Source organism: Nocardia sp. NPDC052001 (assembly GCF_040680615.1).
Classification (GTDB): domain Bacteria; phylum Actinomycetota; class Actinomycetes; order Mycobacteriales; family Mycobacteriaceae; genus Nocardia.
Genome location: NZ_JBFAXC010000011.1, coordinates 56595 through 114265, shown reverse-complemented (window position 1 = coordinate 114265; position 57671 = coordinate 56595). Strand labels below are relative to the sequence as shown.

Here is a 57671-nt window from a genome sequence, read left to right as displayed (position 1 = left end):
TCGGTACTCCACCTGACCGCCGGGCTCGACCCCCGGGTGATTGTCGAGATAGTGCTGCACATGCGCGGCCGTGGCCACCGACTCGGTCTCCCACGCCGTCTTGTGTCGGCATTCACCACAATGGATCCTGTAACGCCTGCTGGTCCTGAACATGTCTCGCTCCTTCCTGGAAATCCGATTTAGCTCAACGGATTTCGACTTGGCCACCCGGCGCGATGGTCGGATGCGCCGTCCGGTAATGCGCGGAGATCCGGTTCGCCGCACCGCTTTCTGTCAGCCACTCCGTTGCGAAACGGCATTCACCGCAGACGCTTCGATACTTCTTGTTGGACCGCTCGGACGCTCGGTAGACCAGATAGGCCACAAATCCGATGACCACGAGCAGGCAGAGAAATCCGCCGTCCATACCGCACCCTCGATTCAAGATCTCACCCAGGACGTCCTCCGGGGCCCAACACCGGCATTCGAGCGAAGCCGATAACTCGAACGGTAGGTACCCCGGCGGTTCGAGCCAGCCTGCATGTGACTGCGATCAACGTCGAAGTGCTGGTCAGCGCATTATGGAGAGAAGATGCAGAATTCCGGTCCGGAACTTGGGACCCGGCTTCAGCGGCGCTGGCGGGCGCCTCGGCAGATCTTGGTCTGGTCCAGAGCACAGCGGCTTGATCAGGCCCCAGCATTCGCGCCCACCGCCGACCCATGTCCAACCGATCGCCCAGTTGCGGCGACGTCAACCGGGCGCGAATACCCGCGGCCCACGCAATGCACACCCCTATCAGTCACGACCGATTCCGGCCCCATCAGGCACGACCGGTTCCGGAACGGAACACTGCCCAAACCGCCCTGAACAGGTGTTTCGTCGTTCGTCGAGTAGATTGGCCCGTCATCGGATCGCTCGTTTCCCCACTGTTGAGCCATGTTCTCCAAAACACTGGTGGGTCTCGACACGATGTTGTCGCCTGAACCGGCCCCTTCCGACATTCCGACACACTCACCGTCATCAGGCGGAAGATCACCTGGTCGGCGATCTGCTATTCGAGCGATCGCGGCCACGACAGTGGTCTGCATCGCTCTTCTGTTCGGAGCTGCTGCTGCGAGCAGCGAGGCGACAGCAGCGCCGACCAGCTGTTCCAATCTGGCCACACGAGTGGCAACCCACAACTCCAATGTCGCGAAATACGACTCCGAAGTAGCCGCTCTCAACAAAGCGGGTGGCGGCACTCCAGGGCAAGTCGCGTACTACAACGGGCAGAAGCTCTACCTGAACAATGAGAGCGCAACGCTAAATACCGAGCAGACGCAGTGCACCGCCAGTGTGTCCTGGACGACCATCAGCGGCATAATTCGCGAAGCAAGACAAGGTCGAGGAGATTTCGGAGTAGGAACCGGGACAGCGGCAGAGGCGGACGCGGCGGGGCGAGCCTGGGTCGGCGACGGTGCCAAGCTCTCGTCCGACGGCAAGGCGATTGTCAGCGCAGACCGGCTGAAGACCTACCGACCACCTACCTTCAAGAAGAACCTGGGAAAGACTCAGGCCAACTATCAGTGGCGTCTGACGCCCACTGGCGAGATGCTGGGCAACGGCCACCTCGATGTCATTGGAGGGTAGCGATGCGTGCTGAACTCAAGGGATTGCACAGTCCAGACCCGGAACCGACGGCAGCATCACCGCTTGAGCAGCGAGATACGCTGTTCGTTCAGCTTCTAATCGGTCCCGCAGGCGAACCCGGCGAGGAATCGTTCGGGATCATGGTGTGCACTCCGAAGGGCTTGCAACGGCTGGTGGACGAGCACGGGCCGATCTCCGGTCGACATTATCTGTTCGTCGAGAGCATCGACCTCGGGTTCATCCAGAAGCACGTCGAGAATTTCCTTGGTCGACTCGACGAGCCGTCGTGGCCGGAGCTAGCAGGGAAGGTTGCCCGTTTCGGCCATTGGGAATTCGAAGACTACAACGCGTAGATCGCGGCGGCCACGGTGGCGGTGCCGGCAGGGCGTACTCGCTGGCACCGAAGCCAGCTCGATGAACTGGGCGGCGTCAGTGCAGGCGATCGGACACCAACGCCTCAACGACCGGTTGCCGAACACCCGTCCCTGCGACCGCTGCGACTTCGCGCGCTCCTCGCCGGTGATCGGCAACCGGTCGTTTTCCGATCGGATCGGTTGCCGCGGGCTGGGTTTTTGGCTCGCTCGCAAAGGTGCGGTGTTCTCGCACTGGTGAGCGGATCTGATCCCGGTATTCGTCAAGGTCGCGAATCACCTGTACTTCGTGTCCGAAGTCGTCTCCACGCGTATCGATCCCGGTGCAGCAGCGCACGCGTACACAGTTTGTAGACCGCACTGGCGGGCTGATGTGCCTGATCGCCGAGCAGCGACGTGACAGCCGCTGGTAACTCGGTTGGCTCAGCCTCAAGGTGGTGAAGCAGCGGACATTCAGATCGCAGGGGCGTCGCCGTTGAAGTCCTGGTCGTCCAATCGAGCATGGACTTTGATGAAGACGAGCGCCAGGCCCTGATCGATGAGGGAGTTAATCCGGACGACCCGGAAGTTCAAGCAGCCCAGCAGCGGATGTCAGATTTGCTGCGCTGCCATGGGATTCAGCTTCTCAGTTGGGAGTGAGTCGCAAGGAGACACCGGTCCGGCCGTTGTTCATCTTGGCGAACAGTTCTCAGTTCGTAGCGGGTAACGCCGCCGGATAGGACACGATCGCACGGGTGGCCCATACCGAGGGCTTGACGACCTTCACCGTTTGCCCGGAGACATAACAGCCGGATCCGCAGCAGGTCAGCAGCTTTCGCTTATCGGCAGCTGCCGTCCGATGCGGATCCGGTGTTTCATCAGGAGATCCACCAGAGGAGGCTGGATTCGTGCTGTTTGATCGCGGTGTTGAGGTAGTTTGCGGATTCGATTTCCTCGGTCCCACCGAAGGTGCGGCCGAGGAGGATGCCCATGAACGCGGCCGAACCGTCGGCATTCTGGTGGTACACGACGCTGCCGGAGTCACCGTCGGCGGCTGTCAGGGTGGTCCAGAACACCTTGTCGCTCACGTCGGTGATCGTTCCGCATGTCCACCCGGTCGTTGACCCGATCTTGCAGAGCCCCTCGCCTTTGATCGGGTTGGTATCGATTGTCCGGATGCCGAACCGTCCGAGTGACGCCGAGACACCGACGTTGTCCCAGAGCCGGATCAGCGCATACCCGACCTGGCTTTGGGTGGAGTCGTTTCCCAATTGGTTGGAATACCAGCCGATCTCGTTGCCTGAGTGGTCGCGGACGCGCGCACCGGCTTCGAAGCAGTGCGCCGCCGTGATCGCGTAGTTGCCGTTGCCGATATGGGCGACCATGCCGACAGAGCATCGAAAGTGAGTGGTCTCGATGGCCATCCCCGGTGTAACGACGACGGCCGCTGTAGCTGCGGGAGCGGACAAACCACCCACCGCAGCCATGGACAGGGCGATGACGAGAAGAGCGGAGCGTAGACGCCTGATTTTCTGCATGCACGGAACTGTCGCGCCCAGCTGGGTGGTGAAGCGCACCTTGTTCGGTCAGCCGCGCGGTTCTACCTGCGACGACGCCGGTTCCGGACCGGAATTGGTGCCGGTGGCTCGGCCACTGTGTGCGCCCGGTTCGAGCTGTAGTTCCCTCTCAGGGCCGATGTGTGGTGTCGGCGTGCCGAAGAAAGTCCCCGATGTCGACCACTGGCACCGACCACTCCGAAATCCTGTCGCCATCGTCGTTGACGGTCGCGCGGGGCGGCACGGACTCCCAGGGCGCTGCGGGGTCGAAGCTGATGTCCGGTTGCCCGAGGAAGATCAGCTGGTGTTGAACGTGGACCACTGCTCCGTCGAGGTAGAGCGGCCATACTTGCACGATGGCCGCCGAGTCTGGGGCATGAATGGATGTGATCAGGCACGACACATGGTGACCGGTGACGATCCGGTGTAACGCTGTCGACCAGCTGGCACGGTAGTGCTCGAGATTCCAGTAATCCGTCGGTGCCTTGAAGTACTCCACTTCGTCACCGAGTGTGAGTGTCCCCCGCACATCGGCGGCCGGGGCGGGCAGTGAGGCGTCGGTGAATTCAATCGCGAAGGTTCCCATTACTTTCCTACCTTGGTGCTCAGATCCCAGGTGTAGGTTCCGATCCGGGAACCTTTACGGTCGAACATTTTCCAGCCGTCTGTCACCTTGTGGCCGGTGTTGTCCGGTGTGATGTATCGGGTGCCGTTCGAGTACACCGACTCACCGTGAGAATCGAACGGCGCCTTCTGCGGTGGAATCCTCTGGGTGTAGCCCAGACGGTACGCCTGGCTGGCGTATTCCTGGCTTGTCCTCGGCTTGCACTGTTCCTGCTCGGCGTCGAGTGCGGTCTTTTCTTGATTGAGGCGGGTTTTCCACGCGTCGTATCGTCGTATCTGCCAGTCGGGCGCATTGCCGGTCTTGTTGAGTGCCTTGATTTCGCGCTCGTAGTTACCGACCGCTGTGTTGTGGATGTCGATCCTGTGCTGAAGGCTGGAGCAGTCAGGTAGATTGGCTGTGGCTGTGCCGGCGGTCAGCACCGTGGCCGTGAGGGATATCCCGACGGCGAGTGTGGCGGAGATTCGTCGGAGCCGGGAGCGGAAAGGCGTGAGTTGCTGCATGGTCAGCACTCTCACCGGCCGCGGTTTGCCCGACTCTCGGTCATCTGCGGAAAGGCGATCTCTACCAGCGGCGATGTGGATTCCGTTCCGGAACTCAAGACCGGCGTACGAGAGGTTCGGGATACGGTGCTGGGACCGTTGGTGTGGTGTCGTGATTGGTCCGGGGGACAGTTCAGTGCGGGCATGTCGGGATGAAGGCGGTGCCGGGGGCGTAGGTGTTCCACAGGCTGGCCGTCATGGCACCGGTCGTGCTGCAGATGCGGTCTGCGGTGTGTCGTACATCCAGATCGAGTACCACCCAGAGCCCGTTGATGCCGGTCATGAGCAGATATCCGCTGCCGGGTAGGAAGTCGGAGTAGCCGGGGGTGTCGACCGCGCTGGATGCCACGATCGAGGGCGGGAGTTGCTGCGACCGGGTGGTTTTGGAAAGGTCGGCGATCTGGACTCCCACCCCGCGTGCGACGTTGGCAAGCCAGTGGTGGTCGGCGCTGAGGGCGGCGCTGTCGTAGTTGATTCCGGCGGCAGTGAACGGTCCGAGCGGTTCGGGGTGGTCGGGGTCGGTGAGCTTCCACAGGTGGACTTCGGTATTGGTGAAGACGATCAGCGCCGGGAATCGCTCTTGCACCGCGATCGGGCCGGAGTAGAGCGCGTCCGGGTCGGCGGGGATCCGGGCTCGAAGGACAGGCTGGAACGACTCCGAGAGCGACCAGATCTTGATCGATTGCTCGACTCCGCCGGAGGGCGTCTCGTCGATGCCGAGTGTGTACATGAGGTGATGGTCCTGCTGGTCGATTTCGGTGCCGAGCAGTCGCCTGTTCAGTGGGAGCCCGTTGTAGAGGGCCGAGGCGGGGATGGTGCCCACGTGCCCAGGACGAGCGGCGTTCGCGATGTCCCATAGTTGGTTCTCGCTGCCGTCGAAAGCCGAGACGACCAATACGTGGGTGTCATCGATGTAGCGCCCGATACTGGCGTCGGGGATGACGCCCACCTCGGCCGGGGCGGAGGGGCTGCTGAGGTCGAGGATCTCCAGGCGTGGGGGATTGTCGAGGGCGGCCACCATTTGTCTGCCATCGGATCTGAGCGCCGCCTGCTGGCCGGGTATGTCGGTGAGTTTGCGGGGCTTGAAAGGGTTGGACGCATCGAAGATCTGGAGATGTCCGTCGCCGAAGCCGCTGATCACGAGGTGGCCGTTGTGATCGACGGTGCGGGGAGCCAGATGCCCGGCGACGCCGCCGACGATCGCCGGTGCAGGCGACCACAGCCGCAGCGTCCCGTCGGCTTCTCCCGCGACGAGCCGATCGTCGGACGGTAGATAGGCCAGTGCGCTGGTGCCGGTATAGCAGGTCCCGGAGGGATTGGCGCAGCGCGGTGGGCCGCTGCGCAGTGGGGAGCCCAGTGGTGTCGGTGCCTGGGGGTCGGTGAGGTTCCACAATCGTGCCCCGTCGTCCACACCTGCTGCCAAAGTGGTGCCGTCGTGGTTGAACGCCAATGCCCACAACCCGCTGCGGGTGGCCACCCTCAGCGGACTGCCCAGCGGGCGGGGGTCGCTGTCGTCGGTGAGCGACCACAGTTGCACGCTGGCGTCGCCGAGCAGGTCCGGGCGGGTCTCGCTGCCACCGATGCCGACCGCGAGTGTTGAGGTGATCGGGTCGAATGCGACGGCGTCGATTCGGCTCGCCAACCCGGGCGCCGGGAGTTCGATCGGCGCGGATTGCGGCCGGTCCAGGGACCAGACCAGTACCTGCGGGGCCTGGGTGGTTCGTGATGTGCTGAACTCGCCGGACGGGGCATCCGCGGCGTTATGTGCGGTCACCAATTTGCGGCCGTCACGGTTGAAGATCAGGGACCGCACGGGCAGTGGCGCGTCGAGGATCTGCTGTGGTGTCGGGGATCTGGGGTCCGCGATCGACCACAGGGTGATCGACTTGTCCTCGTTGCCCGCGGCCAAGGTCCGTCCGTCGGGGCTGAATGCCAGATGCACTGCCTTTCGTCCGCTGGCAACAGCGGGACCGAATGGGCGAGGCGCTACGGGATCGGACAGATCCCACAGCCGCAGCGAGGCATCGGTCCCGATGGCCAGCAGCGGCGCGGCGGGGCTGAACACCACCGAAGAGACCGGGTCCGACCCGGTCTCGGGAAGTTGTAGCGCGTGGGTCGGCTCGGCGGTGCGCCGCACCAGCACGCGGTCGTCGCTGCTGGCCGAGGCCAGCAGCGCACCGTCTCTGGACACGCTCACCTGGGTGACGCGGTCGGTGTGTCCGCGCAGCGTGGTCGCCAGCGGCAACGTCTGATATCGCAGCAGCCGGGAGCGGAGTTCATCGTCGTCGGGCCGCATCTGGAACGCGGCCAGCATCAATTGCGCGGACAGTGAAGGATCGGTGGTCTCCATCGCCTCGGCTTGGGATGCCAGCCGCGCGATCAGTTTGTCCTTGTTGCTTTGTTCGGTGAGTTGTCTCTGGTGGTTTTCCTGATTGGCGATGCGGTAGGTCAGCAAGGCCAGCACCAGCACCACCACCGAGGCCAGCGCGGTGGCGAGTTTGAACACAGAACGGCGCCGGGCCTGGCGGCGGCACTCCAGTTCGGTGGCGGCGAGGAAGTCCGCGGCGACCATGCCGAGTCCGTCGCTGCCTGCGCGGCTGCGTGCTTCGGCCAGGCGGGCAGCGGAATACAGTCGGGACGCGGGTCGCCCGGCGTGTACCCATTCCCGCGCGTCGGCACTGACCCGCTGGCGTTCGAGCACTCCGACCCGGTCTTGTTCGAGCCAGTCACGTAGTCGCGCCCAGTTGTCGAGCACGATCTCGTGAGTGAGGTAGACGGTGTCGGTTTCCAGGGTGACCAGCCGACTCCGCGCCAGCACCTCCAGTACGGTCAGGGCTTCGGGATCCGCGGCGACGATGTCGTCGCGGGAGGCGATGCGGCGGGTGTCCTTGGTGTCGTGGCCTGCGGTGACCAGCGACAGCAATATGTTTCTGGCGACGGTGCGCTGTGGTCGGGTCAGTTCGTTCCATGCACGTTCGGCGGCCGCTGTGACCGATCCCTGCACGCCACCCGCGGCGCGGTAGCCGGTGATGGTGAGTTTGCGGCCTTTGCGCTGCTGCCAGGTAGCGGCCATGACATGCGACAACAGCGGCAGCAGGCTCGGGTCGTAGTTGGGTTGTGCCTGCGGGCCCGTTCCGGTGCCGAGGCCACACAACTCGTTGATCACCACGTCGCACAGTCCGCTGTCGAGCGTGCATCCAGCCAGCGTGGCCGGCCGCGTCACCGCGCGGGTGAGTTCGTCGTGGTTCATCGGCCCCAGCAGGTAGCTACGCTCGCCCAAGGCTTCCAGCAGGATCGGATACTCCATGCAGCGGGCGTAGAAGTCGGCGCGGATCGCGATGACAACCGTCGTGGATGAGCCTTTGAGAGCACGACACGATTCGAGGGCTTCCAGGAACTGTTTGTGCTGCTCAATCGATGCGGCGGTGGTGAACAGTTCCTCGAACTGATCGACTACCAGCAGCCGGTGTTCCGCGTCGTCCCAGCTGATTTCGCTGATCTCTGCCGCGGTGACGCGGCCGGGTGTGATGGTGTGAACAGCCCAGCCCTCGCTGTCGAGCGTGGCGGCCACACCCGCCGCCAGCAGCGATGACTTACCTGCACCGGAAGCACCGACCATCGCCACCATGCTGCCCTCGCGACTGCGGATCAGGGCCAGCAGATCGGTGGTGGCTTGTTCCCGGCCGGAGAACAACTCGTGATCTGCCTGCTGGTATTCGGTCAGCCCTGGATAGGGGCAGTGTCCGGCGGTAGCGAGCTCGCCACGAACCTGGGTCCTGCGCCAAAGACGTTCCCAATAGTGGTCACTGAACAGATGCGGCGGTGCCACCGGCTGGTCGGACTCGCGGGCCAGACGTCGCAGCACGCACAGGACCGGATCGAAGGCCTCCCACTTGGCGGGAACCGCACGCCCAGATCTCCAGTCGCTGATGCGCTGGACGGGTATCGGTTCTTCTCGCCCGGGTAGTGACGCCGTCGCCCGCGACACCACGTCGAGGGTGGGATTGCCCGCTGCGGCCCACAATTCGGTGAAGCGGTGCAGGAACACGGTTCTCGGTGAAAGGCGCGGTGTTGATCCCCCCGGTGCCGACACGCTGCCCCCTTATTCACCAGCAGCCTTCATCGTCTGCCTGGTGAACCGATCTCCGCAACCAGGTTCGCGACAGACCGACGATTCTCGGGGCCACCATATCGCAAGCAGGGCAACGCAGTTCGCCGGATTCGGAGGCAACCACAACCCGACAGTTTGGGCGGCTCGGCCGCGTTCTTACACGCGATCGCCGCACGAACTCCGCCCAATCACCCCGTTGTGAAGGGGCGGAGCATTCCGGGCGCTCCGATATGTGAGGTGGCTCAGGCGTGTTCGATCACGGGCAGGCAGTACCCGCCCGAGGTGACGTTGATGACCGCGTCTGTCGAGCAGCGCGCGAAGTAGCCGGCGAACTGTCCGTTGAACAGGAAGGTGTCCAGGCCCACGGCGAGGTCCGGGTGTCCTGGCACCGTCGGGAGCGGACAGTATTCCTGTGCCACATACCCGCCCACCTTCGCGGAGTTGAACAGCGCTGCGCGCCAGGCGGATCGAGCAGTGCGTGCACCGATGACGACGCCGTCACCGCCGAGGCGGTTGGCGGGTTTGAGCACGAACCGGCCCTGGTTGGCGTCGAGGTGATCGAGTAGTGCGGTGTCGTGGCGATCGAGTACGCGTGTCCACGGAATGTGCGCTTCGAGCAGTGCCCGTTCAGCGGGGTCGAAGTCGGTGGCGAAGGCCGGGGCCGACAGCACCGCCAGGCAGCGTTTGTCGCCGATGATGCACTGCGACAGCAGCGGATTGACGAAGCAGGCCTGTCCCGACACCGCGGCGTCGAGGTAGTGCTCGAGGTCCGGATCGGTGATCAGGTCGAGTTGGTCCAGATTCGAGTACACGAGGTCGGCGCGGCGGCCGCGGTCGTCGACCACCAGGCCTTCCCGTAGCCGGATTGCGCGCGCGTCCACTGTCGTGGTCTCCACACCCAATGCGGTGAGGTCTTCGATCATCTCGGCGACCTCGATATCGAACCGACCGCGCAGCGTGACGATGAACGCTGAGCGAGCATTGGTGCCGAACTGTTCACGATGGCAGGTCTGCAGTGCGCGCGCGAACAGCAAGCGGTCCTCGACCAGCCGCTGCCGGGCCGCCGACGAAACATCCGCGGTGTCGATCTGCGTGGACCAGTGCCGATGCATGCGAGGCACGAACGTCACTCCGCCAGGGCACACGGCGTTCATCTCGAGCACCCGATAACGTGCGGATTCACTGTTCGTGCCATCGATGCGGCAGATGCGATTGATCGGGTCGAGGTGAGGCGCGGCGCGTAGCCAGCCCAACAGCTTCTGGTACTCGGGGAAGAGATCCCGTACATCTGACCGCTGTAGATACAGCTGTGCGACGCGTTCGAACAGTGGGTGAAGCCGCTGCGCGGCGTCCCTGATCCCGGCGCCCTCGGTGGACTCGACGATCAGTGGTTGCGTCAAGTACGGGAAGGTATGTGTCCGCACCACATCGAGCTTGTCTCCATGGTGACCAGCCAGATCGTTTCTGCGCTTCGTGGTGTGGGCGTGGGGGATTCGTTGGGACAGGGCCGAGTTGTCGGGCATGGCATTCCTCTCGCCGGATACGGGGTCCGTCGATGGTCGACGACTTCCGTTCGGCACCCCCGGCCGCCCTTTCGGTGATTCGCCCGAAGACGCAGGTGGAAGGGTTGCGGACCAAATTCCGTTCCGGAGATCCCCGGTTGCATCGAGGAATCAGCGGCCTCCGCCGAGTTCCGATCCGGAACTCTCCGCAAGATGCCTCTTACCAGCGACTATGCCTGGTTAGTCCCAACAGACGCGGCCACGATGACGGGTCGAACGACCACGATTTCCTTTGCTGGCAACAGCATCGTCGCAACCCGAGGCCCTGCGCGGCTCACTGCAATCGGTGCCTCCGGGTCGGCGAGATCCGCCTCGTTTCACTCGGACTAGAAGGAATGATCATGCGCAACAATCTCGCTCGGCTTCTTTTCGTGATGGCCGCCTCGACTAGTTTCGCCATCCTCTCGGGACCCGGCGCGAACGCGTCGGTGACCTATGGCGCGATTTCGGTCAGCGACACCAGCGGCAGGGTCGCGACCGTGCCGTCGACCTATCCGACATGGCAAGACGCCGCGAACGCCGCGAATACTCGCTGCGGCTACTACGACTGCGGATACGTCACGGTCTGGCAAACCGGCCAGTGCGGGGCGGCCGCCCGTGCCAGCAACGGGCATTGGGGCGGCGCCGCCGCATCCACCTTGGCGAATGCTGAAACGACGGCGAAGTGGAATGCCGGGCAAGACGCGGTGGTGTACGCCCGCGGTTGCTGACGGGATCGGTGCTCGACCGACCATAACGTCACAGTGACGGAATGTGACTCTAGGGCCCAGCCTGATCCCGCGCCTATATCTGTTCCGGACCCTTACACCTTGCTCCACCAACCCCAGCTGAACCCGTTACCCGCTTGCTTGGGCGTGATCAAACAATGGGCCGAGAGACGGATTCGATTTGTGTTGTACAACAAGCCTTTGAGTCGATAATCAACGTTATGTCAATCTAGGTTGCCCCAAAGGCTGGGCCACACCCATCTGGACCAGGGTCAGGGTCCTGCACGGCATTAGGGCTCATCCCCGCGCGTGCGGGGAGCACCGCTGCTCCAGGGCGATCGACATGCGCCAGATGGGCTCATCCCCGCGCGTGCGGGGAGCACGACCACCGACCGGTGGCGAAGCAACTGGGCCTGGGCTCATCCCCCGCGCGTGCGGGGAGCACTTGAACTCTGCATCAAAGATGCTTTTCGAGTTGGGCTCATCCCCGCGCGTGCGGGGAGCACCTGAACAACAACACTTTTCAGGAGAACTCCATGGGCTCACCCCCGCGCGTGCGGGGAGCACAGTGGCCGTCATCGCTACCCGACCATCCGTTTGGGCTCATCCCCGCGCGTGCGGGGAGCACTGGTGCCCCCCTTGGGCATTCGATCAATCTCGGGGCTCATCCCCGCGCGTGCGGGGAGCACGCCGGATCATCGATTCGCCTGCTTCGCCAGCAGGGCTCATCCCCGCGCGTGCGGGGAGCACTCGCGGGGCGTGCCGGTCGCCTGCTCGCGATGGGGCTCATCCCCGCGCGTGCGGGGAGCACACTTGGGCTACTTCTCGGGTGTACAGCCAGCGGGGCTCATCCCCGCGCGTGCGGGGAGCACGAGCAGTCATCATCGCCGCCGTACGGGGAGCCGGGCTCATCCCCGCGCGTGCGGGGAGCACTCCATGCACGCGGGGGCGGCCTGCATGGAGCAGGGCTCATCCCCGCGCGTGCGGGGAGCACACTTCCTGACCAGTGCGTCTTTACACGCCGACAGTGTTTTTCATTCACTTTTCCTCGCTGCTGCGGCGTTTGGCGCTCTGTTGTGCTGCCTTGCGGTACCTGCTGGCTTTGCTCCATCCCGAGCGCGGTCGGCTCGCGGATGGATCTGTTGTGTGGGGTCGGAGCATCAGCCTGACTCCGTCGATGTCGATGGGTTGCCATTCGTGGCGGTGTACCTTGAACGCGAGGCGTTGTTCGGAGCGTGTGGAGTAGATCATGATGGCGCGCCCGTCTTTGGAGAGTTCGACGACTCGTTCCCAGGCCAGATCGCGTACTCGTTTGGTCAGCACACCCACGAATACGCCGGGACTGATTTCCAGGAGCCAGCGGGTGAGGTGACCCCGCAAACCTGCTGGGCAAGCACTCAGGACCAGCACTACCACGGCACTTCCTCATCGGCGTAGGACACACCGGAGTCGAGGTTGCCTTGTCGGTCCCACAGCTGCACGACATCTGTGTCCCAATCGTCGCCGGCGTCCGGCTCGTTGGGCAGCAGCAGTGCACGCAGGTCTTTGCAGCAGTGACCCAGGAGTCCTGCTGCGTGGATCGCGTCGCGGACCGCGCGGCGGGTGGATGCCCCAACGTCGTCAACGTTGGCGGCAGCGATGTCGAATGCGATGAGGATGGCGAATTCGGCTTTGTAGAGGTCGGCGATATCGAAGACGAATGATCGTTCGTGTCCGGTGTGCACGAACCCGAGCCCTGGTGCGGCGCCCAGGGCCACGATCACCGCATGCGCGATCCCGTACAGGCATGTCGTGGCGGCTGAGAGTGCCTGGTTGACCAGGTCACCGCTCGCGAAGTCGTTGGGGTCGAACTTTCTTCTCTTCCAATCGATCCCGGTTCGCTCGGCGTGTTCTCGGTACAGCGCCCGTACTCGCGCGCCTTCGCGGCCGCGGAGTTGCTGCATGGTGAGACTGTCGATCGTGTCACCGGGAAATCGCATCGCGTACATCGCGCGTGCTACCCGCAAGCGGCTGTTCTGGTTCGCGAACGCGATCGCTTGCGCTTCGAGCAGTCGTGAACTGCGGGCCAGCGAGCGCCCGTGCGCGTAGTAGCGTACGCCGTGCTCGCCGACCCATACTGCGGTGGAGCCGCTTTCGGCGAGCAGCATCATCGCTTGGTGGGTGATGCGGGTTCCTGGTCCGAGGATCAGTGCGCCCAGGGTCGCGGCCGGGATGTGGACGACTCCGCGTTCGTCGGTGGCGGTCAGTGCGTTGGCGTCGCGGTGTATCACCGCTCGTTCGAGGTAGATGAACGTCAGCCGGTCCTGCGCGCGGACCAGTTCCCCGATCCGGACCGGCCGCACGCCCGGGATGTCGGTCATTGTGGGGGTGCCAGGGTGAGCAGTCCGCATCCGTAGCCTTTGGCGCGCCCGATTCCGTGGGTCAGGGCGGTGGTGAGAAGTGCTGTGTCGGTGACGATCAGTGTTCCTTCGAATGTCGCGGTCGAGAGCGTGACGGTTGCGGCGCCGCGGCGGAAGGTCAGATTGTTGCGGTCCAGGATTCGTAGGTCGGGCTCGCGGGCGTCGATGGGTCCGCAGTCGGCGAGGGCGAATCCGGACAGGGCGGCTTTGCGGTGGAGCCAGTCGAGTTGTTCGGGGGCTTTGAGCGCGGTGACGCGGCCGCGGATCTTGTGCGCGGTCGGGTTCGGGCTGGTCTTGGTGTGGTGGACGGGGTTCGCGGTGAGTCGGAAGTGCCAGCGTTGGCCGACGGTCAAGGTATCGAGTAGTTGTGCGTATTTACGGGTGGCCCATGCTCCGGTGGTCGGCCACCCCGCTTGTTCGATGATGTGGGTGAAGTCGGATTCGATCGGACTCACCACGTAGAGGTGGATGTTCTTGTCGTGCTGATCGATTCGCCACAGCACCCGGCCCGTATCGGTGGCGTGTTCGAGTGTGCCGGGCGGGAAGGACGCCATCACCGCGGCGTGAACGACCTGGGGAGAGGACAGGAATCCTCGGGTGCCGCGGCGTGCGGGGTTGAGCGGGATGCGTGAGAGATACATCAGGAACCCCCGAAGGCGGACATTGGATCATGAGTGCGGTTATGCCCCTGTGGGTTTCGTACCGGGGCGTGTTCGGTGATGATGGTGCGCCACCCGTATTCGCGGCGTTCGGGGTCGAAACTGACCGGCAGATCACGCACGCGTTCGGTGAACGTGTTCGGGGTATCGGCGGTCGTGGTATCGCGGAAGATCGGTAAGTGCAGCACGGTCGGTTGCTTGCGCCGATGATGTTGTGCTGCTTGCCAATTGCTGGTGTCCTGCAACACGTCGGGCATCGTGCCCTCCCGTACGTCGCCCAGGACGAGGGGTTCGGTGACCGGGCAGGAGCGTCGGCCGAGGTAGAGCGGGAACACCGGGCGTAGTAGCTGTGACTGTATGCCTTCAAGTAGCGCGTGGTCGCCTTCGATCGCGGCGACGAAGATCGCGTCGGAGAGGTAGAAGCGTTCCGAGAGCGGGTAGCGGGTGCGCCCGTCGCGGCTGGTCGCGGTGTGGAAGTCTCGCACCAGTGCGCCGGGCTGATCGATCCGGACCCCGAATGCCAGTCCCAGCAGCGCGTCCTCGATGGGGTCGGTGCGGCGCTGGCCTCGCGCGGCACTAATCAGCCCCAGCACGCCGCTCTTGGACGGGAAGTGCTGAGTGCTGCGGCGGGCGAATCTGCTTGCCACTCCCCACGATTGCAGTGGCGCGGCCAACCGCAGCAACAGTACTGTCACTCGTTCCCGCCGAGGGTGTGCTGGATCTGTTCCACGACGGCGTCGACTGCGGCCTTGAGCGAGAGCGGCGTGCCCAGGCTCTCGAGTTCGTCCGCGGTGTCTCCGGTGGCAACAACGAAGGTGCGGGTGGACCCGTCACCGTAGGTGTGTTCGACCGATTGCAGCCGTGAGACAAGGGCTTTGGTGGCCAGGGTCGCGCGGGCGATGCCGGCGGCGTTGATGGGCTCTTCGAACGCGCCCACGAGATTGACCGGCTGATCGGTGCGGACACTGAACACCACTGTCTCGGGCAGCGTGCGGTGCGCGAACGTGTTCTGCTTGCCGGTCGGCATGCTTTTGACGAACGCGGTCAAGAACGCCTGCACCGCTTTCTCGGTCGCCGCGGCGTTCCCGAGATTCTGCGCGAGCATCGGTACGTTCACCGTGGCGTACCGGTACAGGGTGGAGGAGTTGAATTCGATGAATCCCAACATGCCCGCGCCGACGTTGTCCTGGGGTGCGCGGTCATCGACCGCGGTGAAGTAGTCGAACTCGTTGTTGACCGCGTGCACGCTGATCGCGTGCGCCACCTGCGCGGCGGCATCGATACTCAGGTCGTTGGCGTCGGCGACCATACGCCCGAACAACGCGACATCGACACTATTGTCCCCTTGCGCGGCAGCACGCGCAGCACCCTTGTCAATCCCGGCGTCGTCTTGGTGCGCGTGGACGGCCAGCCGTGCGAGGCGGTCGATCTGCGAAGCACTCAGGAATAAAAGGTATTTGGACCGTTCGATCGCATCGGTTTTTCCGCTCGCGGCATCCTCTGGTGCGGCAGTTCCATTGTCTTCGCCGTCGGTCGGCGATGCATCGACGGTTTCATCCTTCGCGTGTGAGGTGGTTGCGGTCGCGGCGCGGTCGGATCCGGCCTTGGTCCGCCGCTGTGGCTTTTCGACCTTGATCCCGGCGGCCGTGACGACCTCGAGCGCGGCGGCCTCGGGTGTCGGGAACTCTGGTGAGAGCGCGGTGATGTGGTGGGCGATGAGTTCGACCACGTGTTTGGTGCGTACGCCGAGTGTTGCGGGATCGAGGAGTTCCCCGAACATGGTGCGGGTGGCGCGTTTCCACGCTTGGCTCGAGACTCGGGCTCGGGTGACGCCGCCGTAGATGGCGGTTTTCGGGCTGCCGGTGTCGTCGCGGTTGATATTGCTCGGGGGCACTGTCTGTAGGATGTGCACATCGACGAACAGTCGCGTCGCTCGCGTCACTGGTGGGGGCCTTTCGTTGTGTCCGTGTGGATGTGATTGGAATTGGAATCGGTGTCCAGGGAGCGGTGGTAGTCCCGGCCCCATGTCAGCAGCACCTCGTGGGCGTAGGTGCGGTCGTTCAAACGCCGCAGCTCATGAGCGAAGACGCCGTAGTCCAGCGCGATCGCATGAGCCCGTAGTTGGCTGATCAACCCGCGCAGCAGGATCAACCGGGCATCGTGGTTCCCGGCGGTACCGACCGCGTGGAAGCGGCGGCGTACCGCTTCGGGCGAGGTGCGGTCACCGAGGAGGCGCATCGCGGCCCCGAAACCCGCGCCGTGCCGGTGCATCCGATCGCGTTTGGATTGCTGATGCCACGCGTACAAGGTGATCGCGTCATGGGCGGCCTGCTCCCACGACGTGGCCGCGCCCTCACGTTCGACGGCGGTGAGCACGCTCGGATCGGTGAGGATGTCCGGGAGCCCGCCAAGGGTGGGCTCATACAGCTCGGGCAGGCTCCCCGCGGGCCGGCCGACACCGCGCCGCAGTCTCGCCAACGTCGCTACCGCGGTGGAGATGTCCATGCTGTACTGAGCTTGGATCGTGGAGACTCGCTGTGTCACAAACTCTTTCAGCGCCAGGTCGCGATCGCGATAGCTCGATGGCTTGCCTTCGGCGATGCCGGTGCTCACGCGGGGATCTCCTTCTTGTCGACAGACTCGGTGTACGCGGCGGGGAGCAGTTCCCGCAGGCGTGCCCGGAACCAGATCTGGGCACGGCTGGCGTCGATATAGGTGCCGTTGCTCTCACGGCCGACCCATGCCGGTGCGCCCGCCGATGCGACGAGCCCGTCGCCGATCGACTCGATCACCTCACGCACCACGCACTGCCATCGCTCACCACAGACGACCAATTCCGTGTCAGGGCTCAGATCGACAAGCCATCGCCGATAAGGAAGATCAAGCGCGAAATAGCCACGCTCACTGGCACGTTCACGCGCGCCGTCTCCTTCCCCACCCGTCGCGACCGCGAGATTGCTCGCCAGCGAGCCCAGCGCGGAGACTGCTGCGTGCGCTGTTTGTGCCGCCCCGATCGCCGCATAGCGTATGGCGGGGTCCGAGGCCAGCAGCGCGGCGCGAAAGCCGATGGTGTCATCGACGACATCGCCCACGACGGACTGGTTGTTGACGTATTCCATGCCCACCGCGTGCAGGTGTATCGGATGGGCGGGGTCGAGCGCGTCCTCGTCGAGAAGATAGGACACCCATTCCAACACCCCGGGCGCGATGGCCCGCTCGTCGATGCGTGAGGTGACCGCGACCTGCTCGATCAGCGCGGCCAGCCCACGCCATAACGCTTTGCGCGGGTTGTGGGAGAGCGGATAGTGCCGGGTGTGTCCGGCTTTCTTGGTTTGGGTCGTGCTCAACCGCCAGGCGGTCATCGGTTCGAGCCGGTGCCGGTTGAACGGTTCCAGAGCGTCCCCGTTGCACAGCACCACGCCGGTGACATGAGAACCGTTGTGCACCAACTTTATTCGGCGACTCTGCCACGTACACAGATCCGCCGGACCGACCGGGACGCGACTGGGGTCGACCTGCGCGCGATCGGGTGCCCGCTCCCAGGCTGGTAGATCGTCCGTGGCGAAACGTTCGCTATTGGGATCGAGTAGGACGAGGTTCAACAGCAGCGTTTCGCGCAAGGTGGCCCCTTCGAGGAAGACTCCGCCCAGATTTCCCGTCCACCCGAGCCCGATGGGATATCCCTTACCTGCTTTGACTCGACGGTCACCGACCGCGCCGGTTTTGATGCCCGAGGGGTCGAAGGCGTGTGCGTGCACGAGCCATCGCGCCGCTTCGGCGAACTCCAACAGATCGATCCCCGCACCCGCGCGGGTGGTGAAGTACTTCTCCCCGTTCGGCACATCAGCGATTACCCGCTCCAACGAACTGACCTTGCCGTTGACCGCCTGTAGGTCGGCGACCTGAAAGAACGGGGATTGGGAATCGAACAGATCGAACCGATCCGCATGGTCGTTCAAGTACGCGTCGATCTCGTCTGTGGGTAGCGTGCCGCTGTCCCACAGCTCTTGCCACACCCGCGCGGCTGGACCGGCGCGACCTGCGATGGCGCGACGCATCACCGCCAGCAGGAGCCGCAGAATCGCGAATGCCTGAGTCGGCAATTCCCCTGCCAGAGAAGATAATTCGTGGGAGTTGGCGAATACGGTGCGCAATGACTCCTGGCGAGTTCTGCCTTCGAGGTCCAAGGCCTCGATCCACCGATCACGAATCAGGCTGAACTCCGGGTCGCTCACCGGTCCCAGCCCCACGGACCCGGACTGCCGACGAACCAGCCTCGTTCAGTACCTGCTGTGCGCGACCGCGCGGCACGAATAGCTCTTTCTTGCAAAGGTTCATCCCCTGAGTGCGATTGTGAGTCCCCTGCCGACGGAGCATACGAGCAGGCACCGACAAAGACGTCGTGCTACCAATAGCCTTCTGCCCCAACGGGTTGCCCGGCCGCACCTCGACCCCTCCCCCGCCCGTGCGGGGATCAGCTGATACGTGATGTCAGGACACACATCTCAACTGGGGTCATCCCGGATCTGCCGGGAAAGGTTCGTACACAACAGAACTCATGTGCCCATCGTCGTCGAGTTCCGAAGCCCAATGCGGTGCCGACACAGAATGGAATATTTGAGATGTATGAGCCAGAAGCATCTCGGGCAGTATGTTTAGCTGCCGGGTTGCTTACCCAAGCCGGCCCGATGACGGTTCTGCGCTTTCGCGGGACGTTCGGTGCCGCATCTCGGCGATTTCCGGACTCGCACGTCCGCACTCGTTCCCGCCACGACATGGCCGCGGCGGGATCGCTCGATGAATGCTGACAACGCAACGTCCCCGGCGTGTCGACACGAGGGTGTGCGGGGATACCGGGATCCAGATAGGTGATTACGGCCGTACGGGCTCGATCGTCAGTCCGAGGCGGTCGTCGTATCGGAGGCGGTAGCCGCTCAGTTCCGTGCACCCGGACTCGTCGAGTTCGAGTACGAGTTCACCGGCCAACCACGGCGACTGCTGCCAGCCGGGGTAGTAGGTGTTTTCGAGTGTGGTGATCGTGGTGCTCATTCGCCCGTATTTCGTCAGCGATGGGGGCAGACGGATCGTGCAGGCGGCCAACGCTTTAGCCATCGCCGAGGACGGTGGGCCCTCGGTCGGGATCAACTGGCCACCATGGTCAGGCACCACATCCAGCACGTAAACCCCGTCCCGGCGACGCTGCACGACGATCGCCTCGATGCTGTCCTCGGCGTCACGAACCTGGGCTTGACCCCCGACACCCTCGATGTCATTGCTGGCTTCGGCGATCAACCAGCCCCGCAAGTTCGTGCGTTCGCCATACGGTCTTCCGAGCAGGTAGTCCTGGGCACAGTGTTGCTGCTTTGCCACAAACGCATCCCACGATAGGTCGGCCTCGGCTACCGCCTGCTCCCAGCCCGGCGGAGCGAGGAACGAGTCGGAATAGGCGGCGGCGACCAAGTTCGGGACATCGGACGGGATATGGATCACGCCATCGCCGTGCCGGGTGAGTACCGCTGCGGCCCTGAGCAGTCGCGCCGCCCCGTACACCGCGGTCGAACCCTTCACCGGCGCCGGTACCACCGCGCCGACATCGATGACTCCTCGAATCAGGCATCGAGGCTCAGCGACCAGGGCGGGTCGCTTCTTCCGGGCGTGCCTGTGCAGGCGTCCGATTCGCTGGAGCAGCAGATCGATCGGCGCGAGATCGGTGATGAGGATATCGAGATCGATGTCGAGGGATTGCTCGATCACCTGCGTTCCCACCAAGACACACCGCTTGGGTCGGTCAGCTTTGGTCGGCGGACCCAACAATGCGCGCAGCCGATCCTCCAAACCCGCACGATGAGTGGACACGAAACGCGAATGCACCAGCAACAGTTCCTCGTTCGGGAAGGCATCATGGTTGAGCAGTGCGGAGAACACCTGCTGGGCGCGCGTCACCGTATTGCACACCACCCCAGCGACCCCACCCTGCGACAGCGCCTCCACGAGGGTGGCAATCACAACCTCGAGATCGTCCTTCAGCAACTCCGCCCGCACATCCAGTTCTCGACCCGAGGCCGCCACGCTGCCCGGCGCCGCCGTGGTCGGCCACACTGTCACACTTGGATAGCCGCGTGGTGGATCGATCACATCGACCACTGCTCCATCGCGGGCACCTCGTTGATACGCATCGAGCAGCGAACCTCGTTGCGCCGGAGGCAAAGTCGCCGACATCAGCACCACCGGCACACCATAGGCACCCAACCATTCCAGACACCGCGTCAGATAGGTCGACATGTAGGCATCGGCGGCATGGACTTCGTCGATCACCACCACTTTGTTCGCCAACCCCAGGTGACGAAGCATCACATGACGGGACTTGAGCGCACCTCGCAATACCTGATCGATCGTGCCGACCACGATGTTCGCCAACGGCCCCTTCTTCCCCACGAACCACGAATGCGCGACCACGCCACTGTCCGCGCAATCGACACCGATCGAGGCAAACCCCTTGTGCCGCAACTCGTTGAACGTGGCATTCAGCGCGGCCTTACCGTGGGCGAGGAACATGCTCCCCGCCGCGCCGGGCAGTCGATCCACCCACTCGTGCACACGCTCGAACATCGCGTTCGAGGTCGCCATCGTCGGCAACGCCACAAACACCCCACCGAGCCCGAAACGCCCCGCCAACACCTCCGCGGCCAGTAACGCGGCTTCTGTTTTGCCCTCCCCCATCGGAGCCTCGACAATCATCAAACCGGGTTCCGGCATCTGCTCGGCCAGCCGCAAACATTCCTGTTGCAGGGGACGAATCCGTGCACCGGCAGGCAAATCGAACCGGGACTCGAACAACTCCACCCCGCCCACGGTCGCCGACGGACGCCACGGATCCGGCAACCCCAACTGCGACCACGCTTGGGCCGCAAAGGAATCCGAGACACGGCTACTGTCCAACGGGAACAGGTCCTGATTGCTCGCGATCCAATCCGACACAATCACCGCCGCGGTCAACAACACCTGGGCCCGCAACGGCAACCGAACCTTTCGCCAGTCCGGCAGACGACCCAACGCGCCCACCGATTCGGTGATGTGAAGCAGTAACTCCTCACGGCTGCGTTCCCACGCCCCGACACCCAATAGCGCATGCAGACTCGGTGCCGCCCTGGACTCCAGGCTGGACGGTGGACGACCGTGATGGCCTCCAATGACGATCGAGTACGACTGGGCGACCTTGGGCGACCACCCGTGGTTCACAAGAAATGCTTCAAGTGCCACTTGCCCGGCCAACCCATGCGGCAGATCCCGCCGGTTCGCGGGAATCGACCGAATCTCCAAGCCGTACAAGTGCATTCGGTCAGCCAACACTGGTACCTGGCATGCAAACGCCGGTGACAACTTGCCGACATCGTGCACCCCCGCCAACCATCGCAGCAGAACCCGTCCGTCCTCTAACCCATCGGGCAACCCAGCCGATATCAGATCCTTGGTCCGAGCAGGAAGCCACCGATCCCAGACCAACCCTGCCACCGCCGCTGAATCAGCCAAATGCCTGACCAAGGACAAGCTACCGCCCTCACTGTCACTCTTGGCCCACGCAGACAACGTCGCATTCGAAAGCGTTGCAATAGACGACAATTCCCCTCCAAACCGACACCAAGCGCCAGCATCAATGAGACACCACGGCACCGACACATCACGCCGCCATTCAGCCCTATATCACTCGGCCACCGTGAAGGAATGACCGCTGTCAAACGAGGCGGGCACCTTGTCGACCGAGTCCTATCGGGAACTGATGCCCGCGCGTACGGGGAGCACTTCGCCAAGCCTTCGGCGGAAGTCTTGTACTCGGGCTCATCCCCGCGCGTGCGGGGAGCACCCATCGATGACGATGCCGAATTCGATGCGCCAGGGCTCATCCCCGCGCGTGCGGGGAGCACTCGAGCAGTCCGACTTGGATGTAGCTGGGCACAGGCTCATCCCCGCGCGTGCGGGGAGCACCGGAGCCGGTGACCAGGAAACACCCGACGCGAGGGCTCATTCCCGCGCGTGCGGGGAGCACCGGTAGCACCAGTCCCGAGCTGCCCTGCGGGAGGCTCATCCCGCGCGTGCGGGGAGCACCCGCGTCACGGTCTGGGCCGACGGGCGCGACCGGGCTCATCCCCGCGCGTGCGGGGAGCACGGGTCATCGCAACCACGTCTCAGGATCGCGGCGGGCTCATCCCCGCGCGTGCGGGGAGCACACTTCCGCTCGGTCCCACCGCGTATCCCTTGTTGGCTCATCCCCGCGCGTGCGGGGAGCACGGGGTCGATGCCGTGGCGCGCCATCGCCTGCAGGGCTCATCCCCGCGCGTGCGGGGAGCACCCGGGCCGCTGGTGAATCATTCATCTGAAGTTGGGCTCATCCCCGCGCGTGCGGGGAGCACGACCTGGCTCTCACCATCGGGTTCGGGATGCTGGGCTCATCCCCGCGCGTGCGGGGAGCACTGAGCGGGTACTCGGTGCGTCTTCAGCGCGGTGGGCTCATCCCCGCGCGTGCGGGGAGCACACTTCTTGACCTGCATACCTTCAGCTCAAAGTGGCGTTTCGCATTCACTTTTCGAACGCCCGAGCGCACATCGCATACGAACTCCTACGGACGTAATTGAATCATTGGCTGAGAGTCCAATACTCAGTGCCCAGCGGGGTGAGGGCAAGCTTCCGCTGCCGGGCAGCGTGGGTGAGGGCAGCGCCCAGCCGGCGCAGGCCCAGTCGCCCTGGGTTCACCATGTGGATGTGTCTTTGATCGATCCGCGGCCGTAGTCGTCTTCCTCGTCGAGTTGGCGCTGCTGTTCGAGGCGTCGAGCTTCCACACTGGCGGAGTTCGCGTTCGTGTAGGTCGATACGGCCTCGAAGGTCGAATCGGCCCGCAACTCCCGCAACGCCTCGTCGACCTTGGGGCGCTTGTCTTCCACCGCGGCCCGATAGGCGGCCATGATGACAGCTTCCTCGTCGACCGTCACCGACAGCAGGCGATCTTCGGCATCGACGATCACACGGATTCCGTTGACGACACCCACTCCTCGTATCTGTTCGAGAGCGTGCTGAGCGCGCTGCACCTTCCCACCCAGAGAGTCGGAATTATTGTGTTTCAAGGCTATTCACCGCAGGGTCGGTCGGATTGACGACATGCTGACCAGGGGCCGATGTCATTTCGGTTGTTCGGTGGCCGGTGGGACAGAGCTGGTGGATATGGTGCCGGTCGCGGGCAACCGGCACCCGGTTTCGCTGCTGATACCTCGGGTGCTCAGCCACAGCACGGTGCCGTTGTCGCCGTAGAAACGGGCGTCGCGATCACCGGGCTTCTCGGTAGTCGGTAGCGGATCACTGTGGGTGGCACCGAGATCGGCGGCGAGCTGGCGAGCCTTGTCCCGCACCTGCGGCCACACCGCGTCGGGGATGCCACCATGAGTGGGGTCGCCGCCCTGGGTGATGTAGTTGGGCAGGTCGAGCTTTTTGCCGGCGGTCTGATCGTAGGGGGCATCACACGCCCGCGGCTGCCGCTCGGTACGCGTCCACGTCCATGTCATCCCCGGGACCAGCGAACTGGCATAGGCGGCAAGATCTTCCACCGCGCGAGTCACGCGAGCCTGGGTGTCTTCGAGGGTGGGCCGGGACTGGAGTTCCTTTGCAGCTTGCGCTGTTTCGGTATCGCCGGTCTTCTTGTACGGGTTGTCGTCCACGGAATTACATCCTGTCGTCATCGCGACCACCGCGGCCGTGAGCGCCGCGGCGATACCCATCCGAGAGATGCTCAGGGTCATGGCTTCTTCACCACCTGATCGGGGAGACCGGCGACCACCATCGCGGTATTCCAGCCGGAGGTGCGGAGTTGGCCGTTGCCGCCGGTGCGAGGGTAGTCCGCGTGTTGAGAGGCCCCGTCACGGTTGACTCCGTCCAAGGTGGTGTGCGCGGCGGTTTCCAGATGAGTGAATCCGGGCAGCGCTTGTGGATTGGGGCCGTACCGAGGGGTTTTCGCGACGAGATCGTCGCCGCCGGTCATCTCATAGCGGTGACCGTCGGGCACCTCCAGCCGTGATACTTGCGCGTCACCGCTGGCGGGCCAGTACGAATGCTTGTAGGGCAGATCGAGTCCGGGCGAACCGAACACGACGAGATCGTCGACACCCTGGTGGCCGGATTCCTGCAGCGCGAGCCCGGTCATCACCGAACCGTAGGAATGTCCGATCGCGGTCAGATGCACTGTGCTGTCGTCGTGGGAGGCGCGCACGCCGTCGTAGAACGAGGCCAGCTTCGGTGCGCCTTCCTTGGCCAGACCGTCGCCAGCCACGTGCGACAGGCCGCCCCAACTGCCGGGGTCGGTGATCTCGCCCTGCGGCAGATCCGATCCGATCCACGCGATCTGCACGACCTTCTGTCCCTTCTTGGGATCGGTGGGATCGAGCTTGTCGAGCCTGTTCTCGGCCAAGGTCTTCACGTTGTAGCCCTCGGTGACCATGCTGCCGAGCGAGTCGTGGACATTGCCGTTGAGCCCGGGGCTCGACACCGACACGTTGGCCGCGGTGTCGGGATTACCCGTTGAGATCGCAGCGTGGGCCATCTTGCCTGTCTGGGTGTCCATCAACATCAGCATCGCATCCGGGTTGTCCTTCAACGTCTTCTGAATCGCCTGCAGATCGGCCAGCTTGTCCTTGACCGCTGGGTCTCCGTTCTGTGCGCGGGTCAACTCGTCGTCGAGTTTTTCCCGGTTGTAGTGGTCACGATCGACCGAGGGCAACCCGTCACGGTTTCCGATGTACTGGTCCTTTGCGTACAGCGCGTCCTTCTCCGCCGGTGTCAGCGTCTCCCAGAACTCATGCAGCTTCTTCGGATCGGTCGGCAACGACGACTTACCGTCCAGGATCGATTGCACTTCCGAACGGACCGGTTCACCATCAGGCTTGCTCTCATAGCCGCTCAAGGTTTGCAGATCGGTCGAGATGGCGGTGGCCGCCGCGGTTTCCCCATCGCCGAACTGCGTCAACAGCGCTTTGATCCGGCTCTCGTATCCGGATGCCTGACCGTCGAGCATCTGCTGAGTCAGCGCTGTCGTCGCCGAGTTCGACCCGTCGGCCCCCGACGGCACCGTCGGCGCGTGCACCGTGCCGTCATCGTCAACGGTCATGCCCGAACCAGTCATCTCGACATCGAGAATCCGCAGCAACGCGGTGCGCGTATCACCCAGCGTAACGCCGTAGCTGTTGTAGTGATCAGCGATCCCGACGATCGTGGTCGCAAGGTGATTGCTGTGCAGCTTGTGGGCCATCGCCCGTTCCGACGCAGCCGCAGCGGCGTCACCCTTCCAGCTGTTCATGGCCTTGTCGACCGACGCCTCCATCGCGTCGACCTTCGCCACGAAGGTATCGTTCTGCTTCACCAGGTCGGTCGCGAAATCGAGCATCGACTGCGGGTTGCACCCACGGACGTGACTGATCGTGGTCAACGCATACCTTCACCGCGCGAATACTTGTCAAGCTGGTCAGCGTTGGCCTTGTCCATATCCTCATAGGTTCCCGACGCGGACTTCGCACGCTCACCCAACGTCTGGATCTGACCTTGAACCAACCCGAATGCCTTCGCCACCGCGTCACCGACCTGGGTCGATACCTCCCCGACCTCGGATCCAGGCATTGTCACTACCGTGGTGACCTTGAGTTTGCCGATGTCCTCGGCTTGGCCACCGAGTTCGGTCGCCAGCCCACGTAGCGTTTGTAGGTCGACAGCAAGAATGTCAGCCACCGCTCAACCCCCTGGAATAATCCGCGGTACAAACCTCCAGCGCACCCTAACATGCTGTTTGCGGCCAAGTTTTCTGTCGAGACCCGCAGCCGGGAATAAGCAGCTGGCATCCGTCATCTCGAACAGTTGACCGAGATCGAGATACTCCAGCTTGTCTGGCTGATACACACCTGGCACGCCAATCCCTGATGGAAGCCGCTCGACAGAGTCACGAACCGACTGAACGAGGCAATGAGTCGGCCGACCTGCCTTTTGCGGTGCCGGAACCCGAAGGGGGAAACCAGATGTCGGCTCGCGCCTGAATAGAACGCGCGATCGTGCCCGAGTCCATGACGCCCGGAACCAAGCGCAAAGTCGCGCTGTTCCTCTACCTCCCCGACGAGGGGTATCGGGCCCAGCGCTGGCGACGACGCGTGCTGGGCTCGCGCGAGCACAGCACCGCTATGTGCAGGTCTGGTAACTGAGCCCCACCCATCTGATTCTGCTGGCCGGGGTCCTCGCGGACTCCTACGGAGTGGTCAAGATTCGCCTGAAATCCTGATCGAGGTGGACCGATGCGACACCAAATACCGTGACGCGAAAGCCACCTCGGTGTGGGAATGCGTCTGTTCCTGCGCCGGTGAGCATCACGGGGGCTACGGCATCCGCAGCAACTGGTACCAGAGCGCGCCGTCCGCCCCACACAAACCGGCCAGCTCGATATCTCGCAGCCCGAACAATCCCCGACTACCGAGGCACCGATCCCGTGCTCATTCCCGCCCGACTGCTACCCCTGCAACAGGGTTGCTGATCCCGGTCACGCCTGTTGCGCGGCAAAACGCCTACACATAGGTACCTCACGCGAGGTATCCTGGAGGGAATATGGGCTACTACTGGACACAGAAGGCGCGGACCATGGCCGCCGCGCTGGGACTCACCCCGGCAGATGTGACCGACGTTCTCTACAGCGCGGCGAAACTCATCATGCCCGGCACCGACGCCGGAAAACCGGTCCTGCTGCTCTGGGGCCGCACCAGCGCCGGACGGCCGGTAATCATCGCCCTACGACCTGATGACGACGACGAAGACGAAGACACCGCCATCGTCGACTACCTGATCCGCAGCGTCTACGACATGCGCGCCTACGAACTCGGAATCTTCACCGAATGGGAGAACAACCAATGAGCACCGACAACGAAACCCGTATCGACGCACTCACTTTCGACCCGGCCAACACCCTACCGGCTGAGAACTTCCCCGGACCAGGCGATGCTCCCGCCGAACCCATGGTCAAGCGATCGGTGAAATGGTCGCTCGCGACCGACGACGCGATCAAGGCCACCGCCGAGCGCAAAGGCATCACGGCCTCGGAACTGATCCGCCAGTACATCGAAATGGGTCTCGCCGCCGAGAACCCCGGCCTGGTCGTCGACCTCGCCGATGTCCTGCGCGTCCTGCACACCGTCGCACACCCACCCGCCGCCTAAGTGGGCACCCGGTTCGCACACCGGGCCCACGACTCACGGGTCGCAGCCTGCTCAGGGCTGCACCAACGCCGCCCAGTTATTCGATGAGATCACCGCCCGCGGCTACCGAGGTCAGCAGAACCTCGTCCGGAACATATCTGCGGGCGCTCCGTTCAACCGCTCACATCCCGGCGCCCGCACCAATCCACCCGCAGTCCGCCGAGTCACCGCTTGGATTATGACCGATCCCGCTCGCATCGACACCGATGACCAACGCAGTCTCGACTCGATTCTTGCGGCAATTCCCGAACTCACCTCCCGGGCAGGCCACGTTCGCGACTTCGCCACAATCATGCGTGAGCTTCGCGGCCGGGAGCTCGAAAGATGGATGGCCGCAGTCGATTCCGACGATCAGCCCGCTCTGCACCCCTTCGTTCGCGGCCTACGAGGTGACCAGGACGCGGTCACCGCCGGACTCACTTTGCCCTGGAGCAGCGGAACTGTCGAGGGGCACGTCAACCGCATCAAGATGCTCAAGCGGCAGATGTTCGGTCGCGCGAAACCGGATCTGCTATGCAAGCGAATCCTGTTGAGCAACTGAACGACACGACGCGCCGCTCACGAAACATGGGCCAGAATCAGTACTCAACCGGACGCGACACTCATTCCCGCGCGTGCGGGCAGCACGTGGTCAAAATGGCCCCCTCTCCCCTGGTGCAGGGCTCAGCTCATCGCCGTGCGTACGGGGAGCACGAGGCGCGGCCCGCAAAAGGCCGATGTTCCGCGGGCTCATCCCCGCGCGCGGGGAGCACGTCCACCACGGCGACACCATCGATCGGGCCATGGGCTCATCCCCGCGCGTGCGGGGAGCACCAGATAGCCGTGCACCTGGTCGAGGCCGATCCGGGCACATCCCCGCGCGTGCGGGGAGCACTCGGGAATCCAGCGGGTACGGCCCAGGCGTTCGGGCTCATCCCCGCGCGTGCGGGGAGCACACCGGTAGCCCCCTCTCGGTGCACCCGTGGCTGGGCTCATCCCCGCGCGTGCGGGGAGCACTCAGGATCCTTGATCTTCGCGTCGGTCTTGTAGGGCTCATCCCTGCGCGTGCGGGGAGCACCCAGCGAGCAGTACGTGCGCGAGATCGGTGAGGGGCTCATCCCCGCGCGTGCGGGGAGCACAGTCAGTACGCGCTCCCGCTGGTGTTCTCGGTGGGCTCATCCCCGCGCGTGCGGGGAGCACGTTTCGGCCCGCCGGGGGCTGTCGCGTATGGAGGGCGGCTCATCCCCGCGCGTGCGGGGAGCACGTACGGAAGCACGAACGGGCGCTCGCTGTGACGGGCTCATCCCCGCGCGTGCGGGGAGCACACCGAACCCGGCCCAATACATCGGCTCATGAGGGGCTCATCCCCGCGCGTGCGGGGAGCACCATTCGTGTTCGCCGGTGATGATCGCTATGTCTGGCTCATCCCCGCGCGTGCGGGGAGCACTCCTTGCGCGCCTGGGGAATTGGGCCGAATACGGGCTCATCCCCGCGCGTGCGGGGAGCACACCCACCACTTCGGGCACCAATGCAGCGGTGCGGGCTCATCCCCGCGCGTGCGGGGAGCACCGCCGCGGTCGCGGTGATCGGCGGGGCCAGGACGGGCTCATCCCCGCGCGTGCGGGGAGCACACTTCTTGACCTGCATACCTTCAGCTCAAAGTGGCGTTTCGCATTCACTTTCCAAACGCCCGAGCACGCATCGCATACGAACTCCTACGGACGTAATCGAATCATTGGCTGAGAGTCCAATACTCAGTGCCCAGCGGGGTGAGGGCAAGCTTCCGCTGCCGGGCAGCGTGGGTACGGAGTCGAGCTATCGGTGGCAGGTCTATGTGGTGGGGCACCTGCGCCAACAACAGCAAGCCACGTCGGCGTGGTTGCCGGGCATTTGGTTGTAGCTCCCCGAGACTCCCTGCTTCCGGCTGTTTCGGAGGACCGAAGATGCGCGTGCCCACGTATATGCTGTACGGAACGTGAATTCGACTGTCACACAGTGAGGCTTAACGGCCAGCGCGCCTCACCAGTGGAAACGCAGCGGGCCGTTTGTGAGTACCCCGGCCTAGACCGGATCTGCCGCGGTCTCGGCGATCTTCCTGCCTCTCTTGTTGAAATGAGCATCAAGCGCGAGTCGTGCAAGGACAACAAAGTCAACGCGGTACCAGGCTGCGAGGATGTCGATCATGATCGTCGCTGTGTTCGGTGGCTGAAACTGCATCCGCTTTGCTTCACCACGCGGTGCCTTGCCGACCTTGACATTGCCGAAGAGCGGTACCTTGTGGCGTTCGCCGGCCTTGTGCGCATCGACGAATTCGCCCAACTTGCCGCTCTCGTGGGTCGCTCCGATCGCTTCCAGGACGAGGGTGGTCATAGTCGAGGGGGCGCCGGGTCGGCTGTAGCGGTTCGCGGCTGCCTTGAGCTTCTGGTGGGCACTCGGGGAGATTTCCAGTGGCAGCTGGTCCTTGCCGGTGGAGGGTACTTCAAGGACTGCTTCGAGTAGCGCCGCAAGTACTTCGTCGTCGCGCTTGGAGATCGAAGCGATTCGGTTGACGATCTCAGGAATTGCCTTGCGGTCCTTTTCCCGGGTGACCTGAACTGCCTCGTCGATCAGCAGACGAACCTGCTCTGCCGGGTCTCCGGCAGAGAACACATTCTCGGTATCGTCGCTGCCGTCGATAACAGTCGATTGCGGGGCGCGCCCCCAGTCGGGGTTCGAGATCGGCGGGCGCAGAGGCACTTCCCCGCGGTCGGCGGGAATGCTGAATTCCGCTGGCGGCTGAGACTCGATGGCTTCGTTGGACGTCGGCGTGGGAACGCTGTGCAATGGGGCTGATCTTGGTGGGGGTGGAGGTACAGCTGCTGGAGGCGCGACTGCGGCGGTACGCATGGCGTCGGCTCCAGGTGTGCGCCCGCTGAAGGCGTTTTTGGCGAGAGGCTGTTTGGGAGGTGGTGGTTTGGCCATTATGCGGACTCAGCCTCCTCGGACGAGACCAGGTGGGCTGCGTAGATCGGCGTGATCGCCACGACGTTGTCGTGCTCGTCGACCTCAAGTTCGATGTGGTCGACAGCTCCCGGCGCGTGACCAACCACTCGGCATTCGAGTTCGTACCGGAAGTAGTTGATGACTTTGAGCCATGCGCGGGTGACTCGTGTAATCGAGTTGATCTCGGCGGCAGGCCAGCGTTCTGTCAGCGCTTTCTGCTCGAGCTCTGTGGGGGGAAGTCCGTAGTCCCGGATGGAGATTGCCACTCGCTCAACGAACGGAACTCCGTGCGGGCACGCGACACCCTGGCCGCCCATGATCTCTTGCTGGAGGCTGAGTCGCTCTTTCAATGGCTTTCCGTCGTCGGCCATTGATGTGCCGAAGATGAAGGAGCCGAGCAGTTCGACGTAGGGGTTGTAGTCCTCGCGAATGACGCTGTAGATCGAGGCGACTGTGGTGAGGCCGAGGATTGAGCTGCCGTCGGTCTTGGTCGGGCAGATCACCCATCGCGACGCCGCCATGACGACTCGCATCATCTCTTCGTCTTCAGGTGGGCTGTCGATCAGCACATAGTCGTACTCGTCGACGACCGGGCGGAGGGCGATCGCGAGAAGTGTCGGTGCCTCGTTCTCACCGACCGAGGCAAGCATGCGCTTCACCCGGGTGATCTCTGGACCACCCAGGCACACGTAGAGGTTTTCCCGGCCTGGAACCGCGATCGGGTTGAGGGGCTTGCCATTGACGATCGACCAAGCCAGTCCCGCACCACCGTCGCCGTATACCGGGATGCCGTCGGCGAAGATCGGCGCACCGGTGTTCTCGTCGACCGCCTGTGGGATGCCGAGGTCCTGGCTGACGTTGCCTTGCTTGTTGGGATCGATGATGAGTACACGGAACCCAGCTGCGGCCAAGGCTGCACCGAGAGATGAGATGAGGGTGGTCTTACCGACTCCTCCCTTATCGCAGACGCCGCAGACGACCTTGCGGTCCTTGATCCACGACATGTCTATAGCTTTTCGGTTGCGCCCTTGTAAGGCAGTCACGCCGGTCTCCTTGTGAGCAGCTGAAAAGCAGTGCGGCAAGACAGCATTCGCGTTACCTGTCACCACTTGCGTTGCGCGAGACAGACTACCGCACCCTTGCAGCGCATGCGGAAGCGACACGCGGGCAACTCACGTATTGGGCACACTGACAGTACGAGTCGAGGTCGGCACGACACGTCGGCGATGGGACATCCCGACAACGTCCCACCTCGCCCTCGTGACATTCAGGGTGCCCCACTTCGTGACGTCCACGATCCTGGTGTACCAGTCCCCCAGCGTCAAAGACTGCAGCAGGGCAACAAGGAGACGTCGGATCAGACTCCTCGGGATGCGACTGTCGCGGATTCCACTGAGACCCACGGGAACAACACCACGTTGCACCCGCGAGGGCGTTGCGTAGTGCTGCCGACTGCTCGTCGGACTAGCAGCAGCGATGACAGCATCCGGCTTGGCAGTAATGAGACGCATGATCGGAGCCCGTGAGGAGAACGCCATGGCGCTTCTAACAAGAACGATTGACACGGCGCGCGCCGCAACCCGCGAGGATGTTCGACAGGCGTCATCTGAAATAAGTCTCAATGCGCGCGTTTTGCAGTTCATCTGCACAGTTCTATCAGCGGACATTCCAAGACCTGTGTTAGCAGACACCTAACACCGCCTTAAGAAGGCTTTCAAAAAACGTACCTGAAAACACTTCAACAGAAGCATTCAGATAGGGGTTAGAAGGGTAACTCATGCAGTTGTGTATAGATTCTTGTCGATGACACTTAAGACAAGTTAATGGACAGCCTTCTGAACAGTTTGTCACACGATCTTGTATAGGTACGAGTAAACGTCCCAATCGACTGATAGCGTGGCAGCCTTCAAGACAGTGGATTGAACTGTTCATTCGACAGCCTTTAAAACAGTCTTAAAAATACATGCAAAAACAGGTGGTTTTACTAGTTTGAACTGCGAAGATGTTGCACATTGTTGATGGTACATATGGAACCAAATGTGACAACGCCGAGCCTCTTTGTCGGCGAGATGCGCAGTCAAATTCACGTCTCGGAATCTACCTGACGAACCATCGACTGACTACGCACCGACGCTGTGTCTGTACGATTTCCTCGCTTCGACCGAAACTCAATCCAGTGGTCAAGGAATTTGACCGTGATCATCGGTGCCCGAGACCGTTATGTCGCGCGTATGAAATCTCTCTACTCGCCACCGATTAGTCAGATCCACGCTTAGCCTGCATCAGATTTCGTGGCTCTCCACCGATGTAGAGACTCTCCCCCGCTCTCCGCATAGGCTTCGATTTCCATTGAGGAATAGAGTTGCGCCGATGCATGCACGCGCGTCGTGCTCGAACCGATAGCGCAGCCGCCTGCCCTCGCTTGCTGTAGGCACACAGCGGCGATGATCAATTGCAGCCTGTGAGGGCAACTTCCTGGATCGACTCAGCAGCTGATCCTCGTAGCGGGAAGGTTGGCTTGACCGCGGTAGGGCACCAGACTCGCCACCATCGGAGGTGCCGCCCGCATACCCCCCGATGGGTCGCGGCGACTACAGCTCACACCCGACACCTGTCGAGATTAACCACTCGGAAGATCCATGGAGCGTGTTGCCATCTCTTCTGCCCGCGAGGCGGACGGCGGCCGTGTAAAGAACCTTGGCCGTCAACGATGTCCGATCGATGATGAGCATGGGGGAGTGCCCGCTCTGGGAAAGACTCTGATTCTGAGCCGATCTTCGCCGTCGTGCGTGATGCGGTTCGGCGGGCGATACGAATACGTGTCGAGGAACCGCAACCTCGCGCTGTGCCGTTGTCGCACTATCCAAGTAGACGCACTCCTCGCCGAGGGCCCGATTACAGGGCCTACGTGAAGTCGAAATAGGCCGAGGAACCTCTGCCGCCCGCCCGCTTGAACGTGTATCGGCACCCCCGCTACCACATCCCAGTGGCTCACACTCACCACTGCGAACCCGCGATCCTCGACCACAGGTCCCACCATGAGCAGATGCGGACTAGCGCGATCTCCACCCACCATTCGATAGCTGACAGCTCTTAGTTCAGGTGACCTGGGGTTTTGCAGCAACGGGTAGGTTCTCAAAGAATCAATATCGCGGCAATGCGGCCTGATTGGCACGCTAAGTCATCAACACCCCGTTTGGTCATCGGACTATGCGATCGAGCCCGTTAGTCGATACTGGCGAATGCGGGAGGCCTTATAGGGTTTGACCTGCGCTTTTCGGAGCGTCACTCGGGGCTGGAGGCATCCCTGCCGTCCGCACTGTCTCGCTGGGTTTGGGCATGTCGGACGCCGAGCCGCCATGGTAGTCTCATTACATCATCGGGTAGTCTCACCCAGCGGCTATCCGCCTGCATTACACCCTGCGCAGATGATGAGCCAGGGCGGCGTCGAGCTCGCGCCAGACCAAGCCAGGGAGTTGAGGCGTCGATGACTGGCGGGTCAGCGCAGGGCGTGGGGAACCTGCTCATGACCCTGCGACCGGATGGTTGTTGTATCAACTGTGGATGCGCACCGACGATGGACAGCCCGTCCAAGTCACCGGCCGAATCAGTCCGCCCGACTTCTGCGTGATCGATGTCCGCCCGTTGACAAGTACCGAAACCGCCGAACTCGCCCAGTGGGAGGCCAGCAATGATTGACAACACCACCCACACAGATGACGTCACTCCTGAGGAGATGGCCAAGCTCTTGGCGCGCGTGCAGCCCGGCGAGGCTTCAGTAACGGTTCCGGACGCAGGTAGCGAGGATCGCATGCAACCGCGGTCGATGAAGTTGACTAAAGATCTGGACTTGCGGGTCGGGGTACGCGCGGCGGAACTCGGCATGACCAAGAGCCAGTACTTCCGTTGGCTTGCAGAGAAGGACCTGGAGAACGCGTATGGCGACAAGCCTGAAATGGTGTCACTGAAGCAGGCCCGCACTATCGCGACTCGGGCTGTCGACGAGGCACTGGCGCGACTGTCGCACCGTCCCGGCGACGCCGCCTGAAATCACTCCGCCCCCTCACTACCGCACGAGCCTCACAGGTGTTCGTGCGGTAGTGAGCGAGGCTCGTCAGCTGGCCTGACCCTGTCCCGGAGGGTGGCCCTGCTGGGCGATATCCCGTCGGGGATATCCAGCGTCACGCGCGATCAAAAGGCAGGTCAGCGCATGTTTGATATCGACCGCGCCGCCCGGCCGATCGGTGGAGATCCAAGGACGTCCAAGGGCTGCTGTTGGCAGCGATCCAGCCTGGTTTGCAGCGAGCCTCCATGCTCACTCGGTGTTCTTTGGTTTGGGTTTCCGATAAGGCGTACTTATCGGAAACCCAAACATTCAAATACCACGTCATGACCTCTTTTTTCATCGGCCGAGAGGCGCGTTGCGGCCCACTTTCGGGTATCGGGGCCGGTAGGCTGGCTCATCGTGATGATCACACCCCTGGCGCACGAGACATCGGGCCCGCTCGACCGATCTCGGATGAGCAGGCCAATGCACCGAGAGCGTCGACGCCGTGCGCTCCCTTCCGAGTTCGAAGTCGGTGAGTGATCCATGACGACAACGTCACCGGCCTCCGGGGAGGCTCCCAGTCCAGGTGAGCCCACAGGAGTATTCGGTCTCACCGCAGCGGACCGTCGTCGATTGCGGTCACGTGACGTAACCATCCCGAGGTCCGGGCCCGTCAGGACTGCGGTCGAGATCGTGCCCGCGGGCACCCCTGCCGTGGTTGTCTCGTCGCTGGTGGGGGAGCAGGATCGCGCGCGGATCGACCAGCGCCGCGCCAACGCCAAGGCTCCCAACACCGTCGGCGGGTACGCCAGCGCGTGGCGGCGCTACAGCGACTGGTGCGCGCGCCGGGGTGCCCCGCCGCTGCCCACGCACCCGGAGCAGATGCCGCTGTACCAGGAAGCCCTCGCGGCGTATCTGGCCGAGGCCGACGACACGATCGCCGCCGACGGCACTCCGGCCTACGCTCGCTCCACCCTCGAATCCTGGTCCGCCGCAATCGGATACCACTTCGGCCAGGCCGGACTGCCGAACCCGGCACGCTCGGCGATCGTCGCCGAGACCATGACCGGCATCCGCAAACGCCGCACCGCGGCAGGCATCGGGGCGAAGAAGGCCGACCCGCTGCTGGCGGACATGCTCACCCGCATTGTGACCAGCATCGATGTCGGCGCGGTGGGCTGGAAGGCGACGGTCGCCGCGCGCCGGGACATCGCGCTGCTGGTGGTGCAGTACGCGGCGGGGTTGCGGCGCACCGAGTTGGCGAACCTGTGGGTCGGGGACGTGTCCCGCGCGGGAGATCCGCGCGATGAGTATCTGCTGGTCCGGATCCGAGGCAGCAAGAAGTCGCCCACCGACATGGAATACGTCGCGGTGCGCCGAGGCGAGCACGCCCGCACCTGCCCGTGGTGCGCACTGCTTCGGTGGACCAGCGTGCTGGCCGCGTTCGACCGCGCCCTGGCCGCCGCCACCCGCGACCCATCCGGCGCCGGGCAGCTCGCGATCGAACGCACCCTCCGCCGCGACGACACCGCCACCGACCTGCATATCTGTGACCGGGAATGGCCACGCTCCCCGCGCCTGGAAGTGCCGCTGTTCCGGCCACTCGACCGGGACGGGCTGCCGCATCCGATAGCGATAACGGACCGGTCGGTGCCGAACATCCTCAAAAGCCGCGCCACCCAGGCCGGATACGAACCCGCGGTGGTGCAGGGGCTGCGGGGGCATTCCGCGCGCGCGGGCACCGCCACCCAGGCTCTGGCCGCCGGGGTCGACATCTACACCGTGGCCAAGCATCTGCGTCACCGCGACACCCGCAGCACCGCCGCCTACGACCGGCGCGCACCGTGGGCCGGGCACACCGCCGCTGATCATCTCGGACTGTGACACCCGACATGGATGACGAATTCGGTTACGCCCCAGCACCATCGGGGCTCGCGCAGCGCTACCACCGGTCGTGGCGCGAGTTCGCGATCTGGTGCGCGGCCGCCGACCAGGACCCGTTGCCCGCCGCGCCATGGACCGTGCTGTCGTATCTGGTGGATCACCCAGGGCGCAGTACGACGGTCGCCGGGCGGGTCACCGCGATCAACTCCGCGCACGCCGCCGCCGGACTACCCGCGCCCGGGCGCGCGGAGTCGTTGCGCCAAGCCTTGGATGAGGCGCGCGCTCAGCGCGCAGCACGTCGGCGCGCCGCGGTCGATCGGATGCTTCCTCGAATTCCGGTGTGGGGCTGGCCCGGTGGGCTCGCGGGCCGACGCAATGCCGCGCTGCTTGTGCTGGCCGCGCACGGTCTTCCCCACGCCGAGGTCGCCCGCCTCACCCTCGGCGATATCACTTACGGCGACAACGCAATTCACCTCGGAAGCCAGCCGATGCTCACCGTCGCCGCGACAGGCGATCCGTACCGGTGCCCGGCGGCCGCGCTGCGCGCCTGGCTGGTGGTGCGCCCGGCGCTGCAACGCTATAACGGGCACATGCTGGTCGAGAACGCGTTGCGGGCGCGCACGCTGCCGGGCATTTCCGCCGATACCGTCGATCCGGACCAACCATTGTTCTTGCCCGTGGACCGACACGGATATACCCCGACTCCGTACACCGAACGCGCCGGAGTACCGCCCACTCTGCCCGCACTCTCCGCTGATTCCATCGCGGCCATCGTCACCGGTCACCTTGCCGGGCATTGGCCCAAATATGCAACACAACAACATGATTCGACGCGCGATGCTGGGATGGACCCGATCTCGGAACCCGAGAGCGACGATGTCGGGTTGGGCCAGGACTACTACGAGCGGGGTGCGGCCGCCCGGCGACGCGACCACCACATCCTTGCCGAGATCCCCGACCTGCTCGACGACGCCATCACCCGCATGCAGGCCCTGCTCGACCACACCGATGCCATCCTGCACGGCGCGTTCGCCGCGGCCACGGATCCCTCGCAACAGCCCCGAGGTCCTGTACTTCGATATCCATTCGACCCACGGCGAGACTCGTTCGACGGCCCGAAATAGGTCGCCGCCGTGTTGGATGCCGCGACATAACCCGCAGCGGTCGAGACGACGATCGCTACCAAGTTCTATGCCCAGCCGAATTCCCTGCCCGATCAACGGGCCCGGCGCATACTTTCCTTAGGAGCAGTGTCATACGGGTGCACTGTGCAAATCATTGGTCGACTAACGCAGAACATGCAGACAAGGCGGAGGCAAGGTTGCCGCTCGTATTCGTACATGGTGTGTCTACCCGAATAGATTCGGACTATCTCGCCGCTCAACAGAGTCGTGACGCGCTGTTCAGGCAGTTTCTTCTGAAAGGACACCGCAGAAGCGACGACCGACCGCCTCGGATCTTCAATCCATATTGGGGTGATCTAGGCGCTACCCGCGGCTGGATCGGACGTTCGATACCTCAGGATAGTCTTGAGTCGTTGGGCAGCAACGAATCGGACTTCTCGGATCTCGTCGCAGAGTACGCAGGTATTGCCCCAAACGGTTCCCCAGAGCTGGTAGTCGGTATGGCTCAAAACAGTCTCCCGGAGGCGATCGATCTACTGTGGGAGATTGCGGCTCTGAGTTCGCCCGACTGCGAGGAGCTCGCTCGGCTTGCCGTCGAGGTTTTCGCGTATGTGACGGACAACTCGGATCCGAGATGGCTAGCCGACATCGGAACTGCGGATCAACTCGTCGACCGCCTTGCCACGGAGGTAGGGGAGCGTACGCCCGGCGAGTTCGAAGAGTTCGGGGCAGCTAACGGCTGGGAGGCGATTCGCGCAGGCCTCTACCGTCTGCAGACCGATTTGGCAGGTAGGACAGGCAAGCGGCTCTCCGATAAGGCTCGACAGGCCCTGATGCCGAAACTGTCGACTTTTCTGGGCGATGTCCTAATCTACCTGCATCAACAGAGCGACGCAGGCGGGGAGATCCGAGCCCGGGTCAGTCAGGCGATCATCGAGGCCTCGAAGCTGGCCGAGGAGGGTGACCCGCTGGTGATCGTTGCCCACAGCATGGGCGGCAACATCGTGTACGACCTTCTGACAACAGAGCTGGGAGCCCTAGACATACCGCTGCTTGTCACGGCCGGGACGCAGGTCGGATTTTTCGAGGAACTCGGGCTATTCCGTGCCAGCACTGGAAAGCCGGGGACGCAGTCTGAGCAGCTTGCGAGCAAACCGGCCAATATCAACCGGTGGATCAACATCTTCGACTTCAGTGATCTTCTCGCCTTCCGTATCGCTCCGGTCATCGGTGGGGTCGACGATTTCTGCTTCCGAACTGGATCGATCCTGAAGTCGCACAGCCGCTACTTTCTCCATCCGGGATTTCACGGACGCCTCACCGCCCGGGTCCATGGAAAGGGCCCTCAGTCGTGATGTTCGCAGATCTCGAGGAGCGGGCCCGCCCACAGATTCACGTCCTCGCCATCGGCGTCGGGCACTACCCGCACCTGCCGGGCGGGGGTGGCGCCCCAGCAAATGAGAATCTCGGGCTTACACAACTAACGTGCCCGCCGGTGTCGGCTCGTAGCTTCTGCGATTGGGTCGTCAAGGAAATGAACCATCCAGAAGCGACCTTGGGGTCCGTTGAAATCCTGACCTCCGGTTCGGGCGCGCACCTCTCTCCGACCCTGGAGAACGTGACTCGATCCTTCGATCGGTGGTACGACCACTGCGACCAGAACGAGGACAACGTTGCCATATTCTATTTCTGCGGACACGGCGTAAAGCGCGAGTCGGAATACATTCTGCTCGAAGACTTCGGAGAATCCGGAAACAGGCTTCTGCAACACTCCGTCGACGTGTCCGATCTTTACTACGCGATGGCTCGGTGCCGGGCGAAGAACCAGTACTTCTTCGTCGACGCCTGCCGCCAGATTCCGTTCAAGCTCCTGCGTTCGCTGTCCGGTGACGCGACCCGACTCCTTTCGAGAGAATTGTCCGCCGACACCCGGTCGAACGCGGCGCTGGTGTTTGCCACCTCGGGTGGCGCGAAAGCGTACGGAACTGCAGGACAGGTCTCGCGATTCACCGACACCTTGGTGAAGGCTCTGTCCGGATTGGGCGGTCATCCACACGGTGACGAATGGGTGGTTAGCATGCCTCATTTATTCCGGGCGGTCGGCATTCTTATGCAGGACGACGGCGGGCCGGCTCAGAACCCCACCTCCGAGCTGGTCGGGTCGTCACCGGTGCACATTATGTTGAAGCCTCCGCTAGTACCAGTCACAGTGGCATGTAGCCCGCAGGCCGCTATCGCAGGTGCCGAGCTGCAACTGCTCGATCGGGGTGGCGTGTCGCCCCCCGGCACGAATCCGATGACTGTTCCGAATGGGTGGCATTTCGAACTGTCCGCCGACTACTACACCCTCGATATCAGCTTCCCGGCTGGTGAGTACTCTGCGATCCGCAAGGGTCTCATGGCGTTTCCGCCTCGCCTTGCCACACATGTGAAGGTCGGACAATGACCCGCAGCGTGGAAATCATGATCGACAGTCGTCAGACCGAGTTGCTCGACGCGATCATGTTTGGCGAAGCGATCAGCTTGTCGCACCAGCGGACGACCTTCCTGCTGCGAATCGGCCACCCGTGCCGGATAGAGATCGATAACGAAACACACCTGATTCGCCTGACCCATCCGCGCGGGTTCGACATCAACGCAATGCTCTCGCCCGGCTCCCGGGCGATCTACCAGCTTGACCTCACCGACGTATTTCTCACCGCCGCCCGGGCCTCGCTGGTTAAGCCACCACTAGAAGCCAATGAACGTATCGGATTGAAGGCACCACCGCCCATTACTGTCTGGGCACGTTCTCGCACCCACGCATTCCTGGAGGCGAAATCCCTGGTGACCCCGCAAGGGCGGCGACTCTTTCTGCAGGGGAACCGAGCTGGGAGCGCGGCAACCTCGGCGATCGAGTTCCGTTCTGCCGCATCGGCATGGCGAATATCACAACTTCCTCCCTCTGACAGCGTCGTGATCGATCTGAGCCAACAGATAAGCGGCGGCGAGTTCCACGACGGGGTCGCTATCACGGTGCGCACCACCGACGTCGCGGCCGACAGCATCCTGGGCTTCCTCGAATCAGGCCAGAACGAAGCCGCGACCGCCATTGCTGTCTCGGTCGCCGAGGGCGACCTCCACGGCACCGGGGCGGACTCTCTGCTCGCCGCGGCCTACTGCCTGTTCGAAATGAGGCAGTCTGAGCCATTTCAACGAGTCGCCATGCACGCTATTCGAGCGACCGACCCGGCCCCGGACTACTACATTCTGTCCGCGTGGACCTTTCTGAGGCTGGAGGGCTCCAACGCGCGCGATCTCGCGCGGTGGAATCTCCAGGCGGCAGACCGCATCGGCCTCCCGACCTACACACGGGGCCTTCGGCACTTCTATCAAGGCCTGCGCCTCGTCTCTGACGATTCAGACGCAGGCCCGCACCGCTCAACAGCCAAGGGCAGAGCCGCCGCTGCGGCTGCTGCATGTGATTGGGCAGCCCGTTACACCACCTACTGGTGCGACTCCCGTGGTAACCCGGATTCCGAGCGACATGTGGGAGCCCCGCTGTCGGACGGGTCGCGATGGGTTCCGCTCTCGGTTTCAGGTCTCGCCACAGCCACCCCTGCCTCGTCCGATCACAGACTTCTCGATAGTCATCACAAACCGGATATATCGACTTCTACGAGGAAGCGTCGGCGCCCGATATCCCCCGACATCGTAGTCACCAGTATGTCCATGTCGACCTCGGTGGCCGGTGATATCGATGCCGGATGGAAGAGCCTTCTCAACGGCGAAAGCGGTATCGATGTCCTCGACGAAGACTGGCTCATCGAGTATGACCTGCCGGTACGCATCGGCGGCCGCCTTGCGGTCAGCCCTACCCGGTTCCTCAGCCGCGTGGAAATAAGGCGCATGTCACTTGCCATGCAATTGGCGGTTGTCTTAGGCCGAGAGCTGTGGAGGAATGCCGGGACTCCCGAGATTGACCCACGCCGCCTGGGAGTCTGCGTCGGAACCAGCCTAGGCGGGCTGGACGCGCTAACGCGCGCCGCCGATGCGCTGCGCACCGGCGGCAAAGTGACACCTCTGGCTGTGACTTTGAGTATGGCCAACGGCCCGTCCACTGCTGTGGGACTCGAACTGCGTGCGGGAGCTGGCGTGACCGCTGCGGTGTCTGGGGCAGAGGCGATCGCAGCCGCATGGCGAATGATCGCCTTCGGGGACGCTGACGCCGTGGTGGCAGGTGGTGTCGACCTTCCGATCGATCCGGTGCCGTTCGCCGCGTTCTCCAATCTGCGGACGCTCAGTCGTCGAAATCATGACCCGCGGGCAGCCTCACGCCCCTTCGATCGCGATCGAGACGGCCTTGTCCTCGGGGAGGCCGGTGCCATGATGATGCTCGAATCCGAGGACCACGCACTTGCGCGCGGCGCGACGATCCATGGCCGACTTCTTGGCATTGGCGTCACTGCGGACACCCATCACCTGGTTGCCCCGGACCCGCAGGGGCGGGGCCTGAGCAGAGCGATGACTCGGGCAATAGAGACTTCCGGTCTCGTGCCTGGCGACATCCACCACGTCAATGCCGCCGCGGCGGGGACACGGATCGGTGACCCATCCGAAGCGCTTGCGATCCTCCAGGCTCTCGGGAATACCCATCCGCCGGTGTATGCACCGAAATCGGCACTGGGCCATACCTTGGGTGCCGCCGGTGCCGTCGAAGCAGTTCTCACGGTTCTCAGCATTCGCGACAGCATCATCCCACCGACGTTGAACCTGGAACACCCCGATGTCGACCTCGATATCGTGCACGGAGACGCCCGTCGAGGTGCAATCGACTACGCCCTCACGAACTCAGTCGACCTCGGCGGACACAACGTGTCGTTGACGTTCGGAAGGCAATAGTTCGCGCCGAGTGAGCGCAGCCTTGGCTGTGCGCCCCCGAGCATATGGTCCAGGCTGGAACGTGATGGCGCGTCCCGGTTTCCTGACTCTGTCCAGACAGTCAGGTACGAGTCACCGCGACTCAAGAAAAAGTTCCATGCTCCGAATCTGCTGTCTACCTGAGGTTTTGGGGGCCAACGACGAGAGCGAGGTTCGCAGAACGACTCTCAGAGCTGGACGGTAAGGAGGACTCGTCCAGGAAGGTGCCCTCCATGTCCAACACCGCTGTCAAAGGTCTGCTGCTCACAGGTGCGACTCTGCTGGCGGTCATCGCCGGCACCGTCGCTGGCGTTATCGCCAGAGCCGACGGCGCAACTGTCCCCGCTGCGATCCGAGCCGGTGGCATCGGCTTCGGGGGCGCACTCACTCTGCTGATGCTTGCCATCACCACCTACAGCCTCTTGTAAGTAGTGACCGCTGTCGAGTTCGCAACTGCCCTGTCTCCACAACGTTCATACCCGAGATCCATTGAGCGCGGCCTGGCGCATGTACAGCTGATGCCCGTGGCGACCGAGGCCATGGAACGCGGCGGCACTTCCCGCCAGGCGATAGGTTTGGCAGGGCGGACCAGCGGCCACCCACCCGGAGCCGCTGATCCACCTCCCGCCTCATACCGCTGGATTGGACGCCGCTCCGGGCCCGGCGCCCGGGCCCCGGCGAAAGAGGCTGCCGAGTTTGGGGATCGTCGCGCTCGCACCGGTCACTGCGGCGATGACGCCGGCGGCCGGGTTCAGGAAGTAGGCGATCAGACCGAGGAGACCGCCAACGCCCGCCACGAGGATGAGCGTCATCGTGGCCAGCCCCGCCATCGTCTTCCATGTCCAGTGACCGGTGTTCACGACCATCATCTGGCGGTCGAATACGTCCCAGACCCCGGATGGAGGGGTGCGCATGCGTTCCACCACCTGGCAGTTCGGCCCGCACTTCGGGCACACATCCGGTGGGCGGGCAGGAGTGGAATCTGCTGCACCGCTATCTATTTCAGCCATGAAGGCGTTGTCCCATCTGTCGAGTTCTCGATGACGGGACACACGCTATGGCGGGCCGGAACCAATGTTTCAGTCCCCGGTTTTCCCTGGTGGGGACTGTTTGAGTGGTTCGGGTGGCGGAACTGTGGTGCGGCAGGGGATGGGGTGGATCGAACTTGTCTGCCGAGGTCGATAACCTCATGGACGCCTGGTTCCTCTCGTAACTGAGCGGGTATCGGTGTTGTCCGGCTGCCCCTGCCAGGTTTGGACGCCTAGGAGGCAGGGGCAGCCGTCTTGTCTCGCCAAGGCCCGCAACAACTCCGGGCCTGAACTGCGGCCGTGGTCGCGACCGTGGCGGGAATGCTACATAGAGGCCGCGACAGCTCTCGAACCAACGAAAACGCGCACTCGGCGTGTTCGCGTGTGCAGTTCTCGGGCAGGTTCCGCTGGTAGCAGCCGATTCAGGGATCGCACGGACGTCACGCGGGTAGGCGCCCCCCGCGAAACCGACTCGATTTGAGGAATCCTCGAGTACGGCTGTGGGGTTCGCCTGTGCTGTAATGGACTCCCGCTCTGTGGGTCTGACCAGGGTGAATCGCTCCCGTACCAGGCGTATCTGGTCATGTTTTCAACTGCAGAAAAATTCTTCAAAGTTCTTCGCCCCGACGACTTCCAAGGGGACCGCCCGCCGCAGGTCACTTCCCTACAGGGCAGCGGAGTGGACGGTGTCGAGTCCTTCGGTCCCGGGTCGACGTCGTCCTGGGGAGTGGACCGCGGTGTCAGCATCGCTTCATGGTTCCTCGATGTCCGGGGCCGATATGGGGCCATTCGGAGCCAATAGGGGGCCAGTTGACGGCGGGGTGCGTTGGGTGCGGGAGCAATTGGTCCGGGCAGCGATTACCACCGTGCCCCGGTGATTGAAGCGAGCGGAAGACCATCTTCGAACTTGGTGCGTAACTTGGTGTGTCGGCGAGGCTTTCGGGCCGATCTCGCGCCATGGCCTGACTCTGCCACTTGTCGCAGGTCTGAATGTTCGGAGAATGTTTCCAAGCTATGACCGAAGGCGACCTTCGCGGGAGTCGATATCGCTATCGGGCATAGCGGAGCGCGGGAGCGCGGCGAGTAGCAGGACTGATATGGCTTCGGGGTGCCTACTGCATCAACCCCGTTCGCGACCAGAGCGCGGGCCGACTGTGGACGTCCGGAGTCGTGTTCAGTGCTGACGCGCGGACTCGGTTCCCGTTGAACGGGACATCGGACATCCGCGTGCCTCGAACTCCGGTTCAGTACCGTGCTTTTGGCTGTCCCCGCCGTCAGCACGGTCTCGCTAGCGTGTGCGGTTTCAGTGGGACTGGCAGTCTAAATACCCATGCCTGCAACGTGGTTCGCGGACAATCAGCAGGTATGGGCCGCCGATCTGTTCGCCGTCGGTGTCCGTCCTGCGAGGTGATTTTTAGCGCTGACGGGCGTTCACGGCGCCGCTACTGCTCACCGGCGTGTGTTGCCCGCGCATACCGGGCCCGCCAGCGCTCAGCGAGCATTCGCGCGCAGGTGAGCGCCCCTGGTCAACGCGTTGCTGCTGGTGAGGAGCCTGGGATCGTGTGTCCGGGCTGCGGGGTTCGGATTTACCCGGGTGGGCCGACACTGCGCGCTGATGCCCGGCACTGTTCACCACGGTGTCGTCAGCGCGGGTATCGACAGCGGTGCCGAGAAAAAAGTTCGTGACCATGACGCGAAGACGTCACTGTGTGACGGCTGGCGTCATGATCAGCGGCGATTGTGTCGGACCCCCTGCGCACACTGGGCCGAAATCCGCACCCGACCCGGCACGAGAGCGCCGGAATCCTAAGGGGGAACATAGATGTCGGCCAGTGCCTGGGTAGAACGTGCGATCGTGCCCGGAACTACAAGCACCACCGTGGTGTACGCGTACCTGCCCTTCGCGGGCGAATCGAACAGGTCCTGGCTGCGCGCGGTGCTGGGGAAAGGAGTCCGGTTCACGGCGGTGCAGCGCGAGAACCGCACTGTCTGGAAGATCGCCTCGAAATATCTGCTCCCCTTGGCCGCGGCGATGGCCGAACGGTTCAACGAGATCGAGATGAGGTTCGAGATCTCCAAAACGATGCGCTGTGACACCAACTGCCAGGACGCCAGCCCGTACACGGTGTGGCGGTGCGTATGCGCCTGCGGCGGCGAGGACCACGGAGGAATCGGTCGCTACAGCGACTGGTACCGCACCGGACGGACCACGCTCATCCGCAGCGACACCACCCAAGTCGAGCGGATAACCATCTGGAAAGGGCAGATCCGGCTCCCCGAAGAACCCGTCGCCGCCGCACCTGCACCCGTCATAGCTCGACCGCCCGCACCCGAGCCTCCGCGCTCCGCGCTTCCCCCGCCCACGGTGCCACCGCGAAACCCCGCGCACGTGCCCCCGGCCCCCGAACCGCCGAGGTATGAACCTCGCACGGTGGTGCCCGCGGCGGACCGGTTCGCACACCACGAACCGGTAGCGAGCATCGCCGGTCCGCCGCCGGTGGTGCGGCCTCGGCCGGTGGTCGTCGAGCCGCCCCGCCGTCGGGGTGCGAGCGCCCTGATCACCGTGGCCGCCGCGATTGCCGCGGTCGGGATCGGTGTGATCGTCATGCCGCACCACACCGCGGCTGGCCCCACACCCACCTCGTCGACGATTCAGCCCACCGACATCCAGCCCACCGAGACGCCGCCCGAAGATACCCAGCCCGCCGAGCTGCCACCGCCGCAAACCCAAGCGAGCCGGCAGTTCCCACCTGGCTGCTACCCGTTCCAAACAGGATGTTGAGGCGCTCGGGTGAGAAGACGACGGCGGAGCCGCGGATCGGATGGGCTGGCGTTCGTGTTCATGGTGGCGGTCGCGGCGCTGGTGGTGGCACCCCGCGTCGTCGACGCCGCACGAAGGAATATCGCTCTGCTGAGCACGCTCGCGGTGGCGGCATTGGTGGTCGCGGTCCTATCCGCGGTGCTGGTGGTGCGGCGTCGCCGCCGGTTGCGGGACCGCGACGACGCGCGAGTGCTGGTAGCGCTGCGCCAGAACACGCTGACCCCCAGAGAGTTCGAGGAAGCCCTCGCCGCGTTATGCCGGCGCGATGGATGCGTCGATGTCCGGGTGGTCGGCGGGGCCGGGGATCTGGGTGCCGACGTGCTCGCGCGAGCACCGGACGGACGCCGGATCGTGTTGCAGGCCAAGCGGTATCGCAACGATCGCAGTGTCGGCAGCCAGGACGTGCAGCGATTCGGCGGAACCGCACGCACCATCCACGGCGCCGACGTGGCCGCGGTGGTGACCACCGCGCAGGGGTTCACCCCGCACGCGCGGGCTTACGCGGCCAAGGCCGACATCCATCTCATGGCCGCGAAAGCACTCGCAGCCTGGGAATCGCGCACCGGCCCAGCACCCTGGACCTGACGGAGCATTGATGCTTCAGCACGAGGCCTGGAACGGAAAACACGGCTGGGCCGCAGTCGTCGGCGCCGAAACCACGACCGTGGGCGGCGGTGCCGCGGGCGCATTGGCGGGCTTACGGACGGCGCGCAGGTTTGTCACCCACTGGGTGACAAACCTGCTCATCGACCTCGCTATGAGGGTGGTCATGAGAACCGCCTTCACCTCCAGAAACCGTCCATATCCTGCCCATATCTGAGTACGGGCGGGGCACGGGCGGGACCTTCTACGAGCAGCGGCTGTTGGCGAGGTACTTCTTGGCACTGACGGTGTTCACCACGTTCCACACGCATTTGCTGTGCCAGCGCGGCCGACCTCCCGGAGTGGGAACGCCAGCCTTGGTAAGCCACTGCGCGATCGTTTCGAAGGACTGACCGGCGTTGTTCATGCGGTCGATCAGGTCAACGAGTTCGTCACTGGCAACGCGAGGGCGACCGATAGGCCGACGCCCGACCTCGCGGCCGGTCACTGCTCGCGCTCCTGCCGCTCACCGGGCCGAGATGATCCGGGATCGTCGGGGGCCGAGCGGGGGTATCGCTTCTATCCGGTTCGTTCTGCTTGAACCGCGCGATGGCGTCGAGCACCAGGCGCAGCAGAGTGATGAAATTGTCGAGACGGGAAGCCGACGAAGACCCCCAAGCCAGTTATGCACGCCCGTACTCGCGAGGAGGAAGGACCGGTGCCGGCCGCCGTTTGAGCGGGCGATCCGGGCAGGGGAGAGCTGAGTAATCCGCTGTTGAGACTCTCGGTCCTTCTTTCTGCGCCGTTTCTACCCGGACCCCTATGACGCGCGCATCTCAGATCGCACCGAGACCGCGAAGTATCTCGCTCTCGTGGGTCTCGATGCGAACCAGCGTTAATTCCCTGCAGACCGGTAAACGGTTGCGCCGGAACACAATTCGGCCATGTGGAGCTGCGTCAGGATCTCAACGACACGATAGCCGCGCTGAAGTCCGGTTGCGCGAACGGGAACCGGGAGGCGCTCAAAACGTTCCACACACGGCTGGAGCGGTGTGAATGTCGAGTCGTGTTCAGTGCTGACGTGCGGAGTCGGTTCCGGTTGAACGGAACTTCGAACATCCGCGTGCCTCGAACTCCGATGCAGTACCGCGCTTTTGACCCGTACTCCTCTTCAGCACGGTCTCACGGTTACTGGTGAGATTCCCACTCTCACTAATAGCGAGCTTGGGACCTACCCTGAGGCTTTTACCCGCTTGAGGTGGTTGTCGATCACGAGCTTGTCCAGCTCTTCGAGCCTTGAGCGAAGCCTGTCTTTGTGTTCGGGTGAAGTGTCCGGGTCCTGGAGATGCCGTTGGATGGTCTTCCTCGCCTCCCGGACCAGGGACCGACGACGAACTGATTCGGTCCAGAGCTGAATCTGAGCGATGGCTCCCCCGTACCCGACTGCTATAGCGGGAGCGCAGTACATCAGGACAAGTCCTGGCCAGGTGCCAGTTCCCAGGTGCTGGGCGATGGCAACAAGCGCTGCACCCCCACCTGCACCACCAAGATTCGAATTCAGCCGACCTGAGTTCTGTGTGTCCGGCGCCCGCCTTCGGGATGTACCCGTCGCGCCGTTCGGTCGGCTCACAACCCATCCTCGGATCGTGAACGGTCCTGCTGGGATTCTTCAGGTGCTCCCTCTGCACGCGAGTCCTTGAGCTGCTGGACCAGAGCATCAACGATTGCTTCTGCATCCAGCACGTTCATCGCTCGGAATTCTGTCGAGTGGCCTTCAGCAGAGGAGACTCGCACCTTGATGTCAGCTCGGCGAGAATCCACCAGCGGGGCGAGCGACTGCAACAGGGCAAAGCTTCCAATGACCCCGCCTCCGATACCGAAGACTGCCCCCGCCACCGAGGTGAACTGGCCGCGAAACAGAAAGCCGAGCAGAGCTCCGACGATGAGTCGCACGGCCACAGCGAGTATGTCCGGTATCGGATCGAAGTAGCTCTTCCAGTGCGGGAGTCTTCTCCGCATCATTCGTGCCCGCTGCCGTGCCCGTATGTACTGGCCGAACGTGCTCACCAGATTCACCATCGAGATGGCCAAACCGCCACCGACACCGGCAAGCACAGCGACCTGCCACTCCACCAGTGATCTCCCCCGCTCGGCTCAAGGCGGGGACCCTTGGACCCCCTAATCGAACATTCCTACCGTCTATCACCTTGCGAGTCTCGGCGCAGCTGATTAGTGCAACGTCCAACACATCAGGGCTAGGTGGGTGCCGCAACTCGCGGCCATCCGTCTCCGAAACGGTCATTTCCGGAATTCACTGCATGGCAGCTGACTTCGGCCGCCGGTCTGTCCCGAATCTGGGTCTCGGTATCAACGTCTCACTTCAGCGTCCGGCCTAGGAGCTGGGGCCTGTCTTGCGCCGATCACGAGCGCGAATCCGTAGTCCCGCAAGTACATTCGATCGATGACAGCCACGAAGCCGACCGCCTATGTCTATCTCACCGAGTCCAGCGAGTGGTTCACGCGCTCGGAGCTGGGCCGCCAGCTCGTCTACTGGGAGGACCGGGATCGGAACGAGCGCAAGCCCGGGCATCTACGGGTTGTCATGTTCTCGGCGAACGAGGGCTGGATCAAATGCTTTGCGATCCTCAAAGATCCCGCAGACCCCCATGACGATCTCGTCGAAGTGCTCCTCCCAGCGCATGCAGTCGCAGGCGTGAGAAAGACCAGCACTGCCGGATAGGCCGAGACAGCCGAATCGGCATCTTCTCGCGCGTTCGGAAAACGATGAGCCACCCGGGTCCTTGCTCGAAACGTGTTCAGAACTGAGAAGATCCGTACATGGCCGATGAGCGAGCAGGGTCCGCTCCCCGTATCGAGGGCACGATCTCTGTCCATTTCCGGATGGGGTCTGATCCATGGTGGCTACAGGTCGCAGTGCGGAACAGCGCCTTGCCGGTCAGCTCGGTTGAGCTATTCGACGGGGACCGCTGGTGGGCGACCGCGGACACGGGGTACGACTATTTCGAGGCCTACGGGGCAGGCTCTGGTCCGTTCGTTCTCAGGATCACGGCCACTACCGGTGAGGTTGTCACGACCCAGTCCGTGAAGTTGGCGAGTAATTCAACCGTTCAGACGGATGTCCAATTCTGAGGGTCTAGCGACCAGCCCTTACAAGCCGCTGAGCGGAGTGTTCGGAAGCGATCGATCCAGCTGCTGGAGGGTGGATTCAGGCCGCGATGTCGAGCAGGATCAACGCGACCGGCTCCTGCGCTGGGTGAGGTCCGGATGGCAGTCACCCCTTGGCGCGGGCGACAGACATGTCCTTGCTGAGAAGCGGTGTGGCGAAACGCTTTCGGTGGCAGGCTGTTGCTGTGACGGGGATGGAGGCCGCGGCCGTGCGGGCCGGTGCGGGTGCGATCACGCCCGCGGTGAAGGGACTGTACCGGTGGTGGCGGCCGAAGTCGGATTGGCCGGCGTTGGCCGGACTTGCCGATGGCCTCGCCGCAGCAGTCGACCAAGCCGAACAACAGGTCCAGCAGGAGCTGCGGGCAGGGCCGGGGGCGTTCATGCCCGTCAGGTTCACCGCTACGGCGCATCCGCACCTCGAGGAGGGGATCGACTGGGCCGAGGTCGACGAGATCGCCACCTACTTCGATCTCCTCGATCAACCACGGCGGCTGGTCGTGCTCGGCGATCCGGCGCCGGTAAAACCGTGGCCGCCACCTACCTCGTGCGCGGCCTGATCCACCGCCGCAGCGAACTGATCGCTGAGACTCGCCGTGCCGCTGAACCGGTGCCGGTCCGAGTCAACACGGCCGGATGGGACGGCGGGCAGGAGTTCTCTTCCTGGCTGGCCACCCGGCTGAAGATCGACTATCAGTTACCGGCCAGCGTGGCCGCGAAGATGGTCAAGGCCGGGATGATCCTGCCCGTGCTCGACGGCCTCGACGAAATGGACGACGACACCACCGACGGGTCACGCGCCCGCGCGCTGCTGGACCGGCTCAACGACCGCGAATGGGCACACCGCCCTCTCGTGGTGCTGTGCCGCAGCACCGAATTCGACCACCTCGAACAAGCCGGGAACGACAACGGCTTGCACGGCGCGGGCACCGTCGTGCTCGAACCGCTGCCCATCGGCGATCCCGCCGATTACCTCACCCACTACCAGCACCGGATCGGCGCCAAACACGCTGCGTGGGACCAGGTCACCACCCACTTGCGCGAGCACACCGGCAGTCCCCTGGCCACGGTCCTGCGTAACCCGTGGATGCTCGGTCTGACCGCAACAACGCTGCACCATGCTCCCGAGACCGCGGACGCTCTGCTCGACTGCTCCACCGCTGAGGCTGTACGCGATGGACTGTTCGCTGCTCAGATCCCCGCCGCGATCGCCGGCACCGACGACACCGAGCAGTTCCGTGACTACACCCCTGACAACGTCAAGAAATGGCTGTGCACCCTGGCCCGCCACCTGGAACACCGCCGCGATACCGGCCGCAACGGCACCGCCATCCGCCTCGACGAAATCTGGGAAATCGCCGGCACCACCCGAACCCGCCTCCTCCACGGACTGGCCGTCGCGCTCCTGATCGGGCTCCTGACCGGGCTCACAGTCGGGCTCATGACCTGGTTCACGTTCGGACCCACGTTCGGGATCGCGTTCGGGATCGCGGTCGGGCTCGCGGCCGGGCTCGCGGCCGGGCTTGCGGCCGGGCTCACGAGATTTCCCAGCGCCGAACGCATCGCCTGGAAAGTGCCCACTCGCAGGCGATGGCCGGCCGGGCTCGGGATCGGGATCGGGCTCGCGGTCGGGCTCGCGGTCGGGCTCACGGTCAAGCTCACGTTCGGGCTCACGTTCGGGCTCACGGTCGGGCTCACGGTCGGGCTCGCGGTCGGGCTCACGGCCGGGCTCAGCACCACTGCCGAGGATCGACTGGCAATGGGGACTGATGCGCGGCGGCTGATTCGCAACGACCTACAGTCAGCGCTCTTCCAAGGTGCCTTGTACTGGCTCGTGATAGGGCTCGGGCTCACGGGCGGGATCGCGCTCTCGGTCGGGCTCACGACCGGGCTCACGGCCGTGCTCGTGCTCACGTTCGCGTTCGCGCTCGCGCTCGGGATCGGGATCGGGATCGGGCAGGCGAGTGAACGGTTCTTTCTAGCTGTAATTCTGTTCAAGCTCACCACGAGCTTTCCGGACCACCCTGCCGCTTTTCTCCATTGGGCGCGCAGCAGTGGCCTGCTTCGCGTCAACGCCACCGCCTACCAGTTCCGGCACCAGACCTACCAGCAGTGGCTCCTTCGCGCGGAGACGCAGTAGGCAGCGCGTTCGGAAAACGATCGCTGGCCGAACGCCAAGGCCGCTGGTGAGCGTGCGTTGTTTTTGCAGTACAGCGTGTTCGGAAACCCGTTCGTACAGTTCAGATGTCGGTGCCCGAGTCGGGGAGTCGAGCCGGTCAGGGAGTTAAGGGTTTTGCTGGACCGGCGAAAGTCATGGACCGTACCCTGCGAGCAAAGGTCATGCGCGCGTATGGATCGGGGTGGGCGTCGTGGTAGCGGTGGGGTCAGTATTCGCGGGGTATCTGATCAGGGCGCAGTTGGGCGTGGGCGGGATGGGCGTGGTCTACCGCGCCCGTCATCCACGGCTCAAACGTGATGTGGCGCTGAAGGTTCTGCACGACCAGTGGGCCCTCGATGCCGGGACCCGGGCGGCGTTCGATCGAGAGGCGGCGCTGATCTCCCAGCTCGATCACCCCAATATCGTCCAGGTCTACGACCGCAGTGCTCCCGGGGATGATGCGTTGTGGTTGTCGATGCGCTACATCGCCGGCGGGGACGCCGCCGCCCTGCTGGCGAGTTCGCCGCACGGACTACCGATCGAGCAGGTGATCGCGCTGGTGACCGATACCGCGCACGCGCTCGATCACGCGCACACCCAGCGAATACTGCACCGGGATGTGAAACCGGCGAACCTGCTCTTGGAGGAGGACCCTCGACATGGGCTGAAGGCGGTGCTCACCGATTTCGGGATCGCGCGTGCCGCGGATTCGGCGACGACCGCGACCAGCGTCGCTATGTCGCTGCCTTACGCCGCGCCCGAGCGATTCACTGCGGCCCCTGTCGATCACCGCGCTGATATCTACTCGCTCGGGTGCACGATGTTCCAGCTGCTCACCGGTCAGGTCCCGTTCCCACGAAACGCGCCGATCGAGTTCATGACCGCGCACCTGAACGCACCGATCCCCTCGATCCGCACACGGCGTCCGGACCTGCCAGCATATTTGGACACAGTGGTCGCGACCGTGCTGGCCAAGGATCCCGCCGATCGCTATCCCTCGTGCCAGGCGCTCGTCACGGACCTGTTGCGCGCGGTCACCGCCACAACGCTGGCACCTACTCGGCCCGAGCAAGCCACACCCGCCTCGGGGGAGGACCAGCAGGTCCTCGATGCTCGACGTGTACAAGCCGCGGATCCGCAGAATGCCCGGCTGATGCTCAAGCTCGGGAATCTGTTCTACGAGCGAGGTCGGCTCGCCGAAGCCGAAACCTGGTACAGGAAAGTCATCGACGCCGGGGACACCCGTGCCATGAACAACCTCGCGATTGTGCTCCAAAAGCGGGGTGAACTCACCGAAGCCGAAACCTGGTACCGCAAAGCTATAGCCACCGGGGACATCAACGCCATGACCAACTTCGGGGGTCTTCTCTATGAGCAGGGTGAGCTCACCGAGGCCGAAACCTGGCACCGCAAAGCCATCGACGCCGGCCACGTCAACGCCATGACCAACCTAGGGAATGTGCTCCGAAAGCGGGGCGAGCTGACCGAGGCCGAATCCTGGTACCGCAAAGCCATCCACGGCGGCCATCCCAACACCCTGTACGCCCTCGCGAATGTGCTCCACCAGCGGGGCGAGCTGACCGAGGCGGAAACCTGGTACCGCAAAGCCATCGACGCCGGCTACACCGGTGCCATGAACGACCTAGGGAATCTGCTCAAGAAACAGGGCAACCTTGTCGAGGCTGAACGATGGCTTCAGAAGTACCGGGAAGTCACCCAACGCACTTCCTAAGTGTTGAGAATCAATCGAATTTTCGAATTTTCGACACTTCGGTCCGGCGTGCAGGTGCGGGATCGGTCGGTCGTGATCGGTTCCGCGCGTTAGCGATCGGAGGTGATCAGACCCTCTGACCTGCGTATTTGATTGTGCTGGAATGGATTCCGTTCCACTTCGAGTGAACGGAGAACCAGTGATGTGGACCGAGATCGGTGAGACGGTACGCAAGGCTATGGACGGGTGGCCGGCGTTGTGCCGGTTCGTGGTGTGCGTGCTGGTGCTGACAGCCGCCGCAGCCGGGTTGATGTGGGTGGGTGCGTGGTGATCGACACCTCGGCGCGGTGTGGGTGACGGAAGATGGCGGTGATGACTCACGGCGATCCTGACACCCGCGCACGCTTGGCCGCCGAACTGAAAGAACTCAAAGCCCAAGTCGGTGGCCCAAGTTTCCGCGTGATGGCGGCGCTGCTGGCGAAGGCACACGAGGACCCGGTAAGCGCGACCACGCTGCGTGATGCCGCGACCCCCGGCGCCCCGGCGCCGAGACCGGTGACGGTATTCCAGTTCGTGACCGCCTGTCGCCTGCTCGCCCACGACGCTCGCCCCGATATGGACCCAGCCTGTTTCGATCTCGATGGCTGGTACGCGCGATGGAAGCAGATCGGAGCACCGCCAGATCCCGCGGCGGCAACGCAGCTGGCGGGTCTCAGATCCGTTGTCGGCGAATCGAACCAGCACAGCATGCCGGCTGAGCACAGCAGAGATTTCGCCCAATACCTTGCACCGTCACTATTGTCGGCTCTGCTGGCGTCGATCCTGAACAACCGGTTCGGCCTGAATGCCCAAATCGGCGCTGCTGCCCTCGTGGTGGCCTGGATGGGTTGGACAGCCCTGCGAGATTCCCGCCTGCCGTGGATCCGCCGCGCTGCGCTGCCGACGATCTCGGTCGCCTACACCGCCACCCTGATCGGTTTCATCGCACTGCCCAGCGCACCGCCGTTGCTGCAGACTGCCATCCCCGCTGCGCTGTGGATCGCGGCGGCCAGCATCACTCTGCGCCTCATCGAATCTGAACATCAAACAGCAACCGCTTCGCAGTATGTGGGTGTCGCGACGATCGGTGCCGGTGTCGCGGTGATCGAGATGGGTGTCTCGAGGATGGTCGATTCGGACCGGCTCCTCGGTGTCGCGGCGATCGGTGCCGGTGTCGCGGTGATCGGGATGGGTGTCTCGAGGATGGTGGATTCGGACCGGCTCTTCGGTGTCGCGGCGATTGGTGTGGGTGCCGCGGTGATCGGCGGCGGTGTCGCGGCGATCATGGATTCGGACCGGCTGCTCGGTGTCGCGGCGATCGGTGCCGGTCTCGCGGTAATCGGCGGCGGTGTCGCGACGATCATGGATTCGGACCGGCCTTCGGACCGGCTGTTCGGTGTCGCGACGATTGGGATGGGTGTCGCGCTGATCGGTCACGGTGTCGCTTTCATCGTGCGAGATCGACAGCCGTGAGTGCCGCCCTGTGGACGTAACTCCAGATAGTCAAGTGTCGAGAATCGTTCGGTTTACAACGCGCGCAGCCGAGTTCGGACATTCGCGGGAATCCACAGGTGGCCCGAGAGCACCGACTGTCGAAAAACGTGTTGCAAAGTCGAAGTGTCCAACAATCCATGTCGGCCCTTTTCTCGTACACTTCGGGTATGGCAGACACCGTGCGCACTGTCGATATTCCCGAACCGCTTGTCCTGGACGGGGATGCGCTCGATCCGATCGGCGGTGGGGGCGCGCTCATCGGGTACGCACGGGTCTCCACCACCGGACAGCTCCTCGATCGCCAGCTGCACGCGCTCACCGCAGTGGGATGCCAGAAGATATTCGCTGACAAGAAATCCGGCAAGGACACCGAGCGCGAAGAACTCATCAAGTGCCTGGAGTACATGCGCGCCGGCGACACCTTGGTGGTGCCCTCGCTCGATCGGCTCGGCCGCTCGCTACAGGACCTGATCACGATCGTGTCCGGGCTTCGCAAGCGTGGCATCGGATTCCGGTCCCTGCACGAGGCGATCGACACCACTACACCCGGCGGCAGGTTGGTGTTTCACGTCTTCGCCGCCCTGGCCGAATTCATCCGAGAGCTCATCGTGCAAGGCACCAACGAGGGCCTGGCCGCCGCGCGGGCCCGCGGCCAACGCCTCGGGCGCCCGCCGGCCATGACCGCCGAGCAGATCCGCCAGGCCCGCGCGATGCTCACCCAGCCCGAGGAGTCCGTGTCCTCGATCGCCCGCCTGCTGGGCGTCTCGCGCTCCACGATCTACAAGTATGTGCCCGAGATCGGCAGCGGCCCTGTCGAACTCCCTGACCGAAGCGATGACCGCCCGATGCCGGATGTCAGCAAGTACGACGAGCTGCCGCCGCGGAGTCCCTCCTGAGTCCTCGGCATCCACATCAAAGGGCGTCAGATCCTCCTCGGATGCCTCGTTGAGGCTGAATATTTCAATGAGCTTTCGTACGTTTCGTACCCTCCAGGAAACTTGAAAATCCTTTGTCAGCAACCGGTCGCACTCGATCTGCGTTTTGCGGAAGGTGCGCTCTGGGTGTCACGTTTGGTGTGAACTGTGCTCTGCTCTGACCTGCGGATTTAACTTGCACGCACATAGCATGTCGAACAGCTCGTTCTCGGCAATCCGACGGAACCATCTGCGTAAACGTGTCCTGAACTGCGGCAACAGCATTGGTTTGCCTACCGCTGACATCGACTGCTAACCTGTGGACACAAGGGGACAGATGTGTCCTCACCACCCCGGCCACCATGGTTGGGGTTTTTTGTTCCCCCACCGTCAAGCCCTCAGCGCACCTCGCTGGGGGCTTTTTTTGTGCCCAAGGAGCGCTCCGTGCCAATCGCATCACTGCTGGCCCAGGGTATTTGGCCGCTGCTCGTCTTCTTCGGACTCGTACTGGTGGTCAGCGTCATCGCGCTGATCCGGGCCGAGAAGAAGGATGTCCCCGCGATTTTCAAGGCCTTCGCAGAGGCCTTCGGATTTCATAGTGGCACCTTGGAGAAGACCACCGAGATGGTCGAGACCGGCGGTACCGGAAACGAACTCGTGACCGGCAGCAACCCGGATCACACCATCGAATCCGACGACAATGAGGGCGAATCCGACGAGGAGATCCTGTGACCCGCCGCCGTGTGTACCGCGACCCGACCGCGACCGAGTTCGCCCGAGAAACCTCCGAGCGGGCACGACAAATACTCATGGAGGCGCTCATCGGAACCCTGCCCCCTGTCCAAGGCGTGGTCGTTCGACTCGTCAGCAAAGGGATGAGCTTCGAGCTGATCGGCTCGTCGCAGGTGTGGCCATTCCCGGAGATGCACGGTTGGTGCGCCCAAGAGGCCGAGGAGGCGTTCAACAACGCGATAACCATGATCGAGCTCGAAAACCAATACCTGTTCGGGCTGATGCTGGCCGGAGGTTCGTGGACCTTGGACCTGCGGCCAGCGATCGAAGGCAATGTAGCGATGGAGGCGACAGCAGCAGGCGGGACAAGTACTTATCTCGAATGGTGTGGGCGACACAAGCGGTGGAACATCCGGGGAGGCGCCGGCGCCAAGCAGTGCGAGGCCTGTCACTGCAACATGTACGCATGGGAACGGCAATTTCGGCGGGGCGGTAGAGAGCAGCGCTTCTGTGGTCCCACCTGCCGTAAAGCTGCGTCACGAGCGAAAAAACTCGCTCCTGAACCCCAGCTGCCTCTCATGCGGACGAAGACGTATAGGCCCGATGAAGTATGGAGCAAATTAGAACCGTGGCCAGAACCCGAACCGTGGTTCGGCTCGGAACAGGAGGCCATCCGATCAGCTCTAGGCAGCATTCGGCACTGATGACGTG

General features: G+C 63.6%; 48 protein-coding genes and 3 CRISPR repeat arrays. Of the genes, 25 read left to right on the top strand and 23 right to left on the bottom strand.

Annotated elements, in window-relative coordinates:
* Nucleotides 1–184: 184 nt before the first annotated feature.
* Nucleotides 185–406: a hypothetical protein gene (locus tag AB0L82_RS35680; protein ID WP_364646853.1), complete on the bottom strand. Its 222-nt coding sequence runs from the start codon at nt 404–406 to the stop codon at nt 185–187.
* Between the two features lie 510 nt (nt 407–916).
* Between AB0L82_RS35680 and AB0L82_RS35675 the strand changes: the two genes are divergently transcribed.
* The 3 genes from AB0L82_RS35675 to AB0L82_RS35665 all read left to right on the top strand — a co-directional run bounded on the left by AB0L82_RS35675 (nt 917) and on the right by AB0L82_RS35665 (nt 2619).
* Nucleotides 917–1609 carry a hypothetical protein gene (locus AB0L82_RS35675; RefSeq protein ID WP_364646850.1) on the top strand — a complete coding sequence of 231 codons (693 nt, stop codon included), beginning with the start codon at nt 917–919 and terminating at the stop codon, nt 1607–1609.
* Between the two features lie 2 nt (nt 1610–1611).
* Nucleotides 1612–1962, top strand: a complete 351-nt coding sequence (locus AB0L82_RS35670; RefSeq protein ID WP_364646847.1) for an Imm8 family immunity protein — start codon at nt 1612–1614, stop codon at nt 1960–1962.
* Nucleotides 1963–2481: 519 nt separating this feature from the next.
* Nucleotides 2482–2619, top strand: a complete 138-nt coding sequence (locus tag AB0L82_RS35665) for a hypothetical protein (RefSeq protein WP_364646845.1) — start codon at nt 2482–2484, stop codon at nt 2617–2619.
* Between the two features lie 218 nt (nt 2620–2837).
* Here the strand turns inward: AB0L82_RS35665 and AB0L82_RS35660 are convergent, their stop codons facing one another.
* The 5 genes from AB0L82_RS35660 to AB0L82_RS35640 form a co-directional block, all read right to left on the bottom strand.
* Entirely contained in the window at nt 2838–3497 is a 660-nt protein-coding gene (locus tag AB0L82_RS35660; protein WP_364646842.1) for a hypothetical protein, read from the bottom strand.
* 148 nt (nt 3498–3645) lie between these two features.
* Entirely contained in the window at nt 3646–4101 is a 456-nt protein-coding gene (locus tag AB0L82_RS35655; protein ID WP_364646839.1) for a hypothetical protein, read from the bottom strand.
* On the bottom strand, nt 4101–4640 hold the full coding sequence (locus AB0L82_RS35650) for a hypothetical protein (RefSeq protein WP_364646836.1): 540 nt from the start codon (nt 4638–4640) through the stop codon (nt 4101–4103). Before AB0L82_RS35650 ends, AB0L82_RS35655 begins: the two co-directional genes overlap by 1 nt.
* A gap of 172 nt (nt 4641–4812) precedes the next feature.
* Nucleotides 4813–8772, bottom strand: coding sequence for a WD40 repeat domain-containing protein (locus AB0L82_RS35645; protein ID WP_364646833.1), 3960 nt, complete (start codon nt 8770–8772; stop codon nt 4813–4815).
* 260 nt (nt 8773–9032) lie between these two features.
* Nucleotides 9033–10190, bottom strand: a complete 1158-nt coding sequence (locus AB0L82_RS35640) for a hypothetical protein (RefSeq protein WP_364646830.1) — start codon at nt 10188–10190, stop codon at nt 9033–9035.
* Nucleotides 10191–10693: 503 nt separating this feature from the next.
* Between AB0L82_RS35640 and AB0L82_RS35635 the strand changes: the two genes are divergently transcribed.
* The gene (locus AB0L82_RS35635; protein WP_364646827.1) at nt 10694–11062 is read left to right on the top strand and encodes a DUF4189 domain-containing protein; all 369 of its coding nucleotides are present in this window, start codon (nt 10694–10696) and stop codon (nt 11060–11062) included.
* A 290-nt stretch (nt 11063–11352) separates the two neighbouring features.
* A CRISPR array of direct repeats spans nt 11353–12053; the repeat unit is 29 nt; unit sequence GGGCTCATCCCCGCGCGTGCGGGGAGCAC.
* 44 nt (nt 12054–12097) lie between these two features.
* On the opposite strand, the gene cas2e is transcribed toward AB0L82_RS35635, so the two are convergent.
* The 12 genes from cas2e to AB0L82_RS35575 all read right to left on the bottom strand — a co-directional run bounded on the left by cas2e (nt 12098) and on the right by AB0L82_RS35575 (nt 25877).
* A complete protein-coding gene (gene cas2e, locus AB0L82_RS35630) occupies nt 12098–12475 on the bottom strand; it encodes a type I-E CRISPR-associated endoribonuclease Cas2e (protein ID WP_364646824.1) in 378 nt (125 codons plus the stop codon).
* Complete coding sequence (gene cas1e / locus AB0L82_RS35625) at nt 12469–13419, bottom strand: type I-E CRISPR-associated endonuclease Cas1e (RefSeq protein ID WP_364646821.1); 951 nt, start codon at nt 13417–13419, stop codon at nt 12469–12471. Before cas1e ends, cas2e begins: the two co-directional genes overlap by 7 nt.
* Complete coding sequence (gene cas6e, locus AB0L82_RS35620) at nt 13416–14099, bottom strand: type I-E CRISPR-associated protein Cas6/Cse3/CasE (RefSeq protein ID WP_364646818.1); 684 nt, start codon at nt 14097–14099, stop codon at nt 13416–13418. Before cas6e ends, cas1e begins: the two co-directional genes overlap by 4 nt.
* Entirely contained in the window at nt 14099–14812 is a 714-nt protein-coding gene (cas5e, locus tag AB0L82_RS35615) for a type I-E CRISPR-associated protein Cas5/CasD (RefSeq protein WP_364646815.1), read from the bottom strand. Before cas5e ends, cas6e begins: the two co-directional genes overlap by 1 nt.
* Nucleotides 14809–16029 carry a type I-E CRISPR-associated protein Cas7/Cse4/CasC gene (gene cas7e / locus AB0L82_RS35610; protein WP_364647076.1) on the bottom strand — a complete coding sequence of 407 codons (1221 nt, stop codon included), beginning with the start codon at nt 16027–16029 and terminating at the stop codon, nt 14809–14811. Before cas7e ends, cas5e begins: the two co-directional genes overlap by 4 nt.
* 26 nt (nt 16030–16055) lie before the next feature.
* Nucleotides 16056–16730 (bottom strand): type I-E CRISPR-associated protein Cse2/CasB, encoded by a 675-nt coding sequence (gene casB / locus AB0L82_RS35605; protein ID WP_364646812.1) that lies wholly within the window; start codon nt 16728–16730, stop codon nt 16056–16058.
* Nucleotides 16727–18352 carry a type I-E CRISPR-associated protein Cse1/CasA gene (gene casA / locus AB0L82_RS35600; RefSeq protein ID WP_364646809.1) on the bottom strand — a complete coding sequence of 542 codons (1626 nt, stop codon included), beginning with the start codon at nt 18350–18352 and terminating at the stop codon, nt 16727–16729. The genes casB and casA overlap by 4 nt, the downstream gene beginning before the upstream one ends.
* A 637-nt stretch (nt 18353–18989) precedes the next feature.
* Nucleotides 18990–21788: a CRISPR-associated helicase Cas3' gene (gene cas3, locus AB0L82_RS35595; RefSeq protein ID WP_364647073.1), complete on the bottom strand. Its 2799-nt coding sequence runs from the start codon at nt 21786–21788 to the stop codon at nt 18990–18992.
* A gap of 100 nt (nt 21789–21888) precedes the next feature.
* Nucleotides 21889–22647: a CRISPR direct-repeat array (repeat unit 29 nt; unit sequence GGGCTCATCCCCGCGCGTGCGGGGAGCAC).
* Between the two features lie 214 nt (nt 22648–22861).
* Entirely contained in the window at nt 22862–23134 is a 273-nt protein-coding gene (locus AB0L82_RS35590) for a hypothetical protein (protein ID WP_364646806.1), read from the bottom strand.
* A 153-nt stretch (nt 23135–23287) separates the two neighbouring features.
* Nucleotides 23288–23902, bottom strand: coding sequence for an LppA family lipoprotein (locus AB0L82_RS35585; RefSeq protein WP_364646803.1), 615 nt, complete (start codon nt 23900–23902; stop codon nt 23288–23290).
* Nucleotides 23899–25494: an alpha/beta hydrolase gene (locus AB0L82_RS35580; protein WP_364646800.1), complete on the bottom strand. Its 1596-nt coding sequence runs from the start codon at nt 25492–25494 to the stop codon at nt 23899–23901. Before AB0L82_RS35580 ends, AB0L82_RS35585 begins: the two co-directional genes overlap by 4 nt.
* An 83-nt stretch (nt 25495–25577) precedes the next feature.
* On the bottom strand, nt 25578–25877 hold the full coding sequence (locus AB0L82_RS35575; RefSeq protein WP_364646797.1) for a type VII secretion target: 300 nt from the start codon (nt 25875–25877) through the stop codon (nt 25578–25580).
* Nucleotides 25878–26738: 861 nt separating this feature from the next.
* Between AB0L82_RS35575 and AB0L82_RS35570 the strand changes: the two genes are divergently transcribed.
* The 3 genes from AB0L82_RS35570 (at nt 26739) to AB0L82_RS35560 (ending at nt 27923) form a co-directional block, all read left to right on the top strand.
* A complete protein-coding gene (locus AB0L82_RS35570) occupies nt 26739–27041 on the top strand; it encodes a hypothetical protein (protein ID WP_364646794.1) in 303 nt (100 codons plus the stop codon).
* A complete protein-coding gene (locus AB0L82_RS35565) occupies nt 27038–27343 on the top strand; it encodes a hypothetical protein (protein WP_364646791.1) in 306 nt (101 codons plus the stop codon). Before AB0L82_RS35570 ends, AB0L82_RS35565 begins: the two co-directional genes overlap by 4 nt.
* Nucleotides 27344–27560: 217 nt before the next feature.
* Nucleotides 27561–27923: a transposase gene (locus tag AB0L82_RS35560; protein WP_364646789.1), complete on the top strand. Its 363-nt coding sequence runs from the start codon at nt 27561–27563 to the stop codon at nt 27921–27923.
* Nucleotides 27924–27980: 57 nt separating this feature from the next.
* Nucleotides 27981–28992: a CRISPR direct-repeat array (repeat unit 28 nt; unit sequence GGCTCATCCCCGCGCGTGCGGGGAGCAC).
* A 430-nt stretch (nt 28993–29422) separates the two neighbouring features.
* Here AB0L82_RS35560 and AB0L82_RS35555 read toward each other — a convergent pair.
* A complete protein-coding gene (locus AB0L82_RS35555; protein WP_364646786.1) occupies nt 29423–30184 on the bottom strand; it encodes a hypothetical protein in 762 nt (253 codons plus the stop codon).
* Between the two features lie 137 nt (nt 30185–30321).
* The gene (locus AB0L82_RS35550) at nt 30322–31347 is read right to left on the bottom strand and encodes a ParA family protein (RefSeq protein WP_364646783.1); all 1026 of its coding nucleotides are present in this window, start codon (nt 31345–31347) and stop codon (nt 30322–30324) included.
* A gap of 2560 nt (nt 31348–33907) precedes the next feature.
* Between AB0L82_RS35550 and AB0L82_RS35545 the strand changes: the two genes are divergently transcribed.
* The 8 genes from AB0L82_RS35545 to AB0L82_RS35510 all read left to right on the top strand — a co-directional run bounded on the left by AB0L82_RS35545 (nt 33908) and on the right by AB0L82_RS35510 (nt 42726).
* A complete protein-coding gene (locus AB0L82_RS35545; protein WP_364646780.1) occupies nt 33908–34042 on the top strand; it encodes a hypothetical protein in 135 nt (44 codons plus the stop codon).
* Nucleotides 34035–34391, top strand: coding sequence for a hypothetical protein (locus AB0L82_RS35540; protein ID WP_364646777.1), 357 nt, complete (start codon nt 34035–34037; stop codon nt 34389–34391). The genes AB0L82_RS35545 and AB0L82_RS35540 overlap by 8 nt, the downstream gene beginning before the upstream one ends.
* 693 nt (nt 34392–35084) lie before the next feature.
* Nucleotides 35085–36275, top strand: coding sequence for a hypothetical protein (locus tag AB0L82_RS35535; RefSeq protein WP_364646774.1), 1191 nt, complete (start codon nt 35085–35087; stop codon nt 36273–36275).
* Nucleotides 36272–37399: a hypothetical protein gene (locus tag AB0L82_RS35530; protein ID WP_364646771.1), complete on the top strand. Its 1128-nt coding sequence runs from the start codon at nt 36272–36274 to the stop codon at nt 37397–37399. Before AB0L82_RS35535 ends, AB0L82_RS35530 begins: the two co-directional genes overlap by 4 nt.
* A gap of 413 nt (nt 37400–37812) precedes the next feature.
* Nucleotides 37813–38754: a hypothetical protein gene (locus AB0L82_RS35525; protein ID WP_364646768.1), complete on the top strand. Its 942-nt coding sequence runs from the start codon at nt 37813–37815 to the stop codon at nt 38752–38754.
* A 140-nt stretch (nt 38755–38894) separates the two neighbouring features.
* The gene (locus AB0L82_RS35520; protein WP_364646765.1) at nt 38895–39845 is read left to right on the top strand and encodes a caspase family protein; all 951 of its coding nucleotides are present in this window, start codon (nt 38895–38897) and stop codon (nt 39843–39845) included.
* A gap of 1232 nt (nt 39846–41077) precedes the next feature.
* Entirely contained in the window at nt 41078–42280 is a 1203-nt protein-coding gene (locus AB0L82_RS35515; protein ID WP_364647070.1) for a beta-ketoacyl synthase N-terminal-like domain-containing protein, read from the top strand.
* 251 nt (nt 42281–42531) lie between these two features.
* A complete protein-coding gene (locus AB0L82_RS35510; RefSeq protein ID WP_364646762.1) occupies nt 42532–42726 on the top strand; it encodes a hypothetical protein in 195 nt (64 codons plus the stop codon).
* Between the two features lie 201 nt (nt 42727–42927).
* Here the strand turns inward: AB0L82_RS35510 and AB0L82_RS35505 are convergent, their stop codons facing one another.
* Nucleotides 42928–43212 (bottom strand): hypothetical protein, encoded by a 285-nt coding sequence (locus tag AB0L82_RS35505; protein WP_364646759.1) that lies wholly within the window; start codon nt 43210–43212, stop codon nt 42928–42930.
* Between the two features lie 1969 nt (nt 43213–45181).
* Here AB0L82_RS35505 and AB0L82_RS35500 point away from each other — a divergent pair.
* The gene (locus AB0L82_RS35500) at nt 45182–46108 is read left to right on the top strand and encodes a hypothetical protein (RefSeq protein ID WP_364646756.1); all 927 of its coding nucleotides are present in this window, start codon (nt 45182–45184) and stop codon (nt 46106–46108) included.
* Nucleotides 46109–46117: 9 nt separating this feature from the next.
* Complete coding sequence (locus tag AB0L82_RS35495) at nt 46118–46732, top strand: restriction endonuclease (protein WP_364646753.1); 615 nt, start codon at nt 46118–46120, stop codon at nt 46730–46732.
* A 262-nt stretch (nt 46733–46994) separates the two neighbouring features.
* Here the strand turns inward: AB0L82_RS35495 and AB0L82_RS35490 are convergent, their stop codons facing one another.
* Nucleotides 46995–47237, bottom strand: a complete 243-nt coding sequence (locus AB0L82_RS35490; protein WP_364646750.1) for a recombinase family protein — start codon at nt 47235–47237, stop codon at nt 46995–46997.
* 1118 nt (nt 47238–48355) lie between these two features.
* On the bottom strand, nt 48356–48862 hold the full coding sequence (locus tag AB0L82_RS35485) for a hypothetical protein (RefSeq protein ID WP_364646747.1): 507 nt from the start codon (nt 48860–48862) through the stop codon (nt 48356–48358).
* Between the two features lie 328 nt (nt 48863–49190).
* Here AB0L82_RS35485 and AB0L82_RS35480 point away from each other — a divergent pair, with 328 nt between their 5' ends.
* From AB0L82_RS35480 to AB0L82_RS35445, 8 genes are all read left to right on the top strand, one after another.
* Entirely contained in the window at nt 49191–49469 is a 279-nt protein-coding gene (locus AB0L82_RS35480) for a hypothetical protein (protein ID WP_364646744.1), read from the top strand.
* Nucleotides 49470–50100: 631 nt separating this feature from the next.
* Nucleotides 50101–50472: a hypothetical protein gene (locus tag AB0L82_RS35475; protein ID WP_364646741.1), complete on the top strand. Its 372-nt coding sequence runs from the start codon at nt 50101–50103 to the stop codon at nt 50470–50472.
* A complete protein-coding gene (locus AB0L82_RS35470; protein WP_364646738.1) occupies nt 50442–52052 on the top strand; it encodes a hypothetical protein in 1611 nt (536 codons plus the stop codon). The genes AB0L82_RS35475 and AB0L82_RS35470 overlap by 31 nt, the downstream gene beginning before the upstream one ends.
* Before the next feature lie 220 nt (nt 52053–52272).
* On the top strand, nt 52273–53802 hold the full coding sequence (locus tag AB0L82_RS35465; RefSeq protein WP_364646735.1) for a serine/threonine-protein kinase: 1530 nt from the start codon (nt 52273–52275) through the stop codon (nt 53800–53802).
* A gap of 342 nt (nt 53803–54144) precedes the next feature.
* Complete coding sequence (locus AB0L82_RS35460) at nt 54145–55293, top strand: hypothetical protein (RefSeq protein ID WP_364646732.1); 1149 nt, start codon at nt 54145–54147, stop codon at nt 55291–55293.
* Between the two features lie 188 nt (nt 55294–55481).
* Nucleotides 55482–56210 carry a recombinase family protein gene (locus AB0L82_RS35455; protein ID WP_364646729.1) on the top strand — a complete coding sequence of 243 codons (729 nt, stop codon included), beginning with the start codon at nt 55482–55484 and terminating at the stop codon, nt 56208–56210.
* A 462-nt stretch (nt 56211–56672) separates the two neighbouring features.
* A complete protein-coding gene (locus AB0L82_RS35450) occupies nt 56673–56960 on the top strand; it encodes a hypothetical protein (protein WP_364646726.1) in 288 nt (95 codons plus the stop codon).
* The gene (locus AB0L82_RS35445) at nt 56957–57664 is read left to right on the top strand and encodes a hypothetical protein (protein ID WP_364646723.1); all 708 of its coding nucleotides are present in this window, start codon (nt 56957–56959) and stop codon (nt 57662–57664) included. The genes AB0L82_RS35450 and AB0L82_RS35445 overlap by 4 nt, the downstream gene beginning before the upstream one ends.
* The last annotated feature ends 7 nt before the right edge of the window (nt 57665–57671 follow it).

What these genes read in the sequence shown, in the direction of transcription:
- AB0L82_RS35510 (WP_364646762.1), top strand. Translation starts at nt 42,532, where the DNA reads ATGTCCAACACCGCTGTCAAAGGTCTGCTGCTCACAGGTGCGACTCTG.
- AB0L82_RS35560 (WP_364646789.1), top strand. Translation starts at nt 27,561, where the DNA reads ATGACCGATCCCGCTCGCATCGACACCGATGACCAACGCAGTCTCGAC.
- AB0L82_RS35565 (WP_364646791.1), top strand. Translation starts at nt 27,038, where the DNA reads ATGAGCACCGACAACGAAACCCGTATCGACGCACTCACTTTCGACCCG.
- AB0L82_RS35505 (WP_364646759.1), bottom strand. Translation starts at nt 43,212, where the DNA reads ATGCGCACCCCTCCATCCGGGGTCTGGGACGTATTCGACCGCCAGATG.
- cas6e (WP_364646818.1), bottom strand. Translation starts at nt 14,099, where the DNA reads ATGTATCTCTCACGCATCCCGCTCAACCCCGCACGCCGCGGCACCCGA.
- cas1e (WP_364646821.1), bottom strand. Translation starts at nt 13,419, where the DNA reads ATGACCGACATCCCGGGCGTGCGGCCGGTCCGGATCGGGGAACTGGTC.
- AB0L82_RS35455 (WP_364646729.1), top strand. Translation starts at nt 55,482, where the DNA reads ATGGCAGACACCGTGCGCACTGTCGATATTCCCGAACCGCTTGTCCTG.
- AB0L82_RS35460 (WP_364646732.1), top strand. Translation starts at nt 54,145, where the DNA reads ATGGCGGTGATGACTCACGGCGATCCTGACACCCGCGCACGCTTGGCC.
- AB0L82_RS35665 (WP_364646845.1), top strand. Translation starts at nt 2,482, where the DNA reads ATGGACTTTGATGAAGACGAGCGCCAGGCCCTGATCGATGAGGGAGTT.
- AB0L82_RS35585 (WP_364646803.1), bottom strand. Translation starts at nt 23,902, where the DNA reads ATGACCCTGAGCATCTCTCGGATGGGTATCGCCGCGGCGCTCACGGCC.
- AB0L82_RS35635 (WP_364646827.1), top strand. Translation starts at nt 10,694, where the DNA reads ATGCGCAACAATCTCGCTCGGCTTCTTTTCGTGATGGCCGCCTCGACT.
- AB0L82_RS35650 (WP_364646836.1), bottom strand. Translation starts at nt 4,640, where the DNA reads ATGCAGCAACTCACGCCTTTCCGCTCCCGGCTCCGACGAATCTCCGCC.
- AB0L82_RS35550 (WP_364646783.1), bottom strand. Translation starts at nt 31,347, where the DNA reads ATGTCGTGGATCAAGGACCGCAAGGTCGTCTGCGGCGTCTGCGATAAG.
- AB0L82_RS35570 (WP_364646794.1), top strand. Translation starts at nt 26,739, where the DNA reads ATGGGCTACTACTGGACACAGAAGGCGCGGACCATGGCCGCCGCGCTG.
- AB0L82_RS35675 (WP_364646850.1), top strand. Translation starts at nt 917, where the DNA reads ATGTTCTCCAAAACACTGGTGGGTCTCGACACGATGTTGTCGCCTGAA.
- AB0L82_RS35680 (WP_364646853.1), bottom strand. Translation starts at nt 406, where the DNA reads ATGGACGGCGGATTTCTCTGCCTGCTCGTGGTCATCGGATTTGTGGCC.
- AB0L82_RS35545 (WP_364646780.1), top strand. Translation starts at nt 33,908, where the DNA reads ATGCGCACCGACGATGGACAGCCCGTCCAAGTCACCGGCCGAATCAGT.
- AB0L82_RS35540 (WP_364646777.1), top strand. Translation starts at nt 34,035, where the DNA reads ATGATTGACAACACCACCCACACAGATGACGTCACTCCTGAGGAGATG.
- AB0L82_RS35655 (WP_364646839.1), bottom strand. Translation starts at nt 4,101, where the DNA reads ATGGGAACCTTCGCGATTGAATTCACCGACGCCTCACTGCCCGCCCCG.
- AB0L82_RS35670 (WP_364646847.1), top strand. Translation starts at nt 1,612, where the DNA reads ATGCGTGCTGAACTCAAGGGATTGCACAGTCCAGACCCGGAACCGACG.
- AB0L82_RS35660 (WP_364646842.1), bottom strand. Translation starts at nt 3,497, where the DNA reads ATGCAGAAAATCAGGCGTCTACGCTCCGCTCTTCTCGTCATCGCCCTG.
- AB0L82_RS35480 (WP_364646744.1), top strand. Translation starts at nt 49,191, where the DNA reads ATGACAGCCACGAAGCCGACCGCCTATGTCTATCTCACCGAGTCCAGC.